The 54,216-nt window shown below is 56.2% G+C and carries 61 protein-coding genes, 2 tRNA genes, 1 pseudogene and 1 other annotated feature; of the genes and pseudogenes, 9 read left to right on the forward strand and 55 right to left on the reverse strand.

What is annotated here, in order from left to right; all coding sequences use genetic code 11:
• Positions 1–247: 247 nt before the first annotated feature.
• From GXX34_06005 to spoIIID, 3 genes are all read right to left on the reverse strand, one after another.
• Positions 248–958 carry a hypothetical protein gene (locus GXX34_06005; GenBank protein ID HHW07073.1) on the reverse strand — a complete coding sequence of 237 codons (711 nt, stop codon included), beginning with the start codon at positions 956–958 and terminating at the stop codon, positions 248–250.
• A 72-nt stretch (positions 959–1,030) separates the two neighbouring features.
• Complete coding sequence (locus GXX34_06010; protein ID HHW07074.1) at positions 1,031–2,062, reverse strand: rod shape-determining protein; 1,032 nt, start codon at positions 2,060–2,062, stop codon at positions 1,031–1,033.
• Between the two features lie 77 nt (positions 2,063–2,139).
• Positions 2,140–2,397 (reverse strand): sporulation transcriptional regulator SpoIIID, encoded by a 258-nt coding sequence (gene spoIIID / locus GXX34_06015; protein ID HHW07075.1) that lies wholly within the window; start codon positions 2,395–2,397, stop codon positions 2,140–2,142.
• A gap of 156 nt (positions 2,398–2,553) precedes the next feature.
• Here spoIIID and spoIID point away from each other — a divergent pair, with 156 nt between their 5' ends.
• Both spoIID and GXX34_06025 read left to right on the forward strand, forming a co-directional pair.
• Positions 2,554–3,531, forward strand: coding sequence for a stage II sporulation protein D (gene spoIID / locus GXX34_06020; protein HHW07076.1), 978 nt, complete (start codon positions 2,554–2,556; stop codon positions 3,529–3,531).
• A gap of 360 nt (positions 3,532–3,891) precedes the next feature.
• Complete coding sequence (locus GXX34_06025) at positions 3,892–4,602, forward strand: M23 family metallopeptidase (GenBank protein HHW07077.1); 711 nt, start codon at positions 3,892–3,894, stop codon at positions 4,600–4,602.
• Positions 4,603–4,623: 21 nt separating this feature from the next.
• Here the strand turns inward: GXX34_06025 and murA are convergent, their stop codons facing one another.
• The 23 genes and pseudogenes from murA to GXX34_06140 form a co-directional block, all read right to left on the reverse strand.
• Positions 4,624–5,874, reverse strand: a complete 1,251-nt coding sequence (murA, locus tag GXX34_06030) for a UDP-N-acetylglucosamine 1-carboxyvinyltransferase (protein ID HHW07078.1) — start codon at positions 5,872–5,874, stop codon at positions 4,624–4,626.
• A 204-nt stretch (positions 5,875–6,078) separates the two neighbouring features.
• Positions 6,079–6,810 carry a hypothetical protein gene (locus GXX34_06035; protein ID HHW07079.1) on the reverse strand — a complete coding sequence of 244 codons (732 nt, stop codon included), beginning with the start codon at positions 6,808–6,810 and terminating at the stop codon, positions 6,079–6,081.
• Between the two features lie 347 nt (positions 6,811–7,157).
• On the reverse strand, positions 7,158–7,562 hold the full coding sequence (locus tag GXX34_06040) for a F0F1 ATP synthase subunit epsilon (protein ID HHW07080.1): 405 nt from the start codon (positions 7,560–7,562) through the stop codon (positions 7,158–7,160).
• A 15-nt stretch (positions 7,563–7,577) separates the two neighbouring features.
• The gene (gene atpD / locus GXX34_06045; protein ID HHW07081.1) at positions 7,578–8,993 is read right to left on the reverse strand and encodes a F0F1 ATP synthase subunit beta; all 1,416 of its coding nucleotides are present in this window, start codon (positions 8,991–8,993) and stop codon (positions 7,578–7,580) included.
• A gap of 31 nt (positions 8,994–9,024) precedes the next feature.
• Positions 9,025–9,882, reverse strand: coding sequence for a F0F1 ATP synthase subunit gamma (locus GXX34_06050; protein HHW07082.1), 858 nt, complete (start codon positions 9,880–9,882; stop codon positions 9,025–9,027).
• Between the two features lie 52 nt (positions 9,883–9,934).
• Positions 9,935–11,452: a F0F1 ATP synthase subunit alpha gene (locus GXX34_06055; protein HHW07083.1), complete on the reverse strand. Its 1,518-nt coding sequence runs from the start codon at positions 11,450–11,452 to the stop codon at positions 9,935–9,937.
• A 42-nt stretch (positions 11,453–11,494) separates the two neighbouring features.
• Entirely contained in the window at positions 11,495–12,031 is a 537-nt protein-coding gene (locus tag GXX34_06060; protein HHW07084.1) for a F0F1 ATP synthase subunit delta, read from the reverse strand.
• Positions 12,028–12,531 carry a F0F1 ATP synthase subunit B gene (gene atpF, locus GXX34_06065; protein ID HHW07085.1) on the reverse strand — a complete coding sequence of 168 codons (504 nt, stop codon included), beginning with the start codon at positions 12,529–12,531 and terminating at the stop codon, positions 12,028–12,030. The genes GXX34_06060 and atpF overlap by 4 nt, the downstream gene beginning before the upstream one ends.
• A 74-nt stretch (positions 12,532–12,605) precedes the next feature.
• On the reverse strand, positions 12,606–12,833 hold the full coding sequence (gene atpE / locus GXX34_06070) for an ATP synthase F0 subunit C (GenBank protein ID HHW07086.1): 228 nt from the start codon (positions 12,831–12,833) through the stop codon (positions 12,606–12,608).
• 61 nt (positions 12,834–12,894) lie between these two features.
• On the reverse strand, positions 12,895–13,590 hold the full coding sequence (gene atpB, locus GXX34_06075) for a F0F1 ATP synthase subunit A (protein HHW07087.1): 696 nt from the start codon (positions 13,588–13,590) through the stop codon (positions 12,895–12,897).
• A 117-nt stretch (positions 13,591–13,707) separates the two neighbouring features.
• Positions 13,708–14,067, reverse strand: a complete 360-nt coding sequence (locus GXX34_06080; protein HHW07088.1) for a hypothetical protein — start codon at positions 14,065–14,067, stop codon at positions 13,708–13,710.
• Positions 14,060–14,311, reverse strand: a complete 252-nt coding sequence (locus GXX34_06085) for an AtpZ/AtpI family protein (GenBank protein HHW07089.1) — start codon at positions 14,309–14,311, stop codon at positions 14,060–14,062. The genes GXX34_06080 and GXX34_06085 overlap by 8 nt, the downstream gene beginning before the upstream one ends.
• Positions 14,312–14,454: 143 nt before the next feature.
• Positions 14,455–15,624: a UDP-N-acetylglucosamine 2-epimerase (non-hydrolyzing) gene (gene wecB / locus GXX34_06090; protein ID HHW07090.1), complete on the reverse strand. Its 1,170-nt coding sequence runs from the start codon at positions 15,622–15,624 to the stop codon at positions 14,455–14,457.
• A gap of 22 nt (positions 15,625–15,646) precedes the next feature.
• Entirely contained in the window at positions 15,647–15,952 is a 306-nt protein-coding gene (locus GXX34_06095) for a nucleotide pyrophosphohydrolase (GenBank protein ID HHW07091.1), read from the reverse strand.
• A 13-nt stretch (positions 15,953–15,965) separates the two neighbouring features.
• A complete protein-coding gene (locus tag GXX34_06100; protein HHW07092.1) occupies positions 15,966–16,403 on the reverse strand; it encodes a cytidine deaminase in 438 nt (145 codons plus the stop codon).
• A 12-nt stretch (positions 16,404–16,415) separates the two neighbouring features.
• The gene (locus GXX34_06105; GenBank protein HHW07093.1) at positions 16,416–16,946 is read right to left on the reverse strand and encodes a TIGR01440 family protein; all 531 of its coding nucleotides are present in this window, start codon (positions 16,944–16,946) and stop codon (positions 16,416–16,418) included.
• Between the two features lie 45 nt (positions 16,947–16,991).
• A pseudogene (gene rpiB, locus GXX34_06110) lies at positions 16,992–17,429 on the reverse strand (ribose 5-phosphate isomerase B).
• Positions 17,430–17,531: 102 nt separating this feature from the next.
• On the reverse strand, positions 17,532–17,963 hold the full coding sequence (locus GXX34_06115; protein HHW07094.1) for a low molecular weight protein arginine phosphatase: 432 nt from the start codon (positions 17,961–17,963) through the stop codon (positions 17,532–17,534).
• A gap of 21 nt (positions 17,964–17,984) precedes the next feature.
• Positions 17,985–18,563: a manganese efflux pump gene (locus GXX34_06120; protein HHW07095.1), complete on the reverse strand. Its 579-nt coding sequence runs from the start codon at positions 18,561–18,563 to the stop codon at positions 17,985–17,987.
• Between the two features lie 136 nt (positions 18,564–18,699).
• Positions 18,700–19,407 carry a ZIP family metal transporter gene (locus tag GXX34_06125; protein ID HHW07096.1) on the reverse strand — a complete coding sequence of 236 codons (708 nt, stop codon included), beginning with the start codon at positions 19,405–19,407 and terminating at the stop codon, positions 18,700–18,702.
• Between the two features lie 40 nt (positions 19,408–19,447).
• Positions 19,448–20,521, reverse strand: coding sequence for a threonylcarbamoyl-AMP synthase (locus tag GXX34_06130; GenBank protein ID HHW07097.1), 1,074 nt, complete (start codon positions 20,519–20,521; stop codon positions 19,448–19,450).
• Between the two features lie 449 nt (positions 20,522–20,970).
• Positions 20,971–21,105 (reverse strand): DUF86 domain-containing protein, encoded by a 135-nt coding sequence (locus tag GXX34_06135; GenBank protein HHW07098.1) that lies wholly within the window; start codon positions 21,103–21,105, stop codon positions 20,971–20,973.
• Complete coding sequence (locus GXX34_06140; protein ID HHW07099.1) at positions 21,066–21,278, reverse strand: DUF86 domain-containing protein; 213 nt, start codon at positions 21,276–21,278, stop codon at positions 21,066–21,068. Before GXX34_06140 ends, GXX34_06135 begins: the two co-directional genes overlap by 40 nt.
• A 513-nt stretch (positions 21,279–21,791) precedes the next feature.
• On the opposite strand from GXX34_06140, the gene GXX34_06145 reads away from it, so the two are divergent.
• Complete coding sequence (locus GXX34_06145; GenBank protein HHW07100.1) at positions 21,792–22,622, forward strand: DUF3800 domain-containing protein; 831 nt, start codon at positions 21,792–21,794, stop codon at positions 22,620–22,622.
• A 317-nt stretch (positions 22,623–22,939) separates the two neighbouring features.
• Here GXX34_06145 and GXX34_06150 read toward each other — a convergent pair whose 3' ends face one another.
• The 13 genes from GXX34_06150 to rpmE all read right to left on the reverse strand — a co-directional run bounded on the left by GXX34_06150 (position 22,940) and on the right by rpmE (position 32,952).
• Complete coding sequence (locus GXX34_06150) at positions 22,940–23,323, reverse strand: Na+/H+ antiporter subunit G (protein HHW07101.1); 384 nt, start codon at positions 23,321–23,323, stop codon at positions 22,940–22,942.
• Entirely contained in the window at positions 23,304–23,585 is a 282-nt protein-coding gene (locus GXX34_06155; GenBank protein HHW07102.1) for a Na(+)/H(+) antiporter subunit F, read from the reverse strand. Before GXX34_06155 ends, GXX34_06150 begins: the two co-directional genes overlap by 20 nt.
• Entirely contained in the window at positions 23,582–24,076 is a 495-nt protein-coding gene (locus GXX34_06160) for a Na+/H+ antiporter subunit E (protein HHW07103.1), read from the reverse strand. Before GXX34_06160 ends, GXX34_06155 begins: the two co-directional genes overlap by 4 nt.
• Positions 24,077–24,081: 5 nt before the next feature.
• Positions 24,082–25,569: a Na+/H+ antiporter subunit D gene (locus GXX34_06165; GenBank protein HHW07104.1), complete on the reverse strand. Its 1,488-nt coding sequence runs from the start codon at positions 25,567–25,569 to the stop codon at positions 24,082–24,084.
• Positions 25,562–25,909, reverse strand: coding sequence for a Na(+)/H(+) antiporter subunit C (locus GXX34_06170; GenBank protein ID HHW07105.1), 348 nt, complete (start codon positions 25,907–25,909; stop codon positions 25,562–25,564). Before GXX34_06170 ends, GXX34_06165 begins: the two co-directional genes overlap by 8 nt.
• Positions 25,910–26,341 carry a Na(+)/H(+) antiporter subunit B gene (locus GXX34_06175; protein ID HHW07106.1) on the reverse strand — a complete coding sequence of 144 codons (432 nt, stop codon included), beginning with the start codon at positions 26,339–26,341 and terminating at the stop codon, positions 25,910–25,912.
• Positions 26,338–28,662 carry a DUF4040 domain-containing protein gene (locus GXX34_06180; protein HHW07107.1) on the reverse strand — a complete coding sequence of 775 codons (2,325 nt, stop codon included), beginning with the start codon at positions 28,660–28,662 and terminating at the stop codon, positions 26,338–26,340. Before GXX34_06180 ends, GXX34_06175 begins: the two co-directional genes overlap by 4 nt.
• A gap of 463 nt (positions 28,663–29,125) precedes the next feature.
• Positions 29,126–29,650, reverse strand: a complete 525-nt coding sequence (locus GXX34_06185; protein ID HHW07108.1) for a chromate transporter — start codon at positions 29,648–29,650, stop codon at positions 29,126–29,128.
• On the reverse strand, positions 29,647–30,219 hold the full coding sequence (locus GXX34_06190) for a chromate transporter (GenBank protein ID HHW07109.1): 573 nt from the start codon (positions 30,217–30,219) through the stop codon (positions 29,647–29,649). The genes GXX34_06185 and GXX34_06190 overlap by 4 nt, the downstream gene beginning before the upstream one ends.
• The gene (prmC, locus tag GXX34_06195; protein ID HHW07110.1) at positions 30,213–31,139 is read right to left on the reverse strand and encodes a peptide chain release factor N(5)-glutamine methyltransferase; all 927 of its coding nucleotides are present in this window, start codon (positions 31,137–31,139) and stop codon (positions 30,213–30,215) included. Before prmC ends, GXX34_06190 begins: the two co-directional genes overlap by 7 nt.
• Positions 31,132–32,202 carry a peptide chain release factor 1 gene (prfA, locus tag GXX34_06200; protein HHW07111.1) on the reverse strand — a complete coding sequence of 357 codons (1,071 nt, stop codon included), beginning with the start codon at positions 32,200–32,202 and terminating at the stop codon, positions 31,132–31,134. The genes prmC and prfA overlap by 8 nt, the downstream gene beginning before the upstream one ends.
• Before the next feature lie 109 nt (positions 32,203–32,311).
• Positions 32,312–32,692, reverse strand: a complete 381-nt coding sequence (crcB, locus tag GXX34_06205; protein ID HHW07112.1) for a fluoride efflux transporter CrcB — start codon at positions 32,690–32,692, stop codon at positions 32,312–32,314.
• 59 nt (positions 32,693–32,751) lie between these two features.
• A complete protein-coding gene (rpmE, locus tag GXX34_06210) occupies positions 32,752–32,952 on the reverse strand; it encodes a 50S ribosomal protein L31 (protein ID HHW07113.1) in 201 nt (66 codons plus the stop codon).
• Positions 32,953–33,133: 181 nt separating this feature from the next.
• On the opposite strand from rpmE, the gene GXX34_06215 reads away from it, so the two are divergent.
• Positions 33,134–33,508 carry a hypothetical protein gene (locus tag GXX34_06215; protein HHW07114.1) on the forward strand — a complete coding sequence of 125 codons (375 nt, stop codon included), beginning with the start codon at positions 33,134–33,136 and terminating at the stop codon, positions 33,506–33,508.
• A gap of 34 nt (positions 33,509–33,542) precedes the next feature.
• Here GXX34_06215 and GXX34_06220 read toward each other — a convergent pair whose 3' ends face one another.
• From GXX34_06220 to alr, 9 genes are all read right to left on the reverse strand, one after another.
• A complete protein-coding gene (locus GXX34_06220) occupies positions 33,543–34,442 on the reverse strand; it encodes a M23 family metallopeptidase (GenBank protein HHW07115.1) in 900 nt (299 codons plus the stop codon).
• Between the two features lie 79 nt (positions 34,443–34,521).
• The gene (locus GXX34_06225) at positions 34,522–35,790 is read right to left on the reverse strand and encodes a transcription termination factor Rho (protein HHW07116.1); all 1,269 of its coding nucleotides are present in this window, start codon (positions 35,788–35,790) and stop codon (positions 34,522–34,524) included.
• Between the two features lie 202 nt (positions 35,791–35,992).
• Positions 35,993–36,973 (reverse strand): class II fructose-bisphosphatase, encoded by a 981-nt coding sequence (gene glpX / locus GXX34_06230; protein HHW07117.1) that lies wholly within the window; start codon positions 36,971–36,973, stop codon positions 35,993–35,995.
• A 48-nt stretch (positions 36,974–37,021) separates the two neighbouring features.
• Positions 37,022–37,669, reverse strand: a complete 648-nt coding sequence (fsa, locus tag GXX34_06235) for a fructose-6-phosphate aldolase (protein HHW07118.1) — start codon at positions 37,667–37,669, stop codon at positions 37,022–37,024.
• Positions 37,670–37,769: 100 nt separating this feature from the next.
• The gene (locus tag GXX34_06240; GenBank protein HHW07119.1) at positions 37,770–37,937 is read right to left on the reverse strand and encodes a DUF1540 domain-containing protein; all 168 of its coding nucleotides are present in this window, start codon (positions 37,935–37,937) and stop codon (positions 37,770–37,772) included.
• 48 nt (positions 37,938–37,985) lie between these two features.
• Positions 37,986–38,840 carry a class II fructose-1,6-bisphosphate aldolase gene (locus tag GXX34_06245; protein ID HHW07120.1) on the reverse strand — a complete coding sequence of 285 codons (855 nt, stop codon included), beginning with the start codon at positions 38,838–38,840 and terminating at the stop codon, positions 37,986–37,988.
• A gap of 28 nt (positions 38,841–38,868) precedes the next feature.
• Positions 38,869–39,414 carry a hypothetical protein gene (locus GXX34_06250; GenBank protein ID HHW07121.1) on the reverse strand — a complete coding sequence of 182 codons (546 nt, stop codon included), beginning with the start codon at positions 39,412–39,414 and terminating at the stop codon, positions 38,869–38,871.
• A 202-nt stretch (positions 39,415–39,616) separates the two neighbouring features.
• A complete protein-coding gene (locus GXX34_06255) occupies positions 39,617–40,024 on the reverse strand; it encodes a response regulator (protein HHW07122.1) in 408 nt (135 codons plus the stop codon).
• Positions 40,025–40,139: 115 nt separating this feature from the next.
• Positions 40,140–41,315 (reverse strand): alanine racemase, encoded by a 1,176-nt coding sequence (gene alr, locus GXX34_06260; GenBank protein ID HHW07123.1) that lies wholly within the window; start codon positions 41,313–41,315, stop codon positions 40,140–40,142.
• A gap of 439 nt (positions 41,316–41,754) precedes the next feature.
• Between alr and GXX34_06265 the strand changes: the two genes are divergently transcribed.
• The 5 genes from GXX34_06265 (at position 41,755) to GXX34_06285 (ending at position 48,891) form a co-directional block, all read left to right on the forward strand.
• Positions 41,755–42,342 (forward strand): sigma-70 family RNA polymerase sigma factor, encoded by a 588-nt coding sequence (locus tag GXX34_06265; protein HHW07124.1) that lies wholly within the window; start codon positions 41,755–41,757, stop codon positions 42,340–42,342.
• Positions 42,323–44,017, forward strand: a complete 1,695-nt coding sequence (locus GXX34_06270) for a hypothetical protein (protein HHW07125.1) — start codon at positions 42,323–42,325, stop codon at positions 44,015–44,017. The genes GXX34_06265 and GXX34_06270 overlap by 20 nt, the downstream gene beginning before the upstream one ends.
• A gap of 358 nt (positions 44,018–44,375) precedes the next feature.
• Positions 44,376–46,058: an arginine--tRNA ligase gene (locus tag GXX34_06275; protein HHW07126.1), complete on the forward strand. Its 1,683-nt coding sequence runs from the start codon at positions 44,376–44,378 to the stop codon at positions 46,056–46,058.
• An 81-nt stretch (positions 46,059–46,139) separates the two neighbouring features.
• Positions 46,140–47,729, forward strand: coding sequence for a CTP synthase (locus GXX34_06280; protein HHW07127.1), 1,590 nt, complete (start codon positions 46,140–46,142; stop codon positions 47,727–47,729).
• A gap of 79 nt (positions 47,730–47,808) precedes the next feature.
• A complete protein-coding gene (locus GXX34_06285; GenBank protein HHW07128.1) occupies positions 47,809–48,891 on the forward strand; it encodes a peptidoglycan bridge formation glycyltransferase FemA/FemB family protein in 1,083 nt (360 codons plus the stop codon).
• An 80-nt stretch (positions 48,892–48,971) separates the two neighbouring features.
• Here the strand turns inward: GXX34_06285 and aroF are convergent, their stop codons facing one another.
• From aroF to GXX34_06320, 7 genes are all read right to left on the reverse strand, one after another.
• Positions 48,972–49,982, reverse strand: coding sequence for a 3-deoxy-7-phosphoheptulonate synthase (gene aroF, locus GXX34_06290; protein ID HHW07129.1), 1,011 nt, complete (start codon positions 49,980–49,982; stop codon positions 48,972–48,974).
• Between the two features lie 51 nt (positions 49,983–50,033).
• Positions 50,034–50,296 (reverse strand) — a binding site (T-box leader).
• 64 nt (positions 50,297–50,360) lie between these two features.
• Complete coding sequence (locus GXX34_06295; GenBank protein HHW07130.1) at positions 50,361–51,956, reverse strand: AarF/ABC1/UbiB kinase family protein; 1,596 nt, start codon at positions 51,954–51,956, stop codon at positions 50,361–50,363.
• Positions 51,957–52,029: 73 nt separating this feature from the next.
• Entirely contained in the window at positions 52,030–52,857 is an 828-nt protein-coding gene (locus GXX34_06300; GenBank protein HHW07131.1) for a polysaccharide deacetylase family protein, read from the reverse strand.
• Positions 52,858–52,979: 122 nt separating this feature from the next.
• On the reverse strand, positions 52,980–53,180 hold the full coding sequence (gene tatA / locus GXX34_06305; GenBank protein ID HHW07132.1) for a twin-arginine translocase TatA/TatE family subunit: 201 nt from the start codon (positions 53,178–53,180) through the stop codon (positions 52,980–52,982).
• Between the two features lie 140 nt (positions 53,181–53,320).
• A complete protein-coding gene (locus GXX34_06310) occupies positions 53,321–53,605 on the reverse strand; it encodes a hypothetical protein (protein HHW07133.1) in 285 nt (94 codons plus the stop codon).
• 382 nt (positions 53,606–53,987) lie between these two features.
• Positions 53,988–54,063: transfer RNA gene (locus GXX34_06315), tRNA-Phe, on the reverse strand.
• Between the two features lie 4 nt (positions 54,064–54,067).
• Positions 54,068–54,144: transfer RNA gene (locus tag GXX34_06320), tRNA-Asp, on the reverse strand.
• Positions 54,145–54,216 lie beyond the last annotated feature (72 nt).

A 54,216-nucleotide genomic window follows, 5' to 3' on the forward strand; every position in this document is an offset into this window, starting at 1 on the left:
GCCGTGCCATTTTTTTGCCGGTGGGCCGGGGAAACCGGGCCGGGTCAAGGGGCTTGCCGGGCGACTCCCGCCTCTGCCGCCGGCGACCGGTAGGGAGGAGGGCTTGGCGGGCAGGAAACCGAATGGGTCCGGGCCTGCGCCCGGGCCTGCCGGTAAAACCGGGTAGTCTTTCAGCGGCACAGCCCGCAGCCGGCCAGCTGGGTAACTCAGGACCGGCCGTGGGCCCGCGGCCCTCAAATGCTGATTCTCAGGCGGTCAGGTCATACAGGACCCGGCTGAGTTGCTCCTCCTGAAAATGCCAGGTAATCCCTGTACCGGGGGTGAACTGCGGTTCCAGGGACAGGATGAATTTTCGCAGCTCCCGGGGGTTGAGGTTGGAGGCGATGCGGTAGTGAAGCCGGAGGTTATCCCAGGTCAGGGGAAAATCGGTGCTGATGTAGTACCTGGCCTTTAGAAAGAGCCGGGGCAGGTGCCAGAAATAGACTTCCGCTTTGGTGAGGCGGCGCACCAGCTCCCCCAGGATTTCCTCGTCCTGGGGGCCGGGGGCCATGGTAAAGATGCCTTTCAGATCCACCCGCTTGCCGTTGACCAGGATGGGGCCGGTGATTTGCTCCACTTCATCCATGATGGAGTTTTTGATGGTGACCTGGTAAGCAATAGGCACCCGGAGGCACTCCTCCACCGCCTGCCGCAGACGCAGCAGGCCCGCTTCCCGGTAATAACGGCGGAAATCCATCCCCTGCCCGGGTACTTGCCCCTGGGGCGGGAAAAAGACGGCGGCGGACTGGAACCGGTCCCGGTGGTTGATGCTGTAGACGGCCACCATGGCCAACTCCTCGTCTTCAAAGCCGAGGAAAAGGACGTTGAGGTTGTCCGTTTGGGAATTCAGGCTTTCCGGTTGACTTAGGGCCGGCGCGCCGGGGATAAGAAAAAAAGCTCCCCACAGCAGTCCCGCCATAAAGAGCTTTGTCCAAAAAGATCGCATGTACGGGATCACCTCATGGTTAATGTAACCCAGGTGTCCCGCTGGTTATACCAGCAGTTTTTTGGAAATGGAGCCCTTATCCTGCAGCACGTTGAGCATGCTGAGGGCTTTGCCGGTGCCGGCGGCCACGCAGGAAATGGGATCCTCGGCGATGTGAATGGGCAGGTTGGTTTCTTCCATTAATAAGGTATCCAACCCGTTTAACAAGGCGCCCCCGCCGGTGAGAACGATGCCCTTGTTCACGATATCCGCCGCCAGTTCCGGGGGCGTTTTCTCCAGCACTTCTTTCACGGCGCCGATGACGGCTTCAATGGGCTCCTGCACGGCAATGGCCGTTTCCTCCGAGGTGACGGTGATGGTTTTGGGAAGACCAGAGACCAGATCCCGGCCCCGGATGTCCATGGACTTTGGTTCCGTCATCTTCTTGGGGTTCACGGTGCCGATGGCGATTTTCAGTTCCTCGGCGGTCCGCTCCCCGATCATGAGGTTGTATTCCCGGCGGATGTAGCGCACCAGGGCTTCATCGAATTTATCGCCCCCCACCCGCAGGGACTTGCTGATGACGATGCCTCCCAGGGAAATCACCGCCACGTCGGTGGTGCCGCCGCCGATATCCACGATCATGCTGCCGCAGGCGTCGCTGATGTCCATGCCGGCGCCCAGGGCGGCAGCCAGGGGCTCTTCCATGAGATAGGCTTGCCTGGCCCCGGCGGCCAGGGCGGCTTCCCGGACGGCCCTTTCCTCCACGCCGGTAACCCCCGAGGGAATACAGATCATAACCCGCGGCTTGAACAAGAATCTCCGGCCGCAGGCTTTTTCAATGAAGTGGCGCAGCATCTTTTCGGTGGTGTCGTAGTCGGCAATGACCCCTTCCCGCATGGGCCGCAGGGCGACGATGTTGCCGGGGGTCCGGCCCAGCATGCGCCGGGCTTCCTCCCCGACGGCAATGATTTTATTGGTCACTTTATCGATAGCCACTACGGATGGTTCGTTCAAGACAATGCCTTTACCTTTGACATAGACGAGGACGCTGGCGGTGCCCAGGTCTATGCCGATGTCTAAACCCCAAGCCAAAATACTACAACTCCTCTCCTCACACCTGTGTTGTTCAGCATATTCATTTCGCTAAAAAGGAGAGGATTCCTGTCCGCAAACTACGAAACTTCTCCTTCTTTGTATTTTTTTCTGGTGGCTTCGCCGCCGCGGAGGTGTCTTTCCGCTTTGTTCTGGTCTAACACCCGCCGCACTTCCTTGGCCAACTGCTCATTGATTTGCGGGAGGCGTTCCGTGACATCCTTATGTACCGTGGATTTCGAGACCCCGAACACACCGGCCGTTTGCCGCACGGTGGCGGAAGATTCAATAATATATTTGCTAATATCCAGCACCCGCTGGCGGATATAGTCTTGCATGCCCGAGCCCCCTATGAAGTTTGCTTTTTATTCTGATTTATATGAACCTTTGGGGGCAAAAAGAACAGGAAAGATGATGAATAACCGGGGTCCCCGCCTCATAGAATGTACAAGCAGCACAAGCCCTTACGGGACAGGGGGCACGGGAGGGAAGTCATGCGCCGCTTATTGATTGCCATGATAGTTTGCACGGTGCTGCTGGTGGTGGTACTGCCGGCGGCCGTGCTTTATTTCTGGACCCCGGCCGGGCAGGAGGAGCGGGTGAAAATCACGCCGGGGCAGGTGCAGCTGCGGGTGCTCTTGCAAGAAACGGGCCAGGTGGTCACCATGGATCTGGAGGAGTACCTGGTGGGAGTGGTGGCGGCGGAAATGCCGGCGGTCTTTGCACCGGAGGCCTTGAAAGCCCAGGCAGTGGTGGCCCGCACTTACGCCCTGAAGCGAAAAGAAATCGCCGCCCAGGGGGGCAATCCCCACCACCCGGAAGCGGATGTTTGCAACGACCCCGCTCACTGCCAGGCCTGGCATTCCCCCAAGGAGCTGCGGGCCCGCTGGGGGCTGTTCCCTTATTACCTGCACCGGAACAAAATCGAGCAAGCGGTGCGGGATACGGAAGGAGTGGTGGCCACGTACCAGGGGAAGCTGATCGACCCGGTGTACCACTCCACCTCCAACGGCAACACGGAGAACTCGGAGGAGGTGTGGAAACTGGCGGTGCCTTACCTGCGCAGCGTGGAATCCCCCTGGGACCTGGTGTCGCCTAAGTATCACGCCCAGGTGACCTATGATGTTTCCGAAGTGGCCACCCGGCTGGGTCTGGACCCGGGGAGCCTGGCCGGGCAACCGGGCCTGCCCCTCAAGGTGCTGGAACTGACCGGGGGTGGGCGGGTGAAAAAGATCCAAGTGGGAGATCAAGTCCTCACCGGGGAGGAATTCCGCCGGCTCCTGGATCTCAACTCGGCGGCGGTGTCCTGGGAAAGGCAGGGAGACCGGGTGATCTTCACCACCAAGGGCTACGGCCACGGGGTGGGCATGAGCCAGTACGGGGCCAACGGGATGGCCCTGGAAGGATACAACTACCAGCAAATACTTTCCTATTATTATAACGGTATCCAGCTTTACCGGATCACGGAATAGAGGGGGAGAGTTCTCAAGGCCGGCTTTACACCGGGAATATTTTTGAGGCCCCCTTTACCGGGTCAGGGAATGGAGAGGGAATACTCTCTAGGGCACTTTTGCCAGGCCATGAATAAATGGACGATATTCTCCGGGCCAGCCTCACCGAATTTAAGAGCCTTTTGAACAAGACTGGTAGAAGGAAGGGTTGGCCTGGGCCGGATGAGTATGAGAGGATGCCATAATATGGCATTTTATGGCCAGCGGGACGGTTTAAGGGGCTCCAGCGCCGTCAATAATAGTTACTGAGGTGATGGAGCAGTGTTTAAACCGTATACTTTTTTCCAAAATGCCAGAAAAATAATTAATTTGCGCTTTAAAATGGAAGAAGGCCGGGGTAGGACGTTTAAGCTTCCCCGGGTGAAGGAGCATCCCGCCTACCGGGTGCTGGTAGCGGGGCTGGTCATCACCGGCATCGTGTCTTTAGGCCAGTACGTCTCCTCCGGGCAGGGCACCAGGGTGGAGATCACCACCCAGTCCCACCCACCGGCCCAATCCACGCCGGTGCTCCTGAAAGAACCGGTGCACCTGCCGGAGGGCAGCCCTACGGCACCGGCGCATATCCCGGCGGAGGCGGCCGAGGAACCTGCCGGTGAAGAAAAAGGAGGAGGGTTAACCGCCGCCACCGGCCCGGACTGGACCCAGAGCCGCAAACCCATCCAGGGGCAGGTGGTGGCCGCTTTCCGCTTCGGCTACGCGGAGTTTTTTGATGACTACCGGCTCCACGGCGGCATTGACTACATGGCCCCTAGAGGCACACCGGTAACGGCGGTGCTGGCGGGGACGGTGACAGCCATTGCCGACCATGAACTGTACGGGAAAATGATTACCATTGACCACGGGGACGGCTGGGAAAGCCATTACGCCCCGGTACAGGATGTGGAAGTGGTGCCGGGACAGTGGGTGGAAGCGGGTACCCAATTGGGCCGGTTGGCAGGTTCCCCGCCGGCGGAGGGCAGCCGGGGCACCCATCTCCATTTTGAGCTCCACCAGCACGGGGAGCCCCTGGATCCGTCGTTATACATTAAATAAGGAGCAGCCCGCGCTGCTCCTCTATTTTTCCTCTATCTGGGCTCCTAGAGCCTTCAGTTTTCCCACCAGGTTTTCGTAGCCCCGGTGGATGTGATGCACACAGTCCAGTTCCGTGGTTCCCTCGGCCATGAGGCCGGCGATGACTAAAGCGGCGCCGGCTCTTAAGTCGGTGGCCTTGACGGGAGCGCCGGAGAGTTTGGACACCCCTTTCACCACGGCGGTGTGGCCTTCAATGACGATGTCCGCCCCCATCCTCTTTAACTCGTCCACGTGCATGAAACGGTTCTCGAAAACCGTCTCCACTACCACGCTGGTACCCCGGGCCACCGTTAAAAGGGCCATCATCTGGGCCTGCATGTCGGTGGGAAAGCCGGGATAGGGCAGGGTTTTCACATCCACGGACTTGAGATCATTATCTGCTTTGACCCTAAGCCCCCCGTTTTCCTCGTAAATCTCCACCCCTGCTTCTTCCAGCTTGGCAATGATGGGCTTCAAGTGATCCGCGATCACGTTATCCACCAACACATCGCCCCCGGTGGCCGCGGCGGCGGCCATGAAGGTGCCGGCTTCAATCCGGTCGGGAATGATGGTGTGGGTAGTCCCGTGGAGTTCCTTCACGCCTTCAATTCTAATGATATTGGTACCGGCTCCCGTCACCCTGGCGCCCATGCTGTTTAGAAAAGTGGCCAGGGCCACGATTTCCGGTTCTTCGGCGGCGTTTTCGATAATGGTGGTTCCCTCCGCCAGGGTGGCGGCCATCATGATGTTCTCCGTGGCGCCGACGCTGGGAAAGTCCAGGTAAACCCGGGCGCCGGTCAAGCGATCCGCCTTAGCTTCCACCACCCCGTGGCCGATGCGCACCTGGGCCCCCAAGGCGGCGAAGCCTTTTAAATGGAGATCTATGGGGCGGCTGCCGATGGCACAGCCGCCGGGCAGCCACATCCTGGCCCGGCCCTTCTTAGCCAGCAAAGGCCCCATAACAAGAAAAGAAGCCCGCATCTTCCGGACATACTCCTGGGGCGGTTCCACCTCGGCGATGGAGCGGGTGTCGATCAGGAGGGAATTGTTATCTTGCCAATGGGCTTGGGCGCCCAATTCTTCAATGAGCTGGACAATGGTGTGGACATCAGCCAGCCGTGGCGCTTCGTGTAAATAGGACTGTGATTCCGCCAGCAAACTGGCGGCGATAATGGGTAATACGGCATTTTTCGCGCCGCTCACAGTGACTTTGCCTGTGAGTCGCCTTCCCCCAGTAATGGAGAGTTTTTCCAACGGCTGTTCCTCCCTGTTCCGCAATCTTTTACATTATTCCACACGGCGGTCGTATTTCCTTCCTACAAATCTTTACAGCCAGGCCCCTGCCAATATATGTAACCCGGCCGGTGTTCAGTATTACCACCCGCCGGCACCCCGGGATGAAGGGGCTTACCGGGTGGACCCTGTCCGGCTGCCCCCGCTGCAAGGGGAAAAGAGGGGCTAGTAATCCCGGTAGATCAAAGGTGAACCTAAATAAATATGAGTCCGGTTATCCAAGGGGTGATAACGGGCCGCCGCCTGGACATTGACAGGCTCGCCCCGCACATCCCGGACAAAGGACTTGATCCTGGGGGAATGGCCGGCCCAGCTGACCAGCAGGCCGTCCGTGGTTTGCCACGTCTGCCGGACGTCCAGGGATTGAAAAATGTTCCCCAGCAGTGCTTCTATTTCATTATACGCGGCGCGGCCGGGCAAGGTACCTGCCAGCAAGGCGGCGTACTGGGCCTCAAGGCCGTAAGACGAAAACACCTGCTGCCAGTGGCGCTCCAGCTTGGGCAATTGGTCCACGTCCCGCAGGGTGGCTTGAGCCAAAAGGCGGGCCCGGCCCCCCTGGGCGGTCAGTGCCAAGGCCAGCTCCATGCCACCGGATGGGTCATGGAACAAGCAGCCGTTCTCAGTCTTTTTCACCACCGGCTCCGGGCCCGGGGGGAAAAGGGCCGGGCCCAAGACCAGGAGTGCCTCTTCCCAGGCCGCCTCCCTTTCCGGCGGCAGTTCCACCCGGGCTTGCAGCACCCCTTCCCGGGGTGTCACAGCGGCAGCTGTCAGGGCCGGCACCAGCTGGGCACCGGCAGGCAGGGGCTCCGGGCCGGAGCGGAGGATCCAGGTATATAACAAGGCAGCCGGGACTGCCAGTAGTCCAACAATCAGATAATAATGTCGCTTCAGGCTCATCAAGCCAAGACCCCTCCTTCTTTTGGTATTCTTGCCAAGGGGAGGGGCGTCTATACTCCCGGTCGCCGGTCCAAAGTACCGGCAGTCTTTTACGACAGGGGGAATACACAGGGGCGAGAATGGGCGGTACTTGTGTTATAAGCCCATGGTAGAACCGTCTCTCTGTGCAGGCGCAATAAACGCAGAGGCCGCAAGGATCTCCTTGCGGCCTCCACGCCCTTTGGTTAATTGCATTGCTTTTTAGAAAAGCAAGCTGTTAACTTCTATTCGACTTCCTCCGGGACATTTCCTGCCCGGTCGTCTGGTAGTTTTTGCAACAAGACACAAGGAGGCGCTCCTGTAATCTTTTAGGAGCGCCCTGCCGCTTTCAGTCTAGCCAGGGACCGGCGCAAAGCCGCTTCCGCCCGCGCCACGTCCAGCCCGGGATCGCGCTTGGCCAGCCGTTCTTCCGCTCTTTGCTTGGCCCGGAGGGCTCTGTCCACATCGATTTCCCCGGCCAGCTCGGCGGTATCGGCCAAAAGCACCGCTTTGTCCTGGGCTACTTCCATAAAGCCGCCGGAGATGGCGGCGGTGTCTTGCTTTCCATCAGCCTTGTAGGTTAAGACCCCGATGCTCAACTCGGCCACCAGGGGAGCGTGCCCGGGTAGGACGCCCAGGTAACCTTCTTTGGCCGGGGCGATGAAGGAATCCACTTCTTCCCGGAGCACCACCCGTTCCGGCGTCACCACTTCCAGCGTAATTTTCTTCGTCATGGTTATCCCGCCCTTTTAAGCCATCATTTGCTTGGCCTGGGCCACGGCTTCGTCAATGGTACCCACCATCAGGAAGGCTTGTTCCGGCAAGTCGTCATGCTTGCCTTCCAGGATCTCTTTGAAGCCGCGGATGGTTTCGTTAAGCGGTACGTACCGGCCCGGTGTGTTGGTGAAGGCTTCCGCCACGTGGAAGGGCTGGGACAGGAAGCGCTGGATCTTTCTGGCCCGGGCCACGATGATCTTGTCCTCTTCCGACAATTCATCCATACCCAGGATGGCGATGATGTCCTGCAGTTCCTTATAGCGCTGGAGCACCTGCTGGACGCCCCGGGCCACCCGGTAATGCTCCTCCCCGACAACCCGCGGGTCCAAAATCCTGGAGGTGGAATCCAGCGGGTCCACGGCGGGGTAAATACCGAGCTCGGCGATACTCCGGGACAACACGGTGGTGGCATCCAGGTGGGCGAAGGCCGTCGCCGGAGCCGGGTCCGTCAAGTCGTCGGCGGGCACGTAGATGGCCTGCACGGAAGTAATGGACCCTTTCTTGGTGGAGGTAATCCGCTCCTGCAGCTGGCCCATTTCCGTGGCCAGGGTGGGCTGGTAACCCACGGCGGAAGGCATCCGGCCCAAGAGGGCTGACACTTCGGAACCGGCCTGGGTGAAACGGAAGATGTTATCGATGAATAAAAGCACGTCCTGGCCTTCCACATCCCGGAAATACTCCGCCATGGTGAGGCCGGTGAGACCGATTCTCAGGCGGGCGCCGGGGGGCTCGTTCATCTGCCCGAAGCAGAGGGCGGTTTTTTCGATAACCCCGGATTCTTTCATTTCCAACCAGAGGTCGTTACCTTCACGGGTCCGCTCGCCCACACCGGCGAAGACGGAATAACCGCCGTGCTCGTAGGCGATGTTGCGGATGAGTTCCATAATGAGCACCGTCTTGCCGACACCGGCACCGCCGAAGAGGCCGACTTTACCACCCTTGGCATAAGGGGCCAGGAGGTCCACCACTTTGATGCCCGTTTCCAGGATCTCGGTGGAGGGGCTCTGGTCTACGAAAGCGGGAGCCGGGCGGTGAATGGGCCATTGCTCTTCCGCGTTGACGGGGCCCATGTTATCGATAGGATCGCCCACCACGTTGAAGATCCGGCCCAGGGTGGCGGGACCGACCGGCACTTTAATGGGGCCGCCCGTATCGATGGCGACCATGCCCCGTTTCAAGCCGTCGGTAGAGGAAAGGGCCACACAGCGGACGGTGTCGTTGCCCAGGTGCTGCATGGCCTCCATGGTGATATGGAAATCACCTTCGGCCAAGCCGGCTGGCTGGTCTTCGCTGCGCACAACGACGGCGGTATAGATGTCCGGTAACTGCTCGGTAAATCTCACGTCCACTACCGGCCCGATAACTTGCACGATCTTGCCTACATTCATGGGTCTCAACTCCTTTCTTCGCTGGTAATCACTAGCTGAGGGCGGCGGCGCCACCCACGATTTCGGAGATTTCCTTGGTAATGGCGGCCTGGCGCGCCCTGTTGAAGGACAGGGTGAGCTGGTCGATCATCTCGGCGCAGTTTTCCGTAGCGTTATCCATGGCCGTCATCCGCGCCCCGTGCTCGCTGGCTTTGGCTTCCAAAAGGGCCCGGTAGACCTGCACCTCCAGGTAACGGGGCACCAAAGTATGGAGCAGGGATTCTTTCTCCGGTTCGTAAATATACTCCAGTTCCCCTTCCGTCTCCCCTTGGGGAGCGGCTAGGATGGGCAGCAGCTGCTGGGCCAGGGGCTCGTAACGGATGGCGGAATGGAACTTGGTATAAACCAAGTGGATTTTATCCACTTCCCCTTGCTCGTATAAAGCGGTCAATTCCCGGGCCAGCTCCCGGGCTTGGATGTAGTGGGGATCGTCGCCGATGTCCAGGTATTCCCGGATAATGTTGTAGCCGCGGATGCGGAAATAATCCCGGCCTTTCCGGCCGCAGGCGATGATCACCCCTTGTTCTTCCGGGTTTTCGCGGATCAGGGATTCCGCCAGCTTGGCCACGTTCACGTTGTAGCCGCCGGCAAAGCCCCGGTCCCCGGTCAGCACCACGTAAGCGGTCCGGTTGCCGTTTCTGGGCACGAACAAGGGATGCTCGTATGTCTCCACCCCCGCCGTCAACCGGCCCAGCACTTCCAGCAGCTTGTTGGCATAAGGACGGGCGGAGATAACCTTGTTCTGGGTTTTCCTGAGCTTCGCCGCCGAAACGGTTTTCATGGCCTTGGTGATCTGCTGGGTATTCTTAATACTGCGGATCCGCCTTTTAATGTCCCGCATTCCTTGCATTTCGGTACTTCACCACCTTCCGGACGCTTCTTCACGAAGCGTTACAGGCTCGCTAGTTTTTTCCTCCGGTAAAGGTCTGCTTGAATTCTTCGATGGCCCCTTTCAGGGCGGCGATGGTTTCATCGGAGAGCTTCCCGGATTCCCTGATGTCCCGCAAGATCTCGGGATGGGAATTGCGCAGGTACGGCAGGAATTCCTTTTCAAAGGGCCGCACTTGCTCCACCGGGATATCGTCCAAATAGCCGTTGGTGGCGGCAAAGATAATGGCCACCTGTTCTTCCACGGGCATGGGCTGGTATTGATCCTGCTTCAAGATTTCCGTCAGCCGTTCGCCGCGGGCCAGGCGGGCTTGGGTGGCTTTATCCAGGTCGGAACCGAACTGGGCGAAAGCAGCCAGCTCCCGGTACTGGGCCAGCTCAATCCGCAGGCGGCCGGCCACTTGCTTCATGGCCTTGATCTGGGCGGCACCGCCCACCCGGGACACGGAGATACCGGGGTTGATGGCCGGGCGGATACCGGCATAGAACAAGTCGGATTCCAGGAAGATCTGCCCGTCGGTAATGGAGATCACGTTCGTAGGAATATAGGCGGACACGTCACCGGCTTGGGTTTCAATGATCGGCAGGGCCGTAAGACTCCCCCCGCCCATCTCGTCATTAAGCTTTGCCGCCCGCTCCAAAAGCCTGGAGTGGAGATAGAACACGTCGCCGGGGTATGCTTCCCGTCCGGGCGGACGTCTCAACAACAGGGATAATTCCCGGTAAGCGGCGGCTTGCTTGGATAAATCGTCGTATACCACTAACACGTCTTTGCCGTTGTACATGAAATACTCGCCCATGGCACAGCCGGAATACGGGGCGATATAGAGCATGGGAGCCGGTTCACTGGCCGTTGCCGCCACCACGATGGTATATTCCATGGCGCCGGCTTTCTCCAGGTTGTTCACCACGGAGGCCACGGTGGAGGCTTTCTGCCCGATGGCCACGTAAATGCAGATGACGTTCTGGCCTTTTTGGTTGATGATGGTGTCCACGGCCAAGGCCGTTTTACCCGTCTGCCGGTCGCCGATAATCAGCTCCCGCTGTCCCCGGCCGATGGGAACCAGGGCGTCAATGGCCTTGAGACCCGTTTGCAGGGGCTGGTGCACCGGGCGCCGGTACACGACACCGGGGGCCACGTTTTCCACCGGGCGGTACTGGTCGGTGATGATGGGACCTTTGCCGTCGATGGGCTGGCCCATGGCATTGACCACCCGGCCGATTAAGGCTTCTCCCACCGGTACTTCCACGATCCGGCCGGTTCTCCTGACTTCGTCCCCTTCACGAATATGGGTATAAGGGCCGAGGATCACGCAGCCGATGTTGTCCTCTTCCAGGTTGAGGGCCATCCCGTAGACATCCTGGGGGAAGAGTAAGAGCTCCCCGGCCATGACTCCTTCGAGACCGTAAACCCGCGCAATACCGTCCCCTACCTGGATCACCGTACCTACATCAGCCACTTCGACCTCGGACCGGAAATTAAGGATCTGGTTCTTGAGAATGGAACTAATCTCATCCGGTCGCAGACTCATTCTTCTTCTTCACCTCACTATCCAAACTTCAAAAAAAGGCACCTAACCACTCAGCTGGGCTTTGAGATTCTTAAGCCTGGTGGCAACGCTGCCGTCAATCACCTTGTCGCCGATCTTTAATACAGCACCTGCCATCAGACCCGGATCCAGCCGGTACCTCAGCCTGACCTGTTTGCCGGTGGCCTTGGCCAGTTTTTCCGCCAGGGCTTGCCTGTCTTCTTCCGGTAGTTCAACGGCAGTGCGTATTTCCGCTTCCATCACGCCGTGATGGCGGTCCAATTCTCGCTCAAAGCTCTTGATGATGTCCTCTAAGTACTCCTCCCGGCGCTTTTCCAGGATGACCCCGATGAAGTTCAAGGTGAGTGCCTGGAAAGCCTGGCCGAAGAGTTCCTGCATCAACTGGTATTTTTTATAACTGGCGATCCGCTTATTCTGCAAGACCTCTTTTAACTCCTCACTGCCGGCCAGGACTTGCGCCAGGTTCTTTAAATCCTGTTCCACTTGGGGGAGCAAATCCTGCTGTTTGGCCAGGGAGAATAGAGCGCCTGCATAGCGGCCGGCCACGATCTGCCTGCTCATTGCAGCTCCCCTGCCTCTACGATAAAGTCATGGATCAGCCGCTCATGGTCCTTCTGGGACAGTTCTTTATTGATCACCCGGCCGGCAGCCAGCACGACCAGGGTCGCCATTTCCTCTTTGATCTCTTTCAGGGCCCGGGCTTTTTCCATTTCGATTTCCGCTTTGGCCCGCTCCAGCATCTTGCCGGCTTCTGCCTGGGCGTTCTTGATGATCTCTTCCTTCATCTCCTCGCCCACTTTAGTGGCATTGGCAATGATGGCCTGGGCCTCACTCCTGGCGTTTTGGATTTGTTCTTCGTACTTGGCCAGGAGTTTCTGCGCTTCTTCCCTTTTCTGGGCGGCCTCGTTGATGGCGCCCTCGATCTTCTGCTCCCGCTCCAGTAGCAGCTTGGTCACCGGTTTATAAGCAATGATATATAAAACCCCAATGGTAATGAGGAGGTTGAGGACGTTAGTAACAAAAGTCCATCCGTTAAAGTTCAGGGCTTGCAGGACCTCCATAATCTTCTCACCTCCGGCCTTAAATAATACATGGGGCGAATAAGGCCATCCTTATCCGCCCTTTTAGCGGACATTTATCCAATCTTGGTCCACATGAGAATTGCAATAACGAAGGCAAAGAGTGTTAACGCCTCCATAAATGCTAAGGCCAAAAGTAAAGAAGTCCGGATTTCACCAGCGGCTTCCGGCTGGCGCGCGATACCTTCCATGGCCCGGGCGGCGGCATTACCTTGTCCCAAGGCAGAACCTAAACCTACCAAGCCAATCGCTAACGCAACACCGACGAATGCTAAAGCCGTCATGTAGATTTCCCCCCTTTCCAAGGTAAATCAAGCTGGCAAATGATAAAAACTGCTAAGCTCCCTAATGCCCGTGTACCATGGTGGCAATGTAGGTGGTGGTTAATAAGGTAAAGACGAAGGCCTGGATAAATGCCATCAGCACACCTAGCAATTGCACCGGAACCGGTACGATCAGGGGCACTAGAATCGCCAGAATGGAAGTCACCATTTTTTCGCCGAACATGTTGCCGTAGAGACGGAGGGAGAGGGAAACGGGCTTCACACACTCCTCCACCACGTTGAGCGGCATCATGGCCGGGTTAGGCGACACGAAATGATGCAGGTACTTGCCCAGCCCCCTGTTGGCGATGCCAATGAGCTGCACCAGGATGATGGTGGTCACCCCAAAAGCGGCCGTGGTGCTGAGATCCATGGTCGGAGGCTTCAGCCCCGGGATGAACCAGGCCAGGTTGAGGAAGAGGATAAAAATAAATAATGTTCCCACCAAGGGCAGGAACCTTCTACCGTCTCGACCCATGGCGTTCTCCAAGACGCTCCAGATGAACAGGACAAACAGCTCTATGAAATGTTGTCTGCCGCGACGGGGCACGAGGGTCAGGTTCCTGGTACAGATAAAGGCTACGATGAATAGGATCGCCATGATGACCCAAGTCGTGACCACCGTAGTGGTAATGGGGATCGGCCCGATGTGAAAGACGGTGTGGGGCGACAAGTGCTCCATAATGTGGGTCAACTCATGGATTTTCGCTTCACTCATAGACCAGTTTTCACCCCCTTTGCTTCAGGATCAGGTGCCGCCGGGCGCCGGACAGCCGGGAGAATCCTGTATACGCCATTTCTGGATCAACTTCACACAAATTGCGGCAAACTGGTATTACCTGCGAAAAATTACCGGGAAAGCCGCCAAAAGGTATGTCTGCATTTCCAAAGTCAACCCGGCCACCGCGCCGAGGACGAGCTGCATATGGATCAGACCGGTGCCTATCACCAGGATGCCGTCCAGGATCATGCGGGCCAGGTATCGCTTCAATAAGGGATTGAAAGTCTTTTCCCACGGGTCCTTGGCTACCAGCCAGTAGTTAAAGATGCTCACCGCCGTGCCGAGGAGCAGCCCCAGCACCGCCAGGCGAAGGCCGCAGAGCAGGAAAACCGGGACATAAAAGCAGGTCACCAGCAGCATCAGCTGTATCCGCTTTTTCATCTCCGCCTGCATGGTCATGGTTGGGCTAGTCATCCTTACGAGCATCCTTCGGTGGGTTGAACTTATCCAGCGCCTGCAGTTCCTTGAGCATGGAGTAAAAAGCCATGGCTGCACCGCCTAACAGACCCAGCACCAGGCAAAGGGGTTCAGTACCAAGCTTCCGGTCCAGCCACCGCCCGCCGTAAAAGCCCAGAAAGAGGCTGGCGGCCATGGTGACGCCAAAGGAGACGGCGAAATTAGCATACTTGGCGTATCTCCAGTAATCCTGGCTCTTCATATATTATCCTCGCCTTGCTTGATACTGTTAAAATTTGTAAACGTGAACACAATTATACATTTGCCTGCCGCTAGATACACGATTTGTGTTATTCGCTATAGATGTCCCAATTCCTTGTTCAACCGGAGAAATTTTCACGACATTCATTTCACAAACTTTGGAAATCGACCGGGCATAAAAGGCTCCGGTCTCTCCCGGGATTGGCCGGAGACAAATAAAAGGGCTTCCACAATGCGCCGGGAGGCTTGCCCGTCCCCGTAGGGGTTCACCGCTTCTGCCATCTGCCGGTACAGTTCCCGGTCCGTCAAGAGGGCCTTGGTATGCCGGTACACCTCTTCCTCCCGGGTGCCCACCACCCGCACCGTGCCTGCCTCCACCGCCTCCGGGCGCTCGGTGATGTCCCTTAAGACCAGCACCGGTTTGCCCAGGGCCGGGGCCTCTTCCTGCAGCCCGCCGGAATCCGTGAGCACGAGATGGGAGCGGTGCATCAGGTAGACGAACTGCGCGTAGTCCAAAGGCTCGATTAAGTGGATACGGGGCTCCCCAGACAGCACTTCCCGGGCCGTGGTGCGCACTTTCGGGTTCTTGTGGACGGGAAAGACCAGCTCCACATCGGGGTGTTCCGCCACGATGCGCTTTAAGGCGCAGAAAATGTCGCGCATGGGCTCCCCCCAGTTTTCCCGCCGGTGGGCCGTCAAAAGGAGTACCTTCTTGTCGAAATCTATTTTGCGCAGCTCCGGTTCTTCGACAATTCCTTCCGTTTCCGCCACCGCGTCCAGCAGGGCGTCGATCACCGTATTGCCTGTCACAAAGATGGACTCCGGATCGACATTTTCCCGCAAGAGGTTCTGTTTGGCCTGCTCCGTGGGCGCAAAATGCCAATCGGCGATGGCTCCTGTCAACCGGCGGTTCAATTCTTCGGGAAACGGAGCATACTTGTTGCCGGTGCGCAGGCCCGCCTCCACATGGCCCACAGGGATTTGCTCATAAAAAGCCGCCAGGGCGGCGGCAAAGGTGGTGGTGGTATCCCCATGGACCAGCACCAGGTCGGGCTGTTCCCGGCGAAAGATTTCCCCCAGGCCCTCCAGCACCCGCCAGGTGATCTGGGAGAGGGTCTGGCCTTCCCGCATGATATCCAAGTCGTAATCAGGAATGATGTTAAAGAGCTCCAGCACCCCGTCCAGCATTTCCCGGTGCTGGGCGGAGACGGCCACCAGGCAGCGCACATGGGGTGTCTCGCGCAGTTTCCGCACCAGGGGAGCCATTTTGATGGCTTCGGGCCGGGTGCCGAAGACGGTAATCACTTTCAACATAGATAACTCCTTTCCGGGAACCCTAGAGATAGCCTTTCTTAGCCAGCTTGTCGATGTGGGCTCCCAGGGCCTTGTCGATATCGATCCCGTATCGTTCTTCCAGTACAAACATCATGGAGACCGCCGTCTGGGCCACATCCAGCAGCTCCTCGGTGATCTTCCCCATGATTTCTTCTTCCTCCAGGCTGATCTTCTCCCCGTTCAAGCCCCGGAATTTACCGATGGCTTGGGCCAGCTCGCCTGCCTCTTCCATGAGCTTTAAGGCGGTGGATTCCAGGGTCGGGGAGAGCTTGCTCAGGCGAGGCAGGGTAATGATTTTGCTCTTCATGGTTCTCCCCCATCTAAAGTTTTCTGATCGGGACGCCTGCTTCCGCCAAGAGTTCCCGGGCCAGGGCATCGGGATAGTCACCCAGGGTGACGATCTCGGAGATGCCGGCATTGATCAGCATCTTGGCACAGGTCACACAGGGCTGGTGGGTCACGTACAGTACGGCTCCTTTAATGTTCACGCCGTGGAGAGCCGCCTGGACGATGGCGTTTTGCTCCGCATGGATGCCGCGGCACAGCTCGTTCCTCTCGCCGGAGGGCACCCCCAGCTTTTCCCTGAGACACCCAATCTCACTGCAGTGGGTGAGCCCGGAGGGACTGCCGTTATAACCGGTGGTGAGGATGCGCCGGTCTTTCACCAGCACCGCCCCCACGTGACGCCGCAAACAGGTGGACCGCTTGGCCACCAGCTTGGTAATCTCCATAAAGTATTCATCCCAGGAAGGCCGCATGGCTCCACCTCCTCAGCGGCTGTACCTGGCTCTTTCTCCCCCGATGAGCCTGGGCCTGGTTTTGGCCAGGGTGAGATGGGCATGCCCGATCTGCTTGATGGGCAGGCGGACGGGCACGACCACGGGCCGTAAATGCATGCCGATGAAGGTGTCACCGATATCCATGCCCAGGTGAGCCTGAACCCCGGCCACCACCACCGGCTGATCAAAGCGGCTCATGGCCGCTTCCGCCAGGGCCCCGCCGGCCTTGGCATGGGGCACCACCTGGACGATTTCCAGGCCGTACTGCCGGGCGCAGGCTTCTTCCACCACCAGGGCCCGGTTCAGGTGTTCGCAGCACTGGACGGCCAGGTACAGCTCCCGCCCCTGGGCGGCGGCCAGGAGTTCCTGCAGGATGGTTTCCGCAATGGCCAAGCTCCCGGCGGAACCGATGCGCTCGCCGGCCACTTCGCTGGTGCTGCAGCCTACTACCAGGATGTCCCGGGGCTGGTAGGAGGCCTGGGCCAGCAGGCCGGTGACGGCTTGGCTCGTTTCCAAAGCGATCCGGGCCGGGTCCGGTGTCTTTGGGGGCGCCTCCACGGCGCCGTATTTCTGCTCGATGGCGGTGATCTTGTCCACCCGGCGGGCGTGCCTGCCCCCTTCGAAGTCGCCGGCCAGCCAGGCCTCCACGATTTCCAGCGCCAAACCGGTCCCGATCACCCTTTCTCCCAGGGTAAGGATATTGGCGTCGTTATGCTGCCGGGAAAACCGGGCGGAAAAAGTGTCGTGACACAAAGCGGCCCGGATGCCGGGCACTTTATTGGCGGCAATGCCGATGCCGATGCCGGTGCCGCACACGAGGATACCCCGGTCGCATTCCCCGCTTCTAACGGCTTCCGCCACCAGCAGGGCGAAATCAGGGTAATCCACCGAAGCTTCGCTCATGGTGCCGAAATCCAGGTATGCAATTCCCCGCTCTTGCAAGTAGTTGGCAATGGCTTGTTTTAACTTGAACCCGCCATGGTCACTGCCGAGGGCAATCCGCATGCTGTTCCTTCCTTTCCGTTACAGGGTGCAAAATGCCGGTCGTTCTGCCGGTACCCGGCAAAAGGCCGACTAGATCTTTCGCCATTTCTAGACATAATTCCTTTAGTTTTCTTCCCGGAAACGGGACAGGATGCCGGTCAAGGCTTCCTGCAGGGCCTCTGCGGTGCGGCGGTAATCCGCCAGGGTGCCGCCGAAGGGGTCCGGGATATTGAAAGAGATCACCTGCTTGTCCCCGGCCTGCGGGAAGGCGGCCAGCAGCTGCTCTTTATGGGCTTCCGTCATGGTAATAATCCAGTCAGCCCAATCGATTAATTCCCCCGTCACCTGCGTTGCCGCGTGGTCCCTCAGGTCCAGTCCCATTTCCTCCATGACCGCCACGGCCTGGTCGCTGGCGGGGCTGCCGGGAAAAGCGAAAACCCCGGCGGTCTTAATCTCCCACGGCACCCGGTGCTCCCGGGCCAGTTTTCCCGCCAAAGCCCCGGCCATGGGACTGCGGCAGGTGTTGCCGGTACAGACAAACAACACTTTGGTCATGTGCATCCGTCTCCTCCCAAGCTAGAAGAACATGGTCACACCGATCAGGGCTAAAAAAATACCGCCTATTAGCTGGGCTTTTTCCCCCAGCCAACAGCCGAGTCTTTCTCCAAACAACAATCCGGCCAGGGTCATACCCCCGGCTACCAGGCCGAAGGTAACGACGGTCAGCCACAGGTTAGCTTTCAAAGCCCCTAGGCTCAGGCCCGCCGTTAGGGCATCCAGGCTGACGCTGCCCGCCAGGATGACCAGGGCCCATAAGCCCGTTAGGACCCGGCTGCGGCCGGCACCGGCGGCAGGCAGGGGAGTGGGGCAATCCTGCCCCGCTTCTCTTTTGGCCAGGGCTTCATGGAACATGTGCAGCCCCATGAGGACCAAGACGGCCCCGCCGATGTAGCCGGCTACCCGGCCCAGCACTTTGCCCAGCATGAGCCCGGCCCCCAGCCCCACCAGGGGCATAAGCACGTGAAAAAGGGCCACGACCACGGGAAAAAGATAGACTTGCCGGTTTTTCCCCTTCCCCATACCCATGCAGACGGCGAGGGAAAAGGCATCCGTACCCAAAGCTCCGGCGACGACCAGGATCGTTAAGAAATTCACTGTATACCTCCGTTTATACCTTGCACCGGCCAAGCCAATGCATGATCCGCCCCAGGGGCAAACCGCCGGCCCGCGGCACCGGTGCCCAGAGGCGTTTCCTCTATTATTATTACCCACAACGGCTCTTTTACCTGCTCTATTCGAGGAGCGTCAAGAGGAGCACCAGCAGCAAACCCGCCAGTCCTCCCCGCAGGGCCAGGGAACTTCCCTCCCGCCGGCCCTGGGGCCAAAGTTCCCACAGGGCGATGTAGAGCATGGCCCCACCGGCCAAGGCCAGCAGGTAGGCAATGAAATGAGCGGAAATGCCCACCAGCAAAAAACCCAGCCCGGCTCCCAAGGGGGTCACCAGGCTGACTAACCAGGCGGTGGAGAGGATCCGTCCGGCCCGCTGGCCCCCCAACAGCATGGGGGCGGCCATGGCCATCCCTTCCGGGATATTGTGAAAGCCAATGGCGACAGCAATTACCCATCCCAAGGTGGGTGCCGCCGCATAACCGGCCGCAATGGCAATGCCCTCCGGCAGGTCATGGAGGGCGATCCCTGCCGCCACCAAATAACCTACCCGAGCCAGCCGGTCGCCCTTTTCCCCCGCCTCCAACCGGCGGCCGATCAACCATACCAGCCCCAGGCCCGATACCAACCCGGTCGCCAGGTGCCAGGGTCCCCCCAGCCGCCAGGCGGAAGGGAGCAGGTCCAAACCCGCCACCCCCAGCATGGCTCCGGCCGCCAGGCCCAACATCCAAGCTAAAACTCTTTTGGCTGCCCCGCCCCAGAGGAGGGTAATGAGGGCACCCCCCACCGTGGCCAGACCGGCCAACAGGCTTACCGCCATCACCGTTGCCATAGGCCCATCACCACTACATCCTATTCGCCCCGGGCAACCCTTAGACCCGCAGGATGCGGCGCCCGGCGGCTTTGGTGAGCCGGTTCATAATGGCCAGCCCCAAGCCTTGGGGCGGCACTCCTTCGGCATAAACCAGGTCCAACCGGTACCGGTCACAGTTGCGCAGAGCGCCGTAAAGACGATTAGCGATTTCCTCCAAGTGGTCCTTTGACCCTAACACCTCCAGGTAATGGGGTGGGACCAGTTGTTGTTCTCGATAGGAACGGGCCGTTTCCGCGGTGAGCAAAAGCCCCACCCGCAAGCCCCGGTCTCTTGCCTCCTGCACCAGCCGGCTTAAGGTATAGAGCCCGGCGGCGGTGAGGCCGACGACCACCGTCACCCGGGCTTTGGGGGCATAATGGGTATATTTCATCCCCGGCGCCCTGGGTTTGAACTCTTTTCCTCCTTCGGTCGTCAAAGCCGGATCCAGGACCACCGGGCCGATGACCTCCTCCAGTTCTTCCTTGGTGATTCCGCCGGGCCTCAAAATCACCGGGGGGCTTGCGGTAAGATCTAAAACGGTGGATTCCACCCCGACGGCCGTTCCGCCTGCGTCCAGCACCAGATCCACTTTCCCGGCCAGGTCTTTTAAGACATGCAGCCCGGTGGTGGGGCTGGGCCGGCCGGAAAGATTGGCGCTGGGAGCAGCCACCGGCACCCGGGATTTTTCCAGCAGGGCCAGGGCCACCGGGTGGGCCGGCATCCTGACGGCGACGGTGTCCAGGCCGGCGGTCACCACATCGGGTACGCACCTGCGCCTGGGCAGCACCAGGGTCAAGGGGCCGGGCCAAAAAGCGTTCATCAACAGTTCAGCCTCCGGCGGCATCTCGCGGACCAGCATGTCCAGGTCATCCACCCTGGCAATATGTACGATCAAGGGATTATCCGCAGGCCGTCCTTTAGCGGCAAAAATCTTGGCCACGGCGGCGGGATTCAGGGCGTTGGCTCCCAGGCCGTAGACAGTCTCCGTGGGAAAGGCGACGGTACCGCCCCATCTCAGGATCATTGCCGCTTCCGTCAGGCAGTCGCCGCCGGGACTGCCCGGGAAAATCTTGCAATAACGGGTTACGTTCATCAGCAGGCCTCGCTTTTTGTTGTGGTCATTGTTATTAAAACATAGTATAACACAACCGCCGCTGGGACAAAACGGTTACGTCCTTGCTTCAATTGTAGTAAATAAAAAAGGCAGCGTAAAGCTGCACTCCAGCTTGTTGACTAACTGTCTCTTTGTGTTCGGTGTTAATCGCCGGCTGCAAGGAGCCCCATTTGGGGATGAGCTCGGTCGCTCTCGGACGCCTCCCATTCGCACCTGGCGGTGCTCAGAGGTCGGCGTTCTCCCTCGAGCTCCCTCGCTCTTTTGATTCTTGGTCCCATGCAGCCCTACGATTAACACCGAACACCCTTTTGTCTACAGTCTGAAGCGCAGCGTAAAGCTGCGCTCAAAGGGCTGGTAAAAGGACAATCGGGCGTAACAGGGCCTTCCCACGGAGCGTTTTTATTGCTGCCCCCGCGGCAGGCGCTGCCTTAAGACAAGTACCGGGCGGCAATTTGCGCTGCAAATGATTTCAAATCAGCCACATTACCGGCGATGATATCATATACAATCCCGCGGTCCGGTCTTAGATAGTCATGTACCAGTATATTACGAAAGTAGGCCATATCCGTAAATTTCTACCCAATTCCGTGGAGATAACATGCTTCTCCCCTAATACGACAAAAATGTCTCGATAACTGCCGGGCTTTTTATACCTCATGTCAGAGATAATGTGGTTGCCGCTGTCAACGGCACATTCAATGGACAGGTGTAAGAACCGTTCCCCGGCGCCGTACAGGTACGGGTCTTCTTTGAAACGTTCCTTGTCATGCTGCTTGAAATATTATATCACCGGTTGTCTTAATTTTCCAGCAGCATCCAGGGCAAAACTATCCTGTGGATCTGAAAACCACGGGAGAACCATCCCCGTTGCTTATTAACCAAATCTCATTCAAATAAGAATATCATCCAAAAAAGGGATGTCTACCCATAATAGTGAATATAAAGATTCAGTTTTGTTATTGAAAGCCTGCTAAGACTTCTCGAATGATTAAAATTAAAGGCGACCATAACTCGGGAATATAATCTACCATGGTATCCATTGATAGGTCCGGGCCAACTGGGCACGATAAGAATTGGAATTGAGGAACGGGTGGAAAAGACGGCCGGCAGTAGCCATAGGGCCTATTATTGCGGGTTTTGGCAACACAACAATAGTCTTAATAGCGTTCATTCCTTGCTTAAATTATGCCATGGATAACAGACACATAACAAATCACGTCGTTAACAGATTGCGGAGGAGGACGCAAGTTTGGAATATATCATCTATTGCGATGAATCCGTTAAACAGGGAAAATATTTCCAAAACTTTTATGGCGGTGCTTTAGTTAGTTCTAAGGATTTAATGCTTGTCAATGCATCATTATGTGAAAAGAAGAAAGAGTTAAACATACTTGGTGAAGTTAAATGGAACAAGGTGTCAACGAATTACCTCGAAAAATACATGCAACTAATGGATGTATTTTTTGCTTTTGTCAAAGATAACATAGTTAAGGTAAGGATTATGTTTACACATAATTATACCCCTCCGAAAAACCTTACCCGGGAACAAATCGAAAACGGGTATTTCCTTTTGTATTACCAATTTATTAAACATGCCTTTGGCTTACAATATTGCAACTCTACCGGCCAGCCAGTAAGACTTAGGATCTATTTCGATAAGCTGCCGGATACAAGAGAGAAAAACGAAAGATTTAAAGATTATATTTATGGGTTACAGCACCTGAAACCATTTCAAAAGGCCCACATAGTAATTGATAGACAGGATATAACAGAAGTAATATCTCATAACCATGTTATTCTTCAGTGCACTGACGTCATACTAGGAGCAATGCAATTCCGGCTGAATGATATGCATAAAGAAAAACCTCCCGGTCAATTTCGAAGGGGTAAGAAAACCATCGCAAAAGAAAAGTTATACAAACATATCAATCGACTTATCAGAGATATACATCCGAATTTCAATATCGGGGTATCAACAGGCATAGCGGATTTAGCTGACAAATGGAATCAGCCATACAGACACTGGAACTTCATACCAAGAGAATACTACATTGACCAAAGTAAAGTCAAGAACAAGTAAGCCCCGTCAACTCTACATAAATATCTTAAGTAGGAACTTAAGACTTCGAGTTGGACAGGGCTTTCATCCCAACGCACAACTAACTGTTGTTTCTAATTCTATTTTATCATCTCCAAAGAGTGTGTCAATATTTCGTCCTTAATTTTCCACTAATGAAATTAAGCGGAAGATGGTGCGAGCCATGATTCGCCCACGTTTTGTGGCCTCTTTGCTGAATATGTGCTACCTAAACTCAGCACATCGTATATCCCAAAACCAAGTAAATACCCGGGGGGTCATGGCTAACACCCCCGGGTATTGCCTTTTCCCGATCAAGGTTATCTCGCGGACTTGGGCGCTCCGTTTCCTTGCACTGCGCCTTCTTCGGCAGGCGGTGTGTAGTCCTTCATCTGATCCAGCACGCTGCCTTTCCATTGCTTCACCCCGGCAAAATACGCTGCCCGGGTGATCATATGGCTGGCAATGGGGCTGGTAAAGAAGATAAACAATGTCATCAGCAACAGCTTAAAAGCAAATTCCCCCGTCAAGGCGGTGAAATGCACCACCGCCGCTAGCATTAGGAATCCTACACCCAAGGTGGAAGTCATGCCGGAAGCGTGGGCACGGCAGTAGAAATCCGGCATGCGGTAAACACCGGCGGCACCGGCAAGGATGAACAGCAAGCCAACCAGGATCAGCAGACTAACGATGATTTCGATCAATGATAACACCCTTTACTATGAATTTGGCCAGCCCAGTCGTGCCCACAAAACTGAGGATGGCAATGGTCAGGATACCATCGGAAAAGATCAGCGTGTTTTCCTTGATGCACAGCAGCACAATGGCCGCCAACACATGCATCACCAGCGTGTCGGTGCCGACGGCCCGGTCCGGCACCGTAGGGCCGGTCACAATCCGGTACAAGCAGAGTAAAGCACCTACCCCCAAAGCTGCCAAAGCTACATTGGCCACCAGGTCGATCATTCGAACACCTCCAGTACCCGTTTTTCGAAGGATTCCTTGATTCCTTCGATGACTGATTGCGGGTCCTCGATCTCCAGGGTATGGATATACAGGGTTTTCCGGTCCGGCGACACTTCCATGGAAATAGTACCCGGTGTCAAGGTGATTAAGTTGGCGAGGACGGTAATCCCCCAATCAGATTTGACCTCCAAAGGATAAGCCACAATCCCCGAAGGAGGATTGACGGTACCCTTGCACACCTGCTTCAAGACCGCGATATTGGCTTTCACCAGCTCAACCAGGAAGACCCAGGCCAGGTCAATGAAACCCAGGATCTTCTTGGTATACATTTTCCCCGGGGGGATCTTGGGAAACAGGAACAACACTCCGGCCCCTAAAATATAGCCCCACACCAGGTTAACTAAGTTGAACTCCCCTTTCAGGAATGTCCAAACCAGCGCCACGAAGATGTTGAAAATGAGGCTTGCAGCCATGGATAACACCTCGATCAATTAAATTACTGTCCCAGGACAGCCTGGATATAGATTTCCGGATGCATCAGCTGTTCCGCCGCCACATCAACGTACTGCAGGAAAAACTCCGCATTCAAACCGATGACGATGGTGCAGAGGGCCAGGATGGCCGGCGGGGGCAGAAGCTTCCAGTATCGAGCCCCGGTCACCGGTTTGGCTCCTTGAGGAGTGGTCCCCCAGAAAGCAAACCGCCAGATCTTCATCATGGAGAACAAGGTCAGGAAACTGACAATGAGACTCACGATGACAATGCCCCATCTTTGTGCTTCCATACCGGCCTGGATCAAGACGAACTTGCTGAAAAAGCCGCTGAAGGGCGGTACCCCGGCCAGGGACAAGGCCAGGATCAGGAAAATCCAACCGATGCCTGCATTGGTCTTGGCCAAGCCGCCTAACCGTTTCAGGTGGGTGCTGCCCAGCACTTCCGAAGCCACCCCGGCGCAGAGGAAGAGCCCCGACTTCACCAGGATGTGGTGGATGATATAGAAGATGGCTCCCACGATGCCCAGGGGGGTGAAAATGCCGAGCCCCATCACCATGTAGCCTACCTGGCTGATAATATGGTAGGACAGGATCCGTTTAAAATCCATCTGGGACAAAGCCCCCAAGACGCCCAGGAACATGGTGAAACCGGCAATGACCAGGATGATGTAATGCATGAAGCTCGGATCATAGTTAAAGATCAAAGTGAACATCCGGATGGTGGCGTAAATCCCCACCTTGGTCAGAAGAGCACCGAACAACGCGGCAATGGCATCGGGCGGCGCGAAGTAGGAACGGGGCAGCCAGAAGTACATGGGGAACAAGGCCCCTTTCATCCCGAACACCACCAGGAAGGTCATGCCTACCGCCGTGAGTAATCCTTTTTGCGGCGCCTCCGCCACTTTCAAGGCGATATCAGCCATGTTGAGGGTACCGACGACGGAATAGAGCACCGCCACCCCGATTAAAAAGACGGTACCGGACAGCATATTCAAAATGATATACTTGAAGCCTTCTTGCAGTTGGTACGGTTCTCCTCCCAAGACCAGCAAGATATAAGAAGAAATGAGCAGGATCTCGAAAAACACGAACAAGTTGAAAATATCCCCCGTCACAAAAGCGCCGTTAATACCCATCATTTGCAAGGCAAACAAGGGATAGTAGAAATGGCTCTCCCGCCCGGCATCAATGGTGAGGAAGGAATAGTACAGGGTCACGAAAGCCACGATGCCGGCTAATACCAGCATAATGCCGGAGAACACGTCCGCTGCCAAAACGATGGAGAAAGGCGGCGGGAAGGCGCCCACGGGAAGTACGATGACCCCGTTTTGGTAAGTAGCTTGCACGATGGTCAAAGCTATAATTAAGTTTAATGCCATGCCGATGCCGACAATGATTTTCTGCCACTGGCGGGAACGGTAGCCGAACACAGCCAGGATAGCGGCTACCATCGGGATCACTACCGGTAAGACAATGAGATTGTTATTCATCTTCCACGCCCCTTACCTCATTCAAATCTACGGTACCCAGTTCTTGGTAGGAGCGATAAGCCATCGCCACCAGGAAAGCGGAAGTACCGAAACTAATCACAATCGCCGTCAGGATCAAGGCTTGGGGAATCGGGTCGGTGAAAGCCGCCGCGGTGCTGCCGTCGGCAGGAATGAAAGGCGAAATTCCCCGTTTCAGCCGCCCGGAAGTCAAAAGCATCAAGTTGGTGCCGTGGCTGATTAAAGCCGTCCCCAAGACCACCCGCATCATATTCCGGCAAAGCAAGAGATAAATACCCAGCGCGAACAGTATCCCGATGACAATCGACATCAACAGTTCCATTTATTTCTCCTCCCCTATGGCGGTGATGATGGTGATGATGCCGCCAACCACCACCAGGTACACGCCCAAGTCAAATACGAAGGCAGTGGTCAGTTCCAGGTCCCCGAAAAACGGCAGGTGCACATGGGCAAAAACATGATCCATGAAAATGCCGTAAGCAAACATGGTGGCCAGGCCCGTCCCCACGGCGCAGGTCAAACCCAGGGCCACCAGTTTCAAACCGTCAAAGGGGAGGGCTTTTTTCACCGCTTCCAGGTTAAAGGCCAGGTACTGGATCACGATGGCGGCCGCCGTCATGAGCCCGCCGATAAATCCCCCGCCGGGCTCATTATGCCCCCGGCCCAAAAGAAACAGGGAGAAAATCATCACCACGTAAAGAGCTTGGCGGGCAATGGCTTGGAAGATTATACTTTCCATCCTCACTTGCCTCATTTGGCACTACCTCTCTTTCCCAGCCGCAATTTAATCAGCGCATACACTGACAAGGCCGCAATGGAGATCACCGTAATCTCGCCCATGGTATCAAAGCCCCGGAAATCCACCAGCACCACGTTCACCACGTTGTGGCCGCCGCCTAAAGGCAGGGACTGCTGTAAGTAATAATCAGCGATGACCGGGTCGAATAAGCCGGTGGCGTTGCCGGAAAGCATCAACAAAGTAACCAGAAGGCCGCTGGCTCCCGCCACCAGGATGTTGACGAGTTTCTCCGACCCGGATGGCGTTTCTTTCTTCAGTTCCGGCAGGTGGGCAAAAGCCAGCAGGAACAACACCGTGGACACCGTTTCCACAATAATTTGCGTGAGTGCCAGGTCGGGGGCCCGCAGATTCACCCAGAACAGGAAGACCACCGCACCCGCCCCGGACAAGGATAAAATGGCCGCCAGCCTTGTCGGTAACAGCACCACGCCCAGGGCCGCCCCGATCAGGACCAGGGCCAGCACGATTTCATAGGGCCCGACGGGGGATAAATCCAGGGTGGCCAAATTGAGGCCTCCTTTATAGATCAGCGTCCCGCCCACCGACAGGACAAACCAGAGGAAGATAAAGACCAGGTAATCTCGTAAGAAGCCGGTCATTTGTACTTTCGTAATCCAGGTGGCGGAGTTATTCAACCAGACCAGGGAACGATCGTAGAGGACATTTAAGTTAAACCGGTGATTCTGCACCCCCTCCACGAAAGCCACCACGCTCTGCTGCCGCGTGAAGAACAGGAAACCGCACAGGATCACCAGGGCACTCATCAACAGCGGCAGGTTGAACCCATGCCAGAGGGCCAGGTGTTCGGAGACAGGCTGTCCCAGGCTGCCTGTGGCCGCCGGGTTAACAATGAGGCGCTCCACCAGGCCGGGGAAAAGACCCACCACAATGTTCACGGCAGCCAAAACCACCGGGGGCCAGAGCATCTGCCAGGGATCACCGTGGTGATGCCCTCCTCTTTCCATAGGTTCGCCGCCAAACACATTGAAGACCAGCATCATCGAATAAAGGAAAGTGAAAATGCTGCCGAATACGGCCATGAGGGGGAAGAGCCACCCGGCCACTCCTCCGGCCGGCAGGGCCAGGCTGGCGGAAAAGAACATCTCCTTGGAGACGAAACCGCTTAGAAGCGGGATACCGGCCATGGAGAACGCGGTCACCCCGGCCACCAGCGCCGTCACCGGCATGCTGTGCCTCAACCCGCGCAACTGCCTGATGTCCCTGGTGCCGGTCTCATGGTCAACGATACCCACCACCATGAAGAGGGCCCCCTTAAAGGTGGCGTGGTTAAAGATGTGAAAAGCAGCCGCCGCCAAAGCCAATTTGGTGGAAAAACCGAACAGGGCGGTCACCAGGCCTAACTGGCTGATGGTGGAAAAGGCCAGTAAAGCTTTCAAGTCCGTCTGCCGTACGGCCATAAAGGAACCGTAACAGAGAGTCAGCAAACCGACACCGCTGACGAGATAAAACCACGCGGGAGTTCCTCCCAATACGGGAGTGAGACGAGCCAACAGGTAAAGCCCTGCTTTCACCATGGTGGCGGAGTGAAGATAGGCACTGACTGGAGTAGGCGCTTCCATCGCGTTAGGCAGCCAGATATGGAACGGAAACTGGGCGGACTTGGTAAAGGCACCAAGCAGCACTAGAATTAAAGCCGGTAAATAATAGGGATGGGATGCCAGGTTTCCACCTTGGGCCATGATTTCCCTGAGCTCAAAGGAACCTGTCATCAGGTAAATCATGATAAAACCGGCCAGCATGGCCAGCCCGCCAAAGACGGTGATCAGCATGGATTTAAGGGCACCGTAGCGGGATTCCTCCCGGTGAAACCAGTAGCCGATAAGGAGGAAAGACGAGACACTGGTAAGTTCCCAGAAGATATAGATGACCAGCAGGTTGCCGGTGGTCACGACCCCCAGCATGGAACCCATGAAGAGTAAAATAAATGAATAGAAATTCACCAGGTTCTCCTGCTCACCCAAATAACCGGTGGAATATGTAACCACGAAAAAACCAATACCGGTTATCAATAAAACAAACAACAAGGCCAAACCGTCAAGATAAATGGAAAAATCAATGCCCAGCCTGGAAACCCAGGCATAATCGACCTGTACCGGTGTCCCGGCCGCTACCTGGGGCAGGTAACCGGCAAAGTAAAGAAACAAGCCAAGGGGTATCAGGGAGATAACCCAGCCTGCTTTACGTTTGAACACCGGCACTAACCACGGCACGACAAGTACGGCCACAAAAGGCAATAAGATCGCAGCCAAGAACATGATCAACCCTCTTTCTAGTTTTCCTTACCGCACCCTCGAGATGCAGGTACAACCCTCCTGCCTCTCCCCAGTACGTCACCTAAACCACTGCAAGGCTTCCAACGCCGGCGTGGAAGCCGTACCCATGATACATATGGTTAAAGCATTTTCCTAACGGAAAACGCGAGCAACGAAAGAAGCACGGTTGAAATCGGGTTCAACCGGTTTAGAAAAACAAAACTTCCCCCCCATTTTAAAGATACTACGGTTTTGATAGTAACATGCCTCAGTGGCTCTGTCAATCTATATTTCCGGGCCCAAACCGGCAATACAGTTGATAATTTAAGTAATATTCTGAATTTTTAATATTTTCTTATGGATGCTTTGTCCCAAATTGAAGGCCGCCGTCAAACGACCCAGGACATCCGGCTCGCCGTCGCATCCAAGGAAAACCTTGTGGGAGCAAGCACAAGATGCCCGCCTGTTAAAGGAAATAGAGCACCAGGCCCAGGATCCCCCCGGCGCTCAAAGCGAGAATGGGGTGGACCCGCCAGTAGTGGGAGGCCAGGAGTGCCGCCAGGCACACCATAACCGGCACCGGCCCCGTCATCACTCCCTGGGCCAGGTTAAAGCCCGCATAGGCAATGAGGGCAACGATGACCGGGCGAATCCCTTTCAGGACCGCCTGCACCACGGGATGATCGTGGTGCTTGAGAAAATATGTTACCCCGATGACCAGGATTAAAGCAGCAGGCGTCACTACCCCGAGGGTGGCCACCGTCGAGCCCGCCACCCCGGCCACGTTGTAGCCGGCAAAAGTAGCGATATTGATGGCAAAAGGCCCCGGCGTCATCTGGGAGACTGTAATCATATCCACCAATTGCTCCATGGTGACCCAGCGGTGGTGATGCACTAATTCCCGGGTAATGAGAGGAATCATGGCATAGCCGCCGCCGAAGGAAAAAGCCCCGATCTTAAAAAAGGTCCAAAAAATCTCCGCTAGGATCAAATTTCCCGGTCACCTCTTTTCTGTTCCGGACGGTAATAGAACAAATAACCTGCCAGCCCTCCCAGCAGGATGAGGGTAATGGGGCTCAAGGAAACCACGGGGAAATAATGAAAGAACAGGCTCACCGCAAAGGCGGCCAGGCAGATCAGCAATCCCCTCCGGTCCTTGGCCGCTTTCTTACCCGTGGAAAAAGCAGCATACAGCAAAAGAGCCACCACCACCGGAGCGGCCCCGGTCATGAAGGCTTCCACGGCCTGCATTTCCCGGAACAGCCGGTAAAACCGGGCAATCAAGAGAATGATGAAAAACGAAGGCAGGATGGCCCCCAGCACCGCCGCGGCCGCCCCCCGGAAACCCCGTACCTTGTAGCCGATCACCAGGGCGGAATTCACGGCAATGACCCCCGGCGCCGACTGGGCCAGGGCGATCATGTCAAGGAACTCTTCTTCCGACACCCAGCCTTTGTTGGTCACTACTTCTCTTTCAATCAAAGGGAGCATGACATAACCGCCCCCGATGGTGAAACCGCCGATCTTGAAAAAGGTTAAGAACAGCTGCCAGGTCAACAGGGATCGCCCTCCTTTCTCCCAGCGACAGGGCCTGAGCCGTCACCCGGGCGGCGCCCGGTCACCACCCGGTCCCGCCCGGCATAATCCCGGTGCACCGCCACTGCCTGAAAACCCACTTCCTCAAATATTCGCCGGACCGGTTCCCCCTGGTCCCAACCGATTTCCAAAGCCAGAAAGCCGCCCGGCTTCAGGCACCGGGACGCTTGCCGGCTGAGCCGGCGGTAATAGGCCAGGCCGTCGGAACCCCCGTCCAGGGCTACAGCCGGCTCATGCTGCACCTCCCGCGGCAAAGCGGCCATGCCCGCCGAAGGGATGTACGGAGGATTGCCGGCAATGATGTCGAACTGCCCGGGCGTATCTAAAAAAGGGGTGAGCAAATCCCCTAACACCCATTCCACCTGCACCTGGTGGCGGCGGGCGTTTTCCCGGGCCACGGCCAAAGCGGCGGGGGAAATGTCCACCCCCGTCACCCGGGCTTCCGGCCAGTAGTAGGCTAGGCTAACGGCAATAGCGCCGCTTCCCGTGCCCACGTCCACAATCCGGCAAGTCCCGCCGGCGCAGAATTCCCCTTTCAGTGCCAGGACTTTTTCCACCAGGACTTCCGTATCGCTTCTGGGAATCAGCACATGAGGAGTCACTTTAAACTCCAGGGACATGAATTCCTGCTTGCCGGTAAGATACTGCAAGGGGTACCCGCTCCCCCTCCGCCGCACCACCTGTTGATAAACTTCCCACTGGTCCGGCGTTAGATACCGCGCATCATGGGTGATAATCCGGACTGTGTTTTCCTCGAGCACATGGGCCAGCAGCAATTCCGCTTCCAGCCGGGGCTGGGGGATGCCCGCGTTTCTTAAAAATTTAACCGCCTGGAGCAGGGCATCACGAATCACCGGCGGTTTTGTACTGAAAGGATTATGCATTGACATTTTTCAGTTTTTCCGCTTGTTCCGTAGTCACCAGGGCTTCGATGATTTCCCCCAGATCCCCGTCCATGACGGCATCCAACTTGTGGAGAGTCAGGCCGATGCGGTGATCGGTCACCCGGTTTTGCGGGAAATTGTAGGTCCGGATCCGTTCACTCCGGTCCCCGGTACCAATCATGCTCTTCCTGGCTTCCCGCAGTTCGCCTTGCTGCTTGGCCACGGCAATATCCAAGAGGCGCGCCCGCAAGATCTTCATCGCCTTGTCTTTATTTTTATGCTGTGATTTTTCATCCTGGCAGGATACCACAATCCCGGTGGGCAAGTGAGTAATCCGCACCGCCGACTGGGTGGTGTTGACGGATTGTCCTCCCGGGCCGCTGGAGCAGAACACATCGATGCGCAGGTCGTTGGGGTCAATGTCTACATCCACTTCTTCCGCTTCCGGCAGGACCGCCACCGTGGCAGCGGAGGTATGAATGCGCCCCTGGGCTTCCGTCACGGGCACCCGCTGGACCCGGTGAACACCGCTTTCGAACTTCAAACGGCTGTAGGCTCCATGCCCGGAAACCTGGAAGATGATCTCCTTATAGCCCCCGATGTCCGTGGGGTTTTGGCTGAGGATTTCCAGCTTCCAGTTCCTGCGTTCCACGTACCGGCTGTACATCCGGAACAGGTCCCCGGCAAAGAGAGCCGCTTCTTCCCCGCCGGTACCGGCCCGGATTTCCATGATCACGTTCTTGTCGTCGTTGGGGTCTTTGGGCAAAAGCAGGATCTTTAGTTGATGCTCCAACTCTTCCTTCCGCCGGGTCAGTTCATCCACCTCTTGGGCGGCCAGCTCTCTTAACTCCTTGTCCTGTTCTTCCTCAAGGATTTCCTTGGCCCCCTCGAGATCCGCCAGCACTCCTTTGTAGTCCCGGAAAGCGGTGACGATTTCCGTCAAAGCGGCATGGGCCTTGGCATGTTTCTGGTATTCGGCCTGGTCGGCGATGACGGCGGGATCGGATAATAACCGGGCCAACTCTTCATATTTATCTTCAATGGCTTGTAACTTTTCCAGCATGCTCTACACCTTCTTTGAACAGCATTAAGACTACTATCTTACTTTACGATTAACGTGAGCTAAATGGTATTATATCACACCACATAAACGATGCATAGTTTCCCGGAAACTAACGTAAAAGGAACAAGTTCCCGAGCCTGATTCCCAGCAAAACCGACAGTATCCCGCAAACCAGGCTTGCCGCCAGGTAACCGCAGCCGGTCAGGGGCTGCTTACCGGCCCAAAGGGTCCATATTTCCAAACTAAACGTGGAAAAAGTAGTAAAGGCACCCAGGAAGCCGCTGGTTAACAAGGCCTTGCCCTCGGGGGATAAACTGTCTCCTAGAGGGTACAGAAAGCCAATGAGCAAGCAGCCTAACACATTTACCGCAAAGGTCCCTAACGGGAATGGCCCGGCGCTTTGGCTCATCAGCCAGGCGGAAAAATAATACCTGGCCAAAGCACCCGCGGCGCCCCCGGCGGCTACCGCCAGAAAAACGGGAAAATGCAACAAGCCTCACCTCTAAATATAAAAATAGCAGCTTTTTGCAGCCGCTATTTCCACCTGGATTAGATACCGTATTTTTTCCTGAACCGTTCCACCCGGCCGCCCTTTTCCACTACCCGTGTGCGCACTCCCGTGTAGAAGGGATGGCAGGCGGAGCAGATTTCCACCCGGATATCCTGCTTGGTGGAAATGGTGTCAATGACATTGCCACAAGCACAGGTAATTGTTGTTTTGTAAACTTTCGGGTGAATACCTTCCTTCACCGTAATCACCTCGCTTTTTCCATCACCAGGGTAAAATACAACAGCTGTAATTATACCATAGACTCCGGTGCTTGACAATAAATCCGGCCCGGATTTTTTCAACTCCCGGCAAAAGGTTTTTCCCGGGCCAAGTCGAATTATTAACTGGCTGTTAAAACGGAGGTCGGGGAGGTGTTTTGGGTTGGAGGAGCTCCTGCAACGGATTCTGGCCGAAATCCAGGGTATTAAGCAGGACATTGAAGTGCTGACCAACCGGATTGACCTGGTAGCCACCATGACGGCCAAGCGGTTTAATGAGTTGGAAGCACGCATGGACCGGTTTGAAGCCGACACCAACGAACGGTTTAACCGGCTGGAAGCGCGCATGGATCAACTAGATAAGAAGTTTGATCACCATGCCGCAGAATTTCACCAGTTCCGCCGGGAAAATGAAAGAGCCCACGGCATCATCGAAGGTAAACTGGACAAGCTCAACGGCCGGATTTTCGAGTTGGAAGGTGTCGTAGCCCAGAACGTAACGGAAATCAACGCCCTGCAGGACGCCGTATTTGAATAGCCAAAAAAGCCCGGTGCCGAGCCGGGCTTTCAGTTTATTTGAGATACAGGAGGGGATCCACGGTCTTGCCGTTGACCCATACTTCAAAATGCACATGAGGACCGGTGGCCCGGCCGGTGCTGCCAACCTCGGCGATGATTTGGCCGGCCGCGACCCGCTGGCCTTTTTTCACCAGGTTCTTGGAATGGTGACCGTAAACGGTGACCAGGCCGTTGTCATGGAGGATTTCCACCGCATTGCCGTAATAACCGTTCTTATAACCGCTGAAACGGACTACCCCCGCCTGGGCCGCCCGCACGGGTGTCCCCTTTTTGGCGGCAATGTCCAAACCATGGTGGAACTCCTTACCCCTGGGACCGTAGGGAGAGGTAATGGGGCCGTTAACGGGCCAGTACAATTCTCCTTCTTTGGCCCGGGCCACCTGGCTGCCGCGGGTTTGCACCGCCCAGGACCAGGGCGAACCGGGTATGGTCAAAATCCTGCCTACCTGCAGTGTTTCCGGTTTCGTAATCCGGTTGGCCACCATCAAAGTTTTCACGTCCACGTCAAACCGCCTGGCAATCCCCCAAAGAGTGTCTCCCGGGCGGACCTGATAGGTCTTATCCGGTTCCACGGGGAGCCTCAAGTATTGCCCGGCGTAGATGGTGTCACCCGGAGCCAGGTAATTCATGGCCGCCAGCAATTCCAAATCCGTGCCCAGCCTGCGGGACAGCCCCCAGAGGGTATCCCCCTTCTGCACTCGATAAAGCTGTCCTTGGGTCTGGGCTTTCATCACGAGGGCTTCCTGAGTCAGGCGGTCCATTTCCAACCGCCACATCCAGGAATCCTGGTACTCGGCTGCCACCGGTGCCGGCAGGAGCAGGAATAAAGTCAACAACACCGCCGCCAACCCGTGCCGCAGCCTTGTGTTTATTTGCGCAAACAAAATACTCACCCCATTTTGCCTTACTTGGAATATTTTTCTTCCAAGTCCAGCTACTATTCTTGCCTAGAGGTGAGCAAAATATTCATTATTAGACTTCGGGAAAGAAATGAGGCAGGGCCCTGATCAGATCCGCGTTGGTGCGGGTCTTTTTCATGGCGTCGATGAGCATTTCCATGACTTCCACATTGTTCATGTTGCTGGTCACCCGGCGGAAATGCCAGATGAGGTCCAATTCTTCCCTGGAAAGAAGAAGCTCCTCCCGCCTGGTGCCGGAGCGTTTCACGTCAATGGCAGGGAAAATCCGCCGTTCCGCCAGTTTCCGGTCCAGGATCAATTCCATGTTGCCGGTGCCTTTAAATTCTTCAAAGATCACATCGTCCATGCGGCTGCCGGTGTCCACCAGAGCCGTGGCCAGGATGGTGAGACTCCCGCCTTCCTCCACGTTCCTGGCGGCCCCGAAAAACCGTTTCGGCTTGTGCAAGGCCGCCGGGTCCACGCCCCCGGACAAAGTGCGGCCGCTGGGCGGGATGACCAGGTTTTGGGCCCGGGCCAGCCTGGTCAGGCTGTCCATGAGCACCACCACATCTTTCTTGTGTTCCACCAGCCTTTTAGCCCTCTCCAGCACCATATCCGCCACTTTGACGTGGTTTTCCGGCAGTTCGTCAAAAGTCGAGGCGACGACTTCTCCCTTGACGGATCTCTCGATATCCGTCACTTCCTCCGGTCTCTCGTCAATGAGCAGGACGATCAGGTAGATATCAGGATAGTTGGCGGTGATGCTGTTGGCCACGTTCACTAAGAGGGTGGTCTTGCCCGCCTTGGGGGGCGCCACGATTAAACCCCGCTGCCCTTTGCCGATGGGATCGATTAAATCAATGATCCGGGCCGAGATATTATGTTCTTCGGAAAGCTGCGGGCACTCCAGGGTCAGCCTCTCCTGGGGGTAAATGGGAGTGAGCCCGTCAAAGTGCAGCCTCTGGGGCGAAAGTTCGGGATCCAAACCGTTGACTTTCTGTACCCGCAAGAGGGCGAAATACCGTTCTCCCTCCTTGGGCGGGCGCACCAAACCGGACACCAGGTCCCCGGTGCGCAAATCAAACCGGCGGATCTGGGAAGGGGAAACATAGATGTCATCGTCACTGGGGAGATAAGTAAAAGGCCGCAAGAACCCGTAGCCGTCAGGCAATATCTCCAAAACCCCTTGGGCCAGCAAGTGCCCGTCTGCCTCAGTCTGTTTCTTCAAGATCTCAAAAATCAATTCCTGCTTGCGCAGTTTGGAATAACCGGTCAGCCCTATTTCCCGTGCCAGGGCATAGAGTTCGACCATGGTTTTGCTCTCTAGTTCTGCAGCGTTCAACAAGAAAACCTCCTTAAAGATATTTGGGAGCATGTGTTTGGAGAAAGCTTAGAATTGCCTGATAAATTATGGGACAATGGAGGGCTACAGGGCAAAGGGAAGGCTTGGGGCAAGGATAAAAGCCTTCTTCCGGAGAGAAGAAGGCTGTTGTCTGGATATATACCAGTATACCACCGGCAGACAATCACGTCAACATGTACAGTTATTTTCCGTCGCCGCAGAGCCGGCGCCAAGTGGGTTTCTTGTCAAAACGGTGCCGGGCCTCAATGAACCGCATGGTACCGGTCAAGCCCCGCAGGACCACGGTGTGAGTGACCGCACCGCCGGCGGTAAAGCGGACACCCCGCAGGAGGCTCCCGGTGGTAATGCCGGTGGCGGCAAAAATAACGTCATCGGTTTTCACTAAATCATCCAAGGTCAAGAGCTGGCGGGGATCCTCCAGCCCCATCTGCCTGGCCCGTTCCTCTTCCGCCGGGTCTGAAGGCACTAGGCGTCCCTGCAGTTCTCCTCCCAAAGCTTTCAAAGCGGCCGCGGCCAGCACTCCTTCGGGGGCACCCCCGATGCCGATCATCATATCGATGCCCGAATCCTCAAAAGCCGTAGCCACTGCCGGAGCCACGTCCCCGTCGGAAATGAGCTGGATCCTGGCACCGGCGCAGCGTACTTCTTCGATGATTTGGGCATGGCGCGGCCGGTCCAAGATCACCACCGTCAGGTCCGGCACGTCTTTGTCGAGGGCGCCGGCAACGGCCTTCAGGTTTTCCGCTACAGGCGCATCCAGGCTAATGCGGCCCCTGGCTTTCGGCCCCACGGCAATTTTATCCATGTACATATCCGGTGCATGCAGCAAACACCCCCTGGGAGCCACGGCTACCACGGCCATGGCGCCGGGCAAACCCTTGGCCACCAGGTTGGTCCCCTCCAGGGGATCCACCGCCACATCCACCGCGGGGGCCTCTCCCGTCCCTACTCTTTCACCGATGTAGAGCATGGGCGCCTCGTCCATTTCTCCTTCACCGATGACGACCACGCCGTCAATATGCACCGTATCGAACACCGCCCGCATGGCCGAAACGGCCGCTTGATCGGCGGCGTTTTTATCGCCCAGCCCCATCCAGCGGGCGGCGGCCAGGGCTGCCGCCTCGGTCACCCGGGCAAACTCTAAAGCCAGTTCTCTCTCCATGTACTGAGTCCACCTCTCCCTCGCTATCTACTACTTCCTCCGGTTCGACTACTTGTTCTTTACCTTCTCCCAATCGGCCAGGAAGCGGGCGATCCCGATATCCGTCAGCGGGTGTTTAATCATCTGTTCCAGCACTTTATAGGGCACGGTGGCAATATCGGCGCCTAACAAAGCCGCCTGGGACACATGGAGCGGGTGGCGGATGCTGGCGGCAATAACTTCCGTGGCAAAACCGTGCTGGGCATAAATCTGGACGATTTCCCCGATCAAAGACAAGCCGTCATGGCTGATATCGTCCAACCTGCCTAAGAAGGGGCTGACATAAGTGGCACCGGCCAGGGCGGCCAGGAGGGCCTGGTTGGGGGAAAAGACCAGGGTTACATTGGTCTTAATGTTTTTCCGGCTGAACCGGCCCACGGCTTTCAGCCCTTCCGCCGTCATGGGCACTTTGATGACAATATTGGGATGGATGGCGGCCAACGCTTCCCCTTCCGGGACCATTTCCTCGGCAGTGGTGCTGACGACTTCGGCGCTGATGGGCCCGTCCACGATGGCGGCAATTTCCTGCACCACTTCCTGAAAATTGCGGCCCTCCTTGGCAATGAGAGACGGGTTGGTGGTCACCCCGCTGATGACACCCAGTTCCCAAGCCCGGCGGATTTCCTCCAGATTGGCAGAGTCCAAGAACAAACGCACTGCTATCACCTCCCCGGGGATTATAAACAAACTCAAATCGGTGTCAACCGGAAGGCTGTTTCCGGTCAACACCGATTGGTAATCTCAAGCACAAATGCGGCTACCTGTCCCCTTTCCGGCTGTTTTTCGGTCGAAAGGTTTCGCAAGCAGTCCCGTCGGAAGAATTAACCAGGTTATCGCCGCTGGAACGCACTTCAATGGCGTCAGCCAGGCAATACTGGTTGGCATTGTAATAACACTCTTCAACCTGGCATTTAATCCGGCCCATTTCCGTTCACCTCCAAAGGTAGCATCCCCCGGAGGAGAAGGCTCTATGCTAGGCCTGGCCGCTGGAACCAAAGAGGCGAATCTTTTCCCTGATGATAGCGATCATTTCTTCTTTGGCCGGGCCGAGAATCTTGCGCGGGTCGATTTCGTCAGGGTTTTTCGCGATGACCTCTTTGACCCCTTTGACGAAGGCTTCCCGGATATTGGTGTCGATATTGATCTTGCGCACACCCAGTGCCACGGCTTGTCTTATGGCCTCGTCGGGAACGCCGGAAGAACCGTGGAGCACAATGGGCACCTGAGTTAAAGCCCGGATTTTCTCCAGGCGGGCAAAATCCAATTTCGGCACCCCTTTATATCTCCCGTGGGCGGTGCCGATGGCGACGGCCAGGGCATCCACTCCCGTTTGTTCCACGAAATATTTTGCTTCTTCCGGATCGGTTAAGGAGGCTTCCCAATCGCTCACGGAAATATCATCTTCCGTGCCGCCGATTTTGCCCAGTTCCGCTTCCACGGACACGCCGACGGCCCGGGCCACTTCCAGTACCCGGTTGGTCAACCGGATGTTTTCCTCTAAAGGCAGTTTCGAACCGTCGATCATGACGGAACTGAATCCCTGCCTGATACACTGCATCACTTGAGCAAAGCTGGTGCCATGGTCCAGGTGCAGGCAAACGGGCACGCCGGCCTCCTCCGCCGCGACCCTGGTCATGGCCACAATGTAAGAAAGGCCTGCGTATTTGATGGCACCTTGGCTGGCTTGGACAATGACAGGGGATCTTTCCTGTTCTGCGGCAGTGATGATGGCTTGAATGATTTCCATGTTGTTGCAGTTAAAAGCTCCTACCGCATATTTCCCCGCTTCGGCTTGTTCCATTAGTTCCTTCAGCGTGACGAACGGCAAGACAAAAACTCCTTTCCCTTACTAGAACTTAACTGTTGGTATGGCTTTTTACTCGCGGCCTCCCGCGCCGCAGCTTCGGCGGTTGGGGCCAGGTACGACCCGTCTCTCCCATGACGATGCCCGGTAGATGCAGGAATCTTTCCAGGTCCTCCGGCAGTACGGCCGGTATGAACAGCTCCGTACCGCAGGTAGGGCAGCGGAGCTCCAGCCGGTCGGGACAGATTTCCAGCTCCAGGTTATGATTGCCGCATTGACAATTCAGCTCTCCCAACTCGGCCATCCCATATAGTTTCTCCAGAATTCCTAGCATTACTTGACAATTCTCAAAGTAGTCGGGGGAACCTACTTCCAACGCCAACTGGGTTAAGGAACGGCGATGGGATTTGACCCGGTTCACCACCTGTTCCTCCGGGCCGACGGATCCGGCAATATGGTCGCCTCCTTGGCAAACCAGGTCCTTCGCCGCGGGACGAAGCATGTCCTTCCTGGCAAAGGGCTGCAGGTGGGTCTTGTGACAAAAAGCACACTCATACCGGAACCAGTAATTAGCGTTCCTCCGTACTACCTGCAGCACGGGAAAGCCGCACTCACATGTAAAAGCCTGCTCCTTTCCCAGGGAAAACAAAGAAAGGACGTGCCAACTAATACGTCCACACCGCGAACAAACCACCGCTGCCACCGCACGTGTTTCAATGAGCAACCGGATCCCTCCCCCATGTCAGTATTCTCTGTCCACAGCAGGATTCCTCCTGTGCCGGCCGCCGGAAATACAAAACTCAGCAGGCACAAAACTTGCGAGGCTCCTCGGCCAAAGAAGCGTGGAGCACTTCCTTCAGCTCGAAAATGTCGAAAGGTTTGACCAGGGTATGGTGAACGCCGAGTTCGGCGCAGTGGTCAAGGAACTCTTTTTCATGATGCGCCGTCAGTAAGACAACTCTACCGGTAAAACCTCTGGCTCGCAGGGCTTTCAAGGTGGCTAGCCCGTCCATTCCCGGCATTTGCACATCCAGCAACACCACATCGATCTCCTCAGTCTCCACTAAACTCAGGGCTCGATGGCCGCTTTCGGCAGCGATTACCCGGCGGGTATCCGTGCGAAGAAACTCCGCAATCAAATGCCGCACGCTGGCCTGGTCATCCACAACCAGAATCGTGGCTTCTTTGAGCACTGGATTCTTGCGCAAGGCCAGAACACACCCTTCTATTTACAAAATATCCCAGTAGAGCACCGACACAAGTCTCCCTACACATATTCAAGACAAAAACGAAAGTTCCTTCTAAGAAAAATGTAACATTTGATCAAATATTACGACTCACCGCCTGCCGGGCCGGGGTTCGTACAGCCACCACTTGTCCCTCCCGCAAGTATACCCTTGGCAGGTCAGGGCTCGCAGTGATCCTGCCCAGGGGAACGGACACAATGTCATTCTCCTTAAGGGGCAGGTCACCGATCTCAATCATGGAAAGCTGCATCCCGATGCGGCCCACAATGGGCAGCCAGTGTTCCCCGCTTCTGACCCCCAGGGCCTGGGGTCCCTTGCCCCAATAAGCTAAAACGGTTTTAACCAGAGTCTTCATCAAATCACCCAGGTTTTTCGGCCGCGCCACCGCCGTTACCCCCAAACCGTCGGCATAACCGTAAGGAATGACGCCGATGCGAGTGGCCTTTTTCAGGCGGTAATCCCGGCCATAACCCACCCCGGCCCCTTTGGGGAGTTCCTGGATATGGAGGATCCTGGCTTTAGGCTGCCAGGGGTTCCGCAGGGAAAGGGAATTTCTCACCGCCGGCGGCTTTTGCCCGTAGAGGACGGTACCGAGGCGCACCATATCAAAATGGGCTTCCGGCAATACCAGAGCGGCAGTGCTGCCGGCAGCATGTTTCAGGGGAATCTCGATGCCTGCTGCTTGGAGTGACTCAATGGCTGTCTTAAACAGGGTCAGCTGTTGTTGGGTAAAAGTATCGCCGGGGGCGGGCCGGGCAAAATGGGTATACAGCCCCTCCAGGCGCAGGCCGGGGCACTCCTCCAAAAGCCGCCGGCAGAAGGGAAGTACCTCCGCCGGTTTCAGTCCCGTCCGCCCCATGCCGGTCTCTATTTTAATATGTACATCTAGCACCTGCCCGGGCGCCAGGGCCTCCTGCAGGGCCCGCGCCGTCTCCAGGGAATCGACGGTGGGGGTCAGCCGGTAGCGGGCTGCCTCCCCAGCCTCCTGGGGCAGCAGTGGGGCAAACAAGAGAACCGGCGCGGTAACCCCTTCCCGGCGGAGCAGGATCCCTTCCGCCAGGTGCGTCACCCCCAGCATGTCCACCCCCTCATTTTCAAACAGTTTGGCCACCGGACCCCCTCCCAGGCCGTAGCCATCTGCTTTGACGACTGCCAGGATTTTCAAGTGGCCGGGCAAGGCTTGTCTGATAGAATGGAAATTGTAAACCAGCGCATCCAGATCAATTTCAATCCAGTGAGTGAATGCTTGCATCCTTTCCCTCTCCTGCCGTGCAAAAGTCGGAGCGGTATCGCCTTCAGGCCGTTGAACAACTGCAAACCCGGCAATCGGTGTTAATCGCGGGCTTCAGGGGAGCCCTATTTGGGGATGAGCTCGGTCTCCCTCGGATGCCTCCCATTCGCACCTGGCGGTGCTCAGAGGTCGGCATTTTCCCTCGAGCTCCCTCGCTCGTTTGATTCTTGCTCCAATTCAGCCCTCGATTAACACCGATTGCCCTTTGCCTGTGAGCAGGGAAGCGGTACCGCTCTAGCTCTATTGTATCTCAAATTGGCCCTGAAAAACACTTGCCGGCGGCGCGGCAGGCTTATCGGCCAAGAAAACCGGAGCAAACAAATTTTTTCTCAAAAATTTGCAAGTTTTCCGCGGCAAGGGTAGTATTTAGTTACAGAAGGGTCTATAAGGAAGTGATAGGTTGGAACATTTTCCTGACGAAGTGTTGGTGCAGAAGTCCCTAGCCGGGGACCGCCAAGCTTTTGCGGTCATCGTGCAAAGGTACCAGAAACAAATCTACAGCCTAGCCTATCGCCTGACCAATAGCCCAGATGACGCCCAGGATTTGGCACAGGAAGTGTTTATCAAGGTGTACCAGGTTCTCTCCAAATATGATGCCAATCGACCCTTTTTCCCTTGGATGTACAAAGTGGCAACCAATGTTTGTTATTCATATCTGCGGAGAAAACCGTCTCAAGAGGTACCCCTTGACAAGATCATCGAATTCGGACCGTTGGTGCCCACCGGTCCGGAAGGGCCGGAGGCCCAATTCGAGCGCAAGGAACTCCAAAGACTGGTACAGCAGGCTCTGGCTGAGCTGCCTGAAAACTATCGCATACCTATGGTTTTACGGTATTTAGAGGAACTTTCCTACCAGGAAATTGCCGATGTGATGGAATTACCCATCACTACGATTGAAACCAGGCTTTACCGCGGTCGCAGTTTGCTGCAGAAGAGGCTGAATCTCATTTTAGAAAGGGGGGTATCTCATGAGATGTCAGGAAGCTAGAAGTTTAATCTATACTTACATCGACGGCTGCTTGGCAGGCCAAGTGGAAAGGGCTTTCTTCGGCCACTTGTCCCAATGCCCGTACTGCCAGCAGGAATTGGAGTACGCTCGACAGACTCATGCCCTCCTGGAAAAATATTGCACACCGGTAGAGCCTCCGGCTGATTTTGTGGACCGGGTGATGGCGGCGCTGGACGGGATCCAGCCTGAACAGCCGGCGGAAACGAAAAAAGCCCTGCCGGAGCAGGCCCCGCTGTGGCACAGCTTTAGAACTCTTCGCCGCTGGGCCCAGGTAGCCTCGGTAGCCATACTGATGGCAGCCGTATCCTTGACTTCCTTGTTTAACGGCGGCTTCCAACTGGCCAGGACGCCAACCCCGGAGAATTTACCGGCTAATGTGGAAACGGTCGGAGAACAAACTGAGGAGCAGCAACCGGGCACTGATCAGGCTGACCAAGAGGGCAGCACGGTACAGCGGTCCGATCAGTTAGAGGGAGACACCACCGCCCCGGTCCCGGGCAGCGGGGATGTAAGCAATGAACCGGCACAGCAGCCGGACCGGACTCCACCGGCACAGGCCGGTGAGCCAACAGGCCTGGAACAGCAAAAGCCGGCGGGAGAGCAAGCACCGCCCGGCGGGATCGAGGTGGCCCAGGTAACACCGCCGGAAATACCGGTTCCTGCCCAGGAAGTACCGGCCCCGGCAGGCCCCTTCAAGGCCGCTCAGGTGGAACAAATTGACACCATTAAGAGCGTGGCGCTGGAGAAGCTACCCCTCACCGGCGACAGCCAGCCCGGCAGCGGTATTTTCACCGGCCAGGAGTTAAAGTACCTCACCGGTAATCCGGGCGAGCGGCTGACCATCTGGACTTGGCATCCCGGCACAGACTCCTTCCGGCTCGCCGGGGAAACGGCCAAAGGGGTGCTGGGTAATCCCGTCTGGTCTCCCGACGGTCAAAGGTTAGCTTATTTACACCGGTCTGAACAGGGTGTATCCCTTTACATTGACGATTTGGCCGGCGGCGCCGTTAAAGTCGCCCCGGTGGAACAAGAGGGAGAAATTCAATATCCTGCTTGGTCCACTAAAGGCGAGATTAGTTACCTGCTCGCCACCGGGACCAATCAAAACCAGGTCGTAGTATCCAACGGCCAGGACAGCACCGTGGTTGCCGCCACGGACAGCAGTTGCGGCCCGGCCTGGTCCCCTGACGGCACGCAAATTGCCTACGGCAAGGACGGCTACCTGCGCGTGATCAAACGGGACGGCACCCAGGACAGAGCCGTCGCCAAGTTGGAAGGAAGCCTCCAAGCTATCGCTTGGTCTCCCGACCAGGGGAAAATCGCCGTCAGTGTCAAAGGCCCCAATAACCGGCAAGGTCTTTGGATAGGGCATCCCTCCGGGACCAGTTGGAAAAAAATATCGGAAGTCGGCGGCGGGCGCTTATTGAGCTGGGCGCCGGACGGCAGCAAAGTAGCCTTTACCGATGCCCAGGGCAGTGCTTACCTGCTGACCTTTACCGCCCAAGGCCAGAAAGAAGGGCTTTACCCCATCACTCCCGACCCGGGTAAAGGCGGTGTAAAGTCCATGGCTTGGGCCGGCGACGGTAAGGAGCTCGTCATCGAATGGGCACCGGCACAAGAAGACAAGGGATTATGGAAAGCGATAGTTCCGTAAGGGACCAGTGAAATTCTGGTCTCTTACTTTTTTGCCGGCTCAACCTCCGGCAAAACGGCCAAAAAAAGGACGCCGACCGGGGCACGCAACCTTTGTCGCGTTAGGGATATTGTTAGCTGCTATATTCCATTAATTCTGAAACTGACTCATGCATTATGACCAGGTGTGGTTGCAGGGATGTTCTTTAATAGATGCCGCGGTTAGTCCAAAGCTTGCTTCATCTTTATATACTTCTTTTAAAACGGGACGGCCCGGGCAAAAATAGATCCAAAGTGGAGGTTGACTTGACAGCCACGGCTGGTAATATTAACGTAGGATGTATATGAAAATCGGTTAATATAGACAAGGAGAGGTTTTCGTGAATTTGGTAGCACAGCTGGAGGAACGGATTTACGCGGCTTTACGGGAAGCGGCTTTAAAAGCCCAAAACGAGGGAGAGCTGGTCTTTAGCCAACTGCCGGATTTCGTGCTGGAAGTACCCCGGGATAAAAACCACGGCGATTATGCCACCAACCTGGCCATGGTGCTGGCCCGGGAAGCCAAGAAGCCCCCGCGCCAGATTGCCGAGATACTGGTAAGAAACTTTGAGAAAGAAGGCACCTGGGTGGCGGAAATTGAAATCGCCGGTCCCGGCTTTATTAATTTCCGCCTGGACCACCGCTGGTTGTACCAGGTCCCGCCGGTAATCGAAGGGGAAGATACGGCCTACGGCCGCTCCGGCGCGGGACAAGGGCGCAAGGTGATGGTGGAATTCGTCAGCGCCAACCCCACCGGTTTGCTGCACATGGGCAATGCCCGGGGGGCGGCTTTGGGAGACGCCATTGCCAACCTGTTGGACGCCGCCGGATTCGAGGTCACACGAGAGTACTACATCAACGACGCCGGCAACCAAATCGAAAACTTCGGTAAATCCTTGGAAGCCCGGTACCTGCAGCTTTTAGGTCACGATGTGCCTTTCCCGGAAGAGGGCTACCACGGGGAGGATATCATCGAGACGGTGAAAAGAATTATCGCCCGGGACGGGGACAAGTACCTGGGCATGGAGAGCAGCCTGCGCCGGGAATTCTTGATTAAATACGCTTTGGAAGAAAAACTGGCCCATATTCGCAGCACTTTAGAACAATTCGGCGTCTCTTACGACGTCTGGTTCAGCGAGCAATCCCTCCATGACAGCGGCGCCGTGGAAAAGGTCATCCGCGAGCTGGATGCTAAAGGTTATGTTTACGAAAAGGACGGCGCCCTCTGGCTCAAGGGCCGGGACTTGGGCTTGGAAAAAGATGAGGTTTTGGTGCGCCATAACGGCATTCCTACATACTTTGCGGCGGATATTGCGTATCATAAAAACAAACTGGAGAGAGGCTTTACCTGGCTCATTAACTTGTGGGGGGCAGACCACCATTCCCATGTGGCCCGCATGAAAGCCGCTTTAAAAGCCCTGGGTTACGATCCGGAACAATTGACCGTGGTGGTCATGCAGCTGGTGCGCCTGTTCTCCGGGGGCGAAATCGTGCGCATGTCCAAAAGGACGGGCCGGTACATCACCCTCAGCGATTTGATTGAAGAAGTCGGCACCGATGCCGCCCGGTTCTTTTTTGTCATGCGCAGCGCCGACAGCCACCTGGATTTTGACCTGGATTTGGCCAAGGAGGAATCCAGCGAAAACCCCGTTTACTACGTCCAGTACGCCCATGCGAGGATCTGCAGCATCTTGCGCCAGGCGGAAGAGGAAGGCATCCGGCTAAAACCTGCCGCCGAGTGCCACCTGCAGCTCCTCACTCATCCCACGGAGCTGGAATTGCTGCGCAAGATGGCGGAACTGCCGGAGCTGGTCAAAGATGCGGCCCTGGCCCTGGAACCCCACCGCTTGACCCACTATGCCGGGGAACTGGCGAGCTTATTCCATAATTTCTACACCCACTGCCGGGTGCTGACCTCCGAAGCGGATTTAAGAGACGCCCGTTTAATTTTAGTCAACAGCGTGCGGATTACCCTGAGAAACCTACTGCAGCTTTTGGGAGTGAGGGCTCCGGAGCGGATGTAACTCCCCGGCCGGTTGATATTGTTGACAGTATCAGGGTGGCAGGATAAAATTATTTGGGTGTATAGAACAGGAGGAGACATCATGGCTAAACACATATTCGTGACCGGTGGGGTAGCATCTTCTCTGGGCAAAGGCATCACCACCGCCGCTTTGGGCAGGCTCCTCAAAAGCAGGGGCTTGAAAGTGGCTATTCAAAAACTGGATCCCTATATTAACGTGGACCCGGGGAACATGAGTCCATACCAGCACGGCGAGGTATTCGTCACGGAAGACGGCGCGGAAACGGACTTGGACCTGGGCCACTACGAGCGGTTTATCGACGTCAACCTCACTCATAACAGCAGCATTACCACAGGCAAGATCTACTGGTCGGTGATCACCAAGGAAAGAGCCGGGGAATACTTGGGCAGTACCGTACAAGTCATTCCCCATATCACCAACGAAATCAAAGAACGGATCTACCGGCTGGGCCGGGAGAGCAACCCGGATGTAGTGATCACGGAAATCGGGGGTACGGTAGGGGATATCGAATCCCTTCCTTTTTTGGAGGCCATCCGCCAGGTGAAAAGCGACATCGGGAAAGACAATGTGATCTACGTCCATGTGACCCTGGTACCCTATCTCGCCATGGCCGGGGAAGCAAAGACCAAGCCCACCCAGCACAGCGTGAAAGAACTTAGAAGCATCGGGATTCAACCGGACGTCATCGTCTGCCGATCTGAAAGACCTTTATCAGCGGAAATGGAAGAAAAGATCGCCCTTTTCTGCGATATCGATAAAGATGCGGTCATCCAAAACGTGGATGTAAAGAGCATCTACGAAGTGCCCTTAAGGCTGAAAGAGCAAGGGCTGGATGACATCGTGGTGGACAAGCTCAAACTGGACTGCGGTCCGGCGGACTTGTCCGAGTGGCTTGAACTCTTAGAACGGGTTAATAACCCCAAGGCTTCGGTTAAGATCGCCCTGGTGGGGAAATACGTGGAACTGCAGGACGCTTACTTAAGCGTCATCGAAGCCCTGCGGCATGCCGGCATCCATCACCGGGCGGCCATTGAGATCAAATGGGTCCCGGCCGGCGATTTGGAAACCACCGATAACCTGGACAGCTACCTGGCCGGAGTAGACGGCATCCTGGTCCCGGGCGGTTTCGGGGGCCGGGGCATGGAAGGCAAGATCAAAGCCATCAAGTGGGCCCGGGAAAAATCCGTTCCCTTTTTGGGCATTTGCGTGGGCATGCAGCTGATGGCGGTGGAATTCGCCCGGCATGTCTGCGGCTTGGAAGGAGCCCACAGCATCGAATTTGACGAGCAAACCCCCCATCCCATTATTCGGCTGCAGTCCGACGGGAGTATGCGATTGGGAGCTTACCCGGTAATACTCAAGCCCGGCTCCAAAGCTCACGATGCTTACGGCCGGCTGGAAATAGCCGAAAGGCACCGCCATCGCCATGTGTTCAATACCGATTACCGGGAGCAGTTCATCAGCTACGGCATGGCTTTTACGGGCGTTTCCCAGGACGGTCAAGTGGTCGAAGTGATGGAACTACCCAACCACCCCTGGTTCGTGGGCACCCAGTATCACCCGGAATTCAAATCCCGCCCCAACCGTCCCCATCCTCTCTTTGTCGATTTTGTGGAAGCCGCCCTGCAGTGGAAACAGACAAGCAATTAGGTTTTCAGCAAGACTTTGGGTTTCCCGAAGTCTTCTTTTTCAAGTATTTTCCGGCTCACCAGCGAAGGAGGTTAACTCATTGGCCTATCACTGCCGCATCATGACCAGCCAGGAAAGAGACTTATTCAATGATTTCATAGCGCGCCATCCAAAGGGCCATGTGTTGCAGACCTGGGAATGGGGCGAGGTAAAAGCCAAAACAGGTTGGGAGCCCATCAGGCTCCTTCTCTACCGGGACGAGGAGCCCGTCGCCGCCCTCTCCATCCTAAAGCGGCAGATTCCGGTAATCGGCAAATCCCTGTTCTACGCGCCCCGGGGACCGGTGGCCCACATGGACGATTACCGGGGGATGGATGAGCTCTGGCGGGCTGTGAAGAGCCTGGCCCAGAAACATGGCGCCATCATGCTTAAAATCGATCCGGACATACCGGTGCAGGAGGAAGAATTTGCCACCTACCTGGCCAAAGCCGGTTTCCGCCCGGCCAAAACGGCGGAAGGCTTTGACGGCACCCAACCCAAGTTCGTTTTCCGGCTGGATATCAGCCCTGCGGAAGAGGAGATCTTCGCCAACTTCCACTCCAAGACCCGGTACAATATCCGCCTGGCCATGAAAAAAGGGGTCACGGTGCGGGCCGCCCGGGACAAGGAAGACTTAAGGACCTTTTATGATATTCTGAAAATCACCGCGGAAAGGGACCGCTTTTTGATTCGCAGTTTTTCCTATTTCGTCTCCCTGTGGGAGGAGCTGGTGGAACATGACCTGGGCAAAGTATTCCTGGCGGAGTATGAAGGAAAAGCCATTGCCGGCACTTTGGCCCTGATCCTGGGGGACAAGGCCTGGTACCTCTACGGTGCTTCCGCCAACGAGCACCGCAACGTGATGCCGAATTACCTCCTCCAGTGGGAGATGATTAGATGGGCTAAGGCCCGGGGCTGCACCTTGTACGATTTTCGCGGCGTCTCCGGCGACCTTTCGGAGGATAACCCTCTATACGGCCTGTACCGCTTCAAGAGGGGTTTCAACGGCACCTTTACCGAGTTTGTCGGGGAATATGACCTGCCCTTGTCGCCTTTTTACTACTGGTTATGGAACGTGGCGGAACCGTTGTATTACAGGAACCTGCGCACCATTGCCAAGCTGCGCCGGAAACTCAAAGGATAGTGTTACAGCAGTTTAAAGGCGGGAAATCCTCCCGCCTCTTTGCTGTCAAAATATCAACCGGAGGGGAAGCACCAAAAGGCTCAATGCCCGGCCATGGCGGCAGCGATCTTGTTTATTTCCGCCATGAGAAGTGCGAAGTTCTCCAAGTTCAGGGACTGGGGCCCGTCACACAAAGCGGTGGCGGGATCCGGGTGGACCTCCACCATCACCCCGTCGGCACCGACGGCCACCGCCGCCCGGGCCATGGGGGTCACCAGCTTCCAAATGCCCGTGCCGTGACTGGGATCTACAATCACCGGCAAGTGGCTGTTCTGCTGCACCACCGGCACGGCGCTCAAATCCACCGTATTGCGGGTACTCGTTTCATAGGTGCGGATGCCCCGCTCGCAGAGGACGATCTGGTCGCTGCCGGCATCCATGATGTACTCGGCGGCCATGAGCCACTCTTCGATGGTAGCGGCTAAGCCTCGCTTGAGCAGCACCGGTTTCCCGGTCATCCCCACTTCCTTGAGGAGCCGGAAATTCTGCATGTTCCTGGCGCCGATTTGAATCATGTCGGCATGTTCCGCCACCAGTTCCACATCCCGGGGATCCACCGCTTCGGTGACAATGGGCAGCCCGGTCACCCGCCGCGCCTCCACCAGGTATTCCAGCCCTTGTTCCTCTAAGCCTTGGAAAGCATAGGGGGATGTCCGGGGTTTGAAGGCACCGCCCCGCAGGATATGGGCGCCGGCTGCTTTGACTGCTTGGGCGGCTTCCAACATCTGGTCCAGGCTTTCCACGGCACAGGGGCCGGCAATGACCACTACCTCATCACCGCCGATGGTGACGTTGCCCACCCGGACCAGGGTTTTGTCCGGTTTTAGTTCCCGCCCGACTCTTTTGTATGGTTTCATGATGGGGACGATTTTCTCCACTCCCGGCAGGGCGATAATCGCCTCCATGCTCAGCACTTTCTTGTCCCCGATGGCCCCGATGACGGTTTTTTCCTGCCCGTAAATGGGATGGGTCTTAAAGCCTAACTCCACCAACCTTTCTTCCACCCGCCGGATGTCTGCTTCGGTTGCTGAAGGGGTCATCACCACAATCATCACTAAATCCTCCTCTCCAGTATTTCGGCTAAAAAAATTAACTCCCCATCCCAAAGGGACGGGGAGTTACCCGCGGTACCACCCTAATTGGCCTATAAGAAGGCCCACTTGTTAAAGAGTACGGGAAATCCGTGATTTCCGATACCCCCTCTGTTTTAACGGTCAGAGTTCCGGCTCACCTACTATCCCCCTGGGGAATTCAGCTCGCAGCTCAGGGGAGAACTTCAATAACCGGGTTTTTACCGGGCTCCCACCTCATCCCGGCTCTCTGGGAAAAACCACAATTACCTACTTTTCCCCTTCATGGCTCATGACTGGTATGAAGTTCTGGCAATAATTTAGCAATAATTTAGCACAGGAGACAGGCTCTTGTCAACACTATTTTCCAGTGATTTTAATAAATGGCTGCAGGAAAAGCCAGCCCAGGACCAGGGCCGCCGGCACTAGGACCCAGGGGTTGGTCAGAAAGTGGAGCCAGGTGTGACCGCCGGCCAACACGACGGCGCCAAGGAGAAGGCCGGCGAAGATACACCGCCCCGCCCTTTCCATGGCCCGGGATAAAGGGGCCAGCCCCTCGTGGCGGAAGACGATCTGCTGTTCCCCCCGGGCCAGGTTGGTCATCACTTCCGCCACTTGGCGGTACAGGTGGGGGATGGCGTCTTTATAGATCAAACCTTGCAGGTAAATAGTATCCTGTTCGAATCTAGGCATCAACTGCTCCTGCAGGTGTGCATCGGCAATGGAGAGAGCAATCTCCAGGAAATTAATGTCCGGGTCCAAGGCTTTGGCCAGTCCTTCCCCGGCCAGGAGAGCCTTGCCCAGGAGGAAAAAGTTCTCCGGCAGCTTGATGTGGTGATTTAAAGAAATCTCTGCCATGCCTGCCATGAGGTGGCCTAGATGAATGGAGCGGCTGCCGAAACCGGAGATCCGGTCCAAAAGCTCGGCGGTATCCTCATACAGGTGGGCCGGGTGATAAGGGCCCACCACCCGGCCCCATTCCAGGGTCAACTCCGCCACTTTACCGGCATCCCGCTGGGAGACGGCAAACAACAGCAGGGCCATGCGCCGGCGGAAGGTATCATCTAACCGCCCCACCGTCCCGAAATCCACCCAGGCCACTTCCCCTTGGGGTTGGAAGAGGATATTACCCGGATGGGGATCCCCGTGAAAAATCCCTTCCTGAAAAATGGGCCGCAGCAGGGAGTGGAGCACCAGGTAAGCCGCCCGGCGCCTGGCTTGCAGTTCCATGGCTTCCGGCTTGACATGGGGTATGTAATCCATGACCAGGATTTCCCTGGTACTGTACTCCCAGTGCACCTTGGGGACCGTCACCCCGGCCAGGGGGGCCAGGATGCGGCGGAAAACATCCATGTTAAAGCCTTCCACGGTAAAATCCAGCTCCCGCTGGATCTTGCGGGACAGGTCCTCAATGAGTTCACCGAGATCCACGACGCGGCCGGGAAAGGTGCGGGCGATGAGCCTCTCATGCTTTCTTAAAATAGCCAGGTCTTGTTGAGCAATCTTTTTCAGGTGGGGCCGCTGGATTTTCACCACCACCTCCTGCCCGCCGGGCAAGACCGCCCGGTGCACCTGGGCGACGGAGGCACTGGCTAAAGGCCGGTAGTCAAAAACCCGGAAAAGGGCTTCCGGCGGGCGGCCAAAGGCTTTTGCCAGCTGGTAGGTGATCTCCTCCCGGGACATGGGGGCCACGTTATCCTGTAATTGGGCCAGCTCTGCCGCCAGGCCGGCGGGGATTAAATCCGGCCTGGCACTCAAGAACTGCCCCAGTTTAATAAAGGTGGGGCCCAGTCTTTCCATCCCCCGGCGGATATGGCGATAAGGATGGCCGGGCTGCCGCCGGCCATTGGTTTTCCTAACCTCCCTGGCAAAAGCCCAGCCGGTCTCCAGCCCTATTTTGATAATCTGCGCTAACCTGCACCAATGGGCGTAACGGCGCCACAGCTTCGCGACCATGCTGATCCCCCTCTGGTTGACACTAGTATTCTTGCCAGGAGGGAAACTTATACAAAAAAACCCGGCAGCTTTGCTACCGGGCTGCTTTCAAGATTAACTTTTTCAAGTCTTCGGCGGAAATATCAGGACTGCCGGCATTAACCCGGTGCAGCTTATAGGGATTGGTATCCCTCCGGTTCGCGCCGGGTTTAATGCTGAATATGTATTTAAAACCTGCTTCCTCCGCCGCGGCGATGGTCACGTCATCGTACTGGCCAAAGGGGGCGGCAAAGTATTCCACCGGGCTCCCCAGCCTATCTTCCAGGATGGTTTTGGAGGTTCTTAGATCAAGAAGCACTCGCTGCTGCCGCGCTTCCCTTTCTTCTTTCGTCCCGGTGCGGGGATCATAAATCTCCGCCGCTAGAACCGCCTTGTGCCGTCCCAAGAAATCAACGGGCACCTGGTAATGACCGTCGTAACTGTGGCTTTGGAAACTGATGCCGGCCTGGTGCATCTCCTGGATCTGGCTCCAGGTGAGCTTCGGTATTTCGCCCTCGGACCGGCCGATGCGGCTGGCGATCAGGAAAACGGCAGCAGGAAAACCATATTCTTTGAGCTGCGGGTAGGCATAGTGATAATTGCTCTCATAGCCGTCGTCAAAAGTAATGACCACCGCCTTGGGAGGCACTTCCGCCTTTCCCGCCAGGAAATCCCCCAGCTGCTGCAGGGGGATCACATTAAATCCTTCTTCTTTTAACATGGCCAGGTGCCGGCCAAACTTTTCGGGGCTGATGGTGGCGGAACTGGTCTCTTCGGGATCCAGGTGATGGTACATCAGTACCACCACTTTGCCGGTATAATCACCGGTGCCCCAGAGCCCGCCGCCGCTTAGCAAGGCGGCAAGTACCAGGGCAACATTCATAAGCAAAAAGTGCTTCCACTGCCTGCTCAGGGTCATTAACTCCTTTCCATGTCCATACCGGAAATAAACAGAAAAAAGAGCGGAACAGGCAAACCTATCCCACTCGTGCTTCCTCTCATCCGTTAGTTGTTGTTGGGTTCTTTTTTCGGTTCCTCGTTGATAGGTTCAATCTTGGTGGAATCAGTTATATCCTTGGCAGCCGATTTAAATTCCCTAAGGCCCCTGCCCAGGGCCTTGCCTACCTCCGGTAATTTACCAGGCCCGAAAATGATAAGTGCAATGGCCAAAATCAGGATCAGTTCCCATGGCCCGATGCTTGGCAGCAAACCGAACACGTTGCATCGCCCCTTTCTAAATCACCATACAACTGCTTTATTATTTATTATTCTATTAAACTGCTTACCATAATAGTAAAGCATGTCACATGAAAAGTCCATACTTCACGGGGGCGGTCCGGGGAATTTTATTTACAGGCTACTTTGCCGAGCACGGGCCTTTGCCGTTGATGGACATCTCCTTCAAGAAACACTGCTTGCAGTATGGAACTACTGCATGTTTGCCGCAGGCTGTGAAATAGATCCTGCACTGCTGTCCAGACGTCATCCTCCCGGCCGTAAACGGTAATGGAGAATTTATTTTTTTCGTATTCCACTTCAAAATATTTCAACCGTTCCACTATTTCATCGATGATCTCCTGCCTGACAGTCCGGTGAGGCACGGAAAACAATGACAACTGGCATATAATCATACCATATGGCCTCCCAAATGTGTTCTTCTACCTAACTGCAGTAGTATACCGGCAAACAGCATCCATCAGCATGAAAAGTGCTGCAACAATTTGATGCTCACCACCTCCGGCCTATGATTGTCATAAATTTCTGACAATAGGCTCTTGGTATTAATATGAGTGCAAACATTGTACCACATGCCACCCCCCCTGTCTAGGTACCATAACAGGTATAAATGTCCCTTGCTCTTAGTCTCTTTTTCTCAAACTAGGGGTTTACCACCTGCCGCCGGGGCGGCACAGCCATAAGACCGGACCGGCCCAGGCCCAACGGGAGCCCGGGAACACCCGGGTGCAGGGCAAAAAGAAACACAGGAGCATGATGCTCCTGTGTCCCCAGACTTGGTGCCTCAGGGCGGAATCGAACCGCCGACACGAGGATTTTCAGTCCTCTGCTCTACCGACTGAGCTACCGAGGCATGTTGGCGGAGCTGACGGGATTCGAACCCGCGATCTCCGGCGTGACAGGCCGGCATGTTAAACCGCTACACTACAGCTCCATATAGAGAAAGATCAAGGCTCCGGAGAGCCCGATCTTTTATGTGATGGTGACCCGTAGGGGATTCGAACCC

It is taken from the genome of Clostridia bacterium (assembly GCA_012840125.1).
Lineage (GTDB): Bacteria > Bacillota > DULZ01 > DULZ01 > DULZ01 > DULZ01.

What these genes read in the sequence shown, in the direction of transcription:
- GXX34_06005 (HHW07073.1), bottom strand. Translation starts at nt 958, where the DNA reads ATGGCGGGACTGCTGTGGGGAGCTTTTTTTCTTATCCCCGGCGCGCCG.
- spoIIID (HHW07075.1), bottom strand. Translation starts at nt 2,397, where the DNA reads ATGCAAGACTATATCCGCCAGCGGGTGCTGGATATTAGCAAATATATT.
- spoIID (HHW07076.1), top strand. Translation starts at nt 2,554, where the DNA reads ATGCGCCGCTTATTGATTGCCATGATAGTTTGCACGGTGCTGCTGGTG.
- GXX34_06025 (HHW07077.1), top strand. Translation starts at nt 3,892, where the DNA reads ATGGAAGAAGGCCGGGGTAGGACGTTTAAGCTTCCCCGGGTGAAGGAG.
- GXX34_06035 (HHW07079.1), bottom strand. Translation starts at nt 6,810, where the DNA reads ATGAGCCTGAAGCGACATTATTATCTGATTGTTGGACTACTGGCAGTC.
- GXX34_06040 (HHW07080.1), bottom strand. Translation starts at nt 7,562, where the DNA reads ATGACGAAGAAAATTACGCTGGAAGTGGTGACGCCGGAACGGGTGGTG.
- atpD (HHW07081.1), bottom strand. Translation starts at nt 8,993, where the DNA reads ATGAATGTAGGCAAGATCGTGCAAGTTATCGGGCCGGTAGTGGACGTG.
- GXX34_06050 (HHW07082.1), bottom strand. Translation starts at nt 9,882, where the DNA reads ATGCAAGGAATGCGGGACATTAAAAGGCGGATCCGCAGTATTAAGAAT.
- GXX34_06055 (HHW07083.1), bottom strand. Translation starts at nt 11,452, where the DNA reads ATGAGTCTGCGACCGGATGAGATTAGTTCCATTCTCAAGAACCAGATC.
- GXX34_06060 (HHW07084.1), bottom strand. Translation starts at nt 12,031, where the DNA reads ATGAGCAGGCAGATCGTGGCCGGCCGCTATGCAGGCGCTCTATTCTCC.
- atpF (HHW07085.1), bottom strand. Translation starts at nt 12,531, where the DNA reads ATGGAGGTCCTGCAAGCCCTGAACTTTAACGGATGGACTTTTGTTACT.
- atpE (HHW07086.1), bottom strand. Translation starts at nt 12,833, where the DNA reads ATGACGGCTTTAGCATTCGTCGGTGTTGCGTTAGCGATTGGCTTGGTA.
- atpB (HHW07087.1), bottom strand. Translation starts at nt 13,590, where the DNA reads ATGAGTGAAGCGAAAATCCATGAGTTGACCCACATTATGGAGCACTTG.
- GXX34_06080 (HHW07088.1), bottom strand. Translation starts at nt 14,067, where the DNA reads ATGACTAGCCCAACCATGACCATGCAGGCGGAGATGAAAAAGCGGATA.
- GXX34_06085 (HHW07089.1), bottom strand. Translation starts at nt 14,311, where the DNA reads ATGAAGAGCCAGGATTACTGGAGATACGCCAAGTATGCTAATTTCGCC.
- wecB (HHW07090.1), bottom strand. Translation starts at nt 15,624, where the DNA reads ATGTTGAAAGTGATTACCGTCTTCGGCACCCGGCCCGAAGCCATCAAA.
- GXX34_06095 (HHW07091.1), bottom strand. Translation starts at nt 15,952, where the DNA reads ATGAAGAGCAAAATCATTACCCTGCCTCGCCTGAGCAAGCTCTCCCCG.
- GXX34_06100 (HHW07092.1), bottom strand. Translation starts at nt 16,403, where the DNA reads ATGCGGCCTTCCTGGGATGAATACTTTATGGAGATTACCAAGCTGGTG.
- GXX34_06115 (HHW07094.1), bottom strand. Translation starts at nt 17,963, where the DNA reads ATGACCAAAGTGTTGTTTGTCTGTACCGGCAACACCTGCCGCAGTCCC.
- GXX34_06125 (HHW07096.1), bottom strand. Translation starts at nt 19,407, where the DNA reads ATGGCAACGGTGATGGCGGTAAGCCTGTTGGCCGGTCTGGCCACGGTG.
- GXX34_06130 (HHW07097.1), bottom strand. Translation starts at nt 20,521, where the DNA reads ATGAACGTAACCCGTTATTGCAAGATTTTCCCGGGCAGTCCCGGCGGC.
- GXX34_06135 (HHW07098.1), bottom strand. Translation starts at nt 21,105, where the DNA reads ATGGCCTACTTTCGTAATATACTGGTACATGACTATCTAAGACCGGAC.
- GXX34_06155 (HHW07102.1), bottom strand. Translation starts at nt 23,585, where the DNA reads ATGATCGACCTGGTGGCCAATGTAGCTTTGGCAGCTTTGGGGGTAGGT.
- GXX34_06165 (HHW07104.1), bottom strand. Translation starts at nt 25,569, where the DNA reads ATGAATAACAATCTCATTGTCTTACCGGTAGTGATCCCGATGGTAGCC.
- GXX34_06170 (HHW07105.1), bottom strand. Translation starts at nt 25,909, where the DNA reads ATGGAACTGTTGATGTCGATTGTCATCGGGATACTGTTCGCGCTGGGT.
- GXX34_06175 (HHW07106.1), bottom strand. Translation starts at nt 26,341, where the DNA reads ATGAGGCAAGTGAGGATGGAAAGTATAATCTTCCAAGCCATTGCCCGC.
- GXX34_06180 (HHW07107.1), bottom strand. Translation starts at nt 28,662, where the DNA reads ATGTTCTTGGCTGCGATCTTATTGCCTTTTGTGGCCGTACTTGTCGTG.
- prmC (HHW07110.1), bottom strand. Translation starts at nt 31,139, where the DNA reads ATGCATAATCCTTTCAGTACAAAACCGCCGGTGATTCGTGATGCCCTG.
- prfA (HHW07111.1), bottom strand. Translation starts at nt 32,202, where the DNA reads ATGCTGGAAAAGTTACAAGCCATTGAAGATAAATATGAAGAGTTGGCC.
- glpX (HHW07117.1), bottom strand. Translation starts at nt 36,973, where the DNA reads ATGGAGAGAGAACTGGCTTTAGAGTTTGCCCGGGTGACCGAGGCGGCA.
- GXX34_06240 (HHW07119.1), bottom strand. Translation starts at nt 37,937, where the DNA reads ATGGGCCGGATTAAATGCCAGGTTGAAGAGTGTTATTACAATGCCAAC.
- alr (HHW07123.1), bottom strand. Translation starts at nt 41,315, where the DNA reads ATGCAAGCATTCACTCACTGGATTGAAATTGATCTGGATGCGCTGGTT.
- GXX34_06270 (HHW07125.1), top strand. Translation starts at nt 42,323, where the DNA reads ATGAGATGTCAGGAAGCTAGAAGTTTAATCTATACTTACATCGACGGC.
- GXX34_06280 (HHW07127.1), top strand. Translation starts at nt 46,140, where the DNA reads ATGGCTAAACACATATTCGTGACCGGTGGGGTAGCATCTTCTCTGGGC.
- aroF (HHW07129.1), bottom strand. Translation starts at nt 49,982, where the DNA reads ATGATTGTGGTGATGACCCCTTCAGCAACCGAAGCAGACATCCGGCGG.
- GXX34_06295 (HHW07130.1), bottom strand. Translation starts at nt 51,956, where the DNA reads ATGGTCGCGAAGCTGTGGCGCCGTTACGCCCATTGGTGCAGGTTAGCG.
- GXX34_06300 (HHW07131.1), bottom strand. Translation starts at nt 52,857, where the DNA reads ATGAATGTTGCCCTGGTACTTGCCGCCTTGCTAAGCGGCGGCGGGCTC.
- GXX34_06310 (HHW07133.1), bottom strand. Translation starts at nt 53,605, where the DNA reads ATGATTATATGCCAGTTGTCATTGTTTTCCGTGCCTCACCGGACTGTC.